The 46,324-nt window shown below is 36.3% G+C and carries 31 protein-coding genes and 1 riboswitch; of the genes, 27 read left to right on the top strand and 4 right to left on the bottom strand.

What is annotated here, in order from left to right; all coding sequences use genetic code 11:
• Window positions 1–267: 267 nt before the first annotated feature.
• The 4 genes from BEN26_RS14155 (at window position 268) to BEN26_RS11825 (ending at window position 3,067) form a co-directional block, all read left to right on the top strand.
• On the top strand, window positions 268–420 hold the full coding sequence (locus BEN26_RS14155) for a hypothetical protein (RefSeq protein WP_255421901.1): 153 nt from the start codon (window positions 268–270) through the stop codon (window positions 418–420).
• A gap of 119 nt (window positions 421–539) precedes the next feature.
• A complete protein-coding gene (locus BEN26_RS11835; RefSeq protein WP_084818838.1) occupies window positions 540–1,481 on the top strand; it encodes an SDH family Clp fold serine proteinase in 942 nt (313 codons plus the stop codon).
• A gap of 397 nt (window positions 1,482–1,878) precedes the next feature.
• A complete protein-coding gene (locus BEN26_RS11830) occupies window positions 1,879–2,070 on the top strand; it encodes a hypothetical protein (protein WP_069799788.1) in 192 nt (63 codons plus the stop codon).
• A 94-nt stretch (window positions 2,071–2,164) separates the two neighbouring features.
• Window positions 2,165–3,067, top strand: coding sequence for an NAD-dependent epimerase/dehydratase family protein (locus BEN26_RS11825; RefSeq protein ID WP_181482286.1), 903 nt, complete (start codon window positions 2,165–2,167; stop codon window positions 3,065–3,067).
• 182 nt (window positions 3,068–3,249) lie between these two features.
• Here BEN26_RS11825 and BEN26_RS11820 read toward each other — a convergent pair whose 3' ends face one another.
• Window positions 3,250–4,074, bottom strand: a complete 825-nt coding sequence (locus tag BEN26_RS11820; RefSeq protein ID WP_068726380.1) for a hypothetical protein — start codon at window positions 4,072–4,074, stop codon at window positions 3,250–3,252.
• 138 nt (window positions 4,075–4,212) lie between these two features.
• Here BEN26_RS11820 and BEN26_RS11815 point away from each other — a divergent pair, with 138 nt between their 5' ends.
• From BEN26_RS11815 to BEN26_RS11775, 9 genes are all read left to right on the top strand, one after another.
• Window positions 4,213–5,304 carry an MraY family glycosyltransferase gene (locus BEN26_RS11815; RefSeq protein WP_069799784.1) on the top strand — a complete coding sequence of 364 codons (1,092 nt, stop codon included), beginning with the start codon at window positions 4,213–4,215 and terminating at the stop codon, window positions 5,302–5,304.
• 19 nt (window positions 5,305–5,323) lie between these two features.
• Complete coding sequence (locus tag BEN26_RS11810; protein ID WP_069799782.1) at window positions 5,324–6,334, top strand: LCP family protein; 1,011 nt, start codon at window positions 5,324–5,326, stop codon at window positions 6,332–6,334.
• 159 nt (window positions 6,335–6,493) lie between these two features.
• Window positions 6,494–7,723: a glycosyltransferase gene (locus BEN26_RS11805; protein WP_069799780.1), complete on the top strand. Its 1,230-nt coding sequence runs from the start codon at window positions 6,494–6,496 to the stop codon at window positions 7,721–7,723.
• Window positions 7,710–9,263 (top strand): murein biosynthesis integral membrane protein MurJ, encoded by a 1,554-nt coding sequence (murJ, locus tag BEN26_RS11800; protein ID WP_069799778.1) that lies wholly within the window; start codon window positions 7,710–7,712, stop codon window positions 9,261–9,263. Before BEN26_RS11805 ends, murJ begins: the two co-directional genes overlap by 14 nt.
• Window positions 9,264–9,286: 23 nt before the next feature.
• Window positions 9,287–10,501 (top strand): O-antigen ligase family protein, encoded by a 1,215-nt coding sequence (locus BEN26_RS11795; protein ID WP_069799776.1) that lies wholly within the window; start codon window positions 9,287–9,289, stop codon window positions 10,499–10,501.
• Between the two features lie 66 nt (window positions 10,502–10,567).
• Window positions 10,568–11,713 (top strand): glycosyltransferase family 4 protein, encoded by a 1,146-nt coding sequence (locus BEN26_RS11790; protein ID WP_069799774.1) that lies wholly within the window; start codon window positions 10,568–10,570, stop codon window positions 11,711–11,713.
• Entirely contained in the window at window positions 11,710–12,825 is a 1,116-nt protein-coding gene (csaB, locus tag BEN26_RS11785; RefSeq protein WP_069799772.1) for a polysaccharide pyruvyl transferase CsaB, read from the top strand. Before BEN26_RS11790 ends, csaB begins: the two co-directional genes overlap by 4 nt.
• Window positions 12,826–12,914: 89 nt before the next feature.
• A complete protein-coding gene (locus BEN26_RS11780) occupies window positions 12,915–14,219 on the top strand; it encodes a nucleotide sugar dehydrogenase (protein WP_069799770.1) in 1,305 nt (434 codons plus the stop codon).
• A gap of 35 nt (window positions 14,220–14,254) precedes the next feature.
• Window positions 14,255–15,022, top strand: coding sequence for a WecB/TagA/CpsF family glycosyltransferase (locus BEN26_RS11775; RefSeq protein WP_181482285.1), 768 nt, complete (start codon window positions 14,255–14,257; stop codon window positions 15,020–15,022).
• 138 nt (window positions 15,023–15,160) lie between these two features.
• Here BEN26_RS11775 and BEN26_RS11770 read toward each other — a convergent pair whose 3' ends face one another.
• Window positions 15,161–15,835 (bottom strand): YigZ family protein, encoded by a 675-nt coding sequence (locus tag BEN26_RS11770; protein ID WP_069799768.1) that lies wholly within the window; start codon window positions 15,833–15,835, stop codon window positions 15,161–15,163.
• Between the two features lie 445 nt (window positions 15,836–16,280).
• Between BEN26_RS11770 and BEN26_RS11765 the strand changes: the two genes are divergently transcribed.
• From BEN26_RS11765 to BEN26_RS11745, 5 genes are all read left to right on the top strand, one after another.
• Window positions 16,281–19,100, top strand: coding sequence for an S-layer homology domain-containing protein (locus tag BEN26_RS11765; RefSeq protein WP_069799766.1), 2,820 nt, complete (start codon window positions 16,281–16,283; stop codon window positions 19,098–19,100).
• A 375-nt stretch (window positions 19,101–19,475) separates the two neighbouring features.
• Entirely contained in the window at window positions 19,476–20,633 is a 1,158-nt protein-coding gene (locus tag BEN26_RS11760) for a TolC family protein (RefSeq protein ID WP_069799764.1), read from the top strand.
• Between the two features lie 184 nt (window positions 20,634–20,817).
• Window positions 20,818–22,287, top strand: coding sequence for a stalk domain-containing protein (locus BEN26_RS11755; RefSeq protein WP_069799762.1), 1,470 nt, complete (start codon window positions 20,818–20,820; stop codon window positions 22,285–22,287).
• A gap of 282 nt (window positions 22,288–22,569) precedes the next feature.
• A complete protein-coding gene (locus BEN26_RS11750; RefSeq protein WP_069799760.1) occupies window positions 22,570–22,995 on the top strand; it encodes a hypothetical protein in 426 nt (141 codons plus the stop codon).
• A 50-nt stretch (window positions 22,996–23,045) separates the two neighbouring features.
• Window positions 23,046–24,047, top strand: coding sequence for a type II TA system antitoxin MqsA family protein (locus BEN26_RS11745; protein ID WP_069799758.1), 1,002 nt, complete (start codon window positions 23,046–23,048; stop codon window positions 24,045–24,047).
• Here BEN26_RS11745 and BEN26_RS11740 read toward each other — a convergent pair.
• Window positions 24,028–25,911, bottom strand: a complete 1,884-nt coding sequence (locus BEN26_RS11740) for an FAD-dependent oxidoreductase (RefSeq protein ID WP_069799757.1) — start codon at window positions 25,909–25,911, stop codon at window positions 24,028–24,030. The genes BEN26_RS11745 and BEN26_RS11740 overlap by 20 nt on opposite strands.
• A gap of 69 nt (window positions 25,912–25,980) precedes the next feature.
• Here BEN26_RS11740 and BEN26_RS11735 point away from each other — a divergent pair, with 69 nt between their 5' ends.
• The 5 genes from BEN26_RS11735 (at window position 25,981) to BEN26_RS11715 (ending at window position 36,266) form a co-directional block, all read left to right on the top strand.
• Window positions 25,981–28,059 (top strand): stalk domain-containing protein, encoded by a 2,079-nt coding sequence (locus BEN26_RS11735; RefSeq protein ID WP_069799755.1) that lies wholly within the window; start codon window positions 25,981–25,983, stop codon window positions 28,057–28,059.
• A 94-nt stretch (window positions 28,060–28,153) separates the two neighbouring features.
• The gene (locus tag BEN26_RS11730; RefSeq protein WP_069799753.1) at window positions 28,154–31,648 is read left to right on the top strand and encodes an S-layer homology domain-containing protein; all 3,495 of its coding nucleotides are present in this window, start codon (window positions 28,154–28,156) and stop codon (window positions 31,646–31,648) included.
• A 139-nt stretch (window positions 31,649–31,787) separates the two neighbouring features.
• The gene (locus BEN26_RS11725; protein ID WP_069799751.1) at window positions 31,788–34,340 is read left to right on the top strand and encodes a stalk domain-containing protein; all 2,553 of its coding nucleotides are present in this window, start codon (window positions 31,788–31,790) and stop codon (window positions 34,338–34,340) included.
• Window positions 34,341–34,462: 122 nt separating this feature from the next.
• Window positions 34,463–35,740: a stalk domain-containing protein gene (locus BEN26_RS11720; RefSeq protein ID WP_069799750.1), complete on the top strand. Its 1,278-nt coding sequence runs from the start codon at window positions 34,463–34,465 to the stop codon at window positions 35,738–35,740.
• Window positions 35,741–35,771: 31 nt separating this feature from the next.
• Complete coding sequence (locus BEN26_RS11715; RefSeq protein WP_069799747.1) at window positions 35,772–36,266, top strand: hypothetical protein; 495 nt, start codon at window positions 35,772–35,774, stop codon at window positions 36,264–36,266.
• Window positions 36,267–36,325: 59 nt separating this feature from the next.
• On the opposite strand, the gene BEN26_RS11710 is transcribed toward BEN26_RS11715, so the two are convergent.
• Entirely contained in the window at window positions 36,326–36,601 is a 276-nt protein-coding gene (locus BEN26_RS11710) for a DivIVA domain-containing protein (protein ID WP_069799745.1), read from the bottom strand.
• A gap of 230 nt (window positions 36,602–36,831) precedes the next feature.
• On the opposite strand from BEN26_RS11710, the gene BEN26_RS11705 reads away from it, so the two are divergent.
• The 4 genes from BEN26_RS11705 to BEN26_RS11690 all read left to right on the top strand — a co-directional run bounded on the left by BEN26_RS11705 (window position 36,832) and on the right by BEN26_RS11690 (window position 46,113).
• Window positions 36,832–37,050 (top strand): alpha/beta-type small acid-soluble spore protein, encoded by a 219-nt coding sequence (locus BEN26_RS11705; protein WP_068726317.1) that lies wholly within the window; start codon window positions 36,832–36,834, stop codon window positions 37,048–37,050.
• A gap of 342 nt (window positions 37,051–37,392) precedes the next feature.
• Window positions 37,393–38,619, top strand: coding sequence for a copper amine oxidase N-terminal domain-containing protein (locus tag BEN26_RS11700; protein ID WP_069799743.1), 1,227 nt, complete (start codon window positions 37,393–37,395; stop codon window positions 38,617–38,619).
• A gap of 217 nt (window positions 38,620–38,836) precedes the next feature.
• Window positions 38,837–40,048 (top strand): methionine adenosyltransferase, encoded by a 1,212-nt coding sequence (metK, locus tag BEN26_RS11695; protein WP_069799741.1) that lies wholly within the window; start codon window positions 38,837–38,839, stop codon window positions 40,046–40,048.
• Between the two features lie 256 nt (window positions 40,049–40,304).
• Window positions 40,305–40,395: riboswitch (cyclic di-GMP riboswitch) on the top strand.
• Between the two features lie 15 nt (window positions 40,396–40,410).
• Window positions 40,411–46,113 carry a DUF6531 domain-containing protein gene (locus BEN26_RS11690; RefSeq protein WP_181482284.1) on the top strand — a complete coding sequence of 1,901 codons (5,703 nt, stop codon included), beginning with the start codon at window positions 40,411–40,413 and terminating at the stop codon, window positions 46,111–46,113.
• Window positions 46,114–46,324: the final 211 nt, after the last annotated feature.

Below are 46,324 nucleotides of genomic sequence, written 5' to 3'. Positions count from 1 at the left end.
AATACTGACCGACATCGGTAAGGAATTAGACATCGAATTCGGAAAGAAATACATGTCACTTGGAGAAATAAAAAAAATTTTGGGAGAGGTCAAAAAAGGGTAATTTTCACTACAACTCTTGGACATATAAAAACAGCCAAGAAACCAACATTCATGCGGGTTCAAGGCTGTTTTTTCTTTGATTTTGCTGCAAAAGTCAGGATATATACGTAATTTGTATTGTGGTAAAATTATGTAAACAACTAATCCTATTCGGGAGGGCATGACATGTATAACGTATCCAATGATAAGGCTGTAAAAATAGGTGCTACCACTTTTTCGGAGCTTATTTATAAAGAAAGTGATATCGAAGAATTATTAAGAAAGAATATCGATATGATATGCGATGAAGAAGAATCAATACTTATTTTTGGGAAATAAGTTAGAAATGTCAAACATGGTATCAATGATCTTACTGCAGTGGACAACAATGGAAATATAGTCTTAATTGAAATCAAAAGAGATCGAAAAGATATTGAAGGTCGAAAAGAAGCCTTTGAATTTTTGATTTAATCATTGAAACACCTGGGGGATCTGGTGAAGTTGCTGAGGATATTGTTAAGTTAATTAGAGAAAGATACGACGATGTTGCAATTATAGTACCTGGCTGGGCAAAAAGTGCAGGTACTATAATTGCAATGTCATGTGATGAAATATTAATGGAACCCGCCTCAGCATTAGGCCCTATAGATGCTCAAATTTCAAGAGAAGGGAAAACATTTTCGGCTGACGCATTGTTAAAGGGAATGGATGAAATAAAGGCTGAAGTGGAGGAAAAAGGGAGTTTAAATCAAGCATACATACCTGTGCTCCAAGGTATTTCTCCAGGAGAGTTACAAGGTGCACAAAATGCCCTAGATTTTGCAAAGGTTTTAGTTAAAGAATGGTTGGTTAAATATAAATTTAAGGATTGGAATAATCATTCAGCTGACGGTTCACCTGTTACCTTGGAAGAAAAACGCCAACGAGCCGAAGAGGTAGCAGCAGAACTTGCCGATCATAGTAAATGGTTAACTCATGGGAGATCAATTAAAATATCTGATTTAGAAAATATGAAATTAAAAATAATTGATTACTCTAAGGATAAAGAATTGGCTGATGCTATTAGGCGTTATTATACCTTGTTAAAAATGACCCTAGATACTAATATCTATAAAGTGTTTGAAACATTAGAATCACAAATATTTAAATCTATACATACACCAAGTCAACCACCTTCACAACGAATTGAACGAGGCAACGTAGCAATAATAGATATAAATTGTCCCAATTGTAAAAGTGTTTATAAAGTCCAAGCAAATTTAGGTATAGAAAATCCAGTTGAGCCAGGTCATTTGGAATTTTCTAAATTTTTTTTGCCCTCTTTTATAAATACATCTACCCACGCATATTATCTAAAGTTGCAAAACCAACATTATATAAAGATAAAAAATGCAAGATAAATACAATATCTAGTTTTGATTAGATATATTCCTATATATAGATTTTTTGTCTAAATCGAATCATGGGGTCTACTTTGAAGAACAGAAACTGGATACCTCCATCGAATATAATCAATCTTTTTTTCAGGGCGCTCTTTAGGGGAAGACTCTATCCTCCCTGATCGTATGAATGGTATGCCTTCCTAAACACCCAAAGTAACTTGTTAATGTTTCTCAATAAAATAGGCGACAAGTGAAAAAGTCTTTTTGCAATTTATGCATCTAAAAGGATAGATAGGAACCTGTATGATTTACTTCCAAATAATGAATCCATAAACCGTTTGCTATAAAAGAAAGTAAATTGATACAGAATCTTATTTACGATATGTTGGAAAATTGGATATTGAGGAGCAGAATAATGAGTGAAGATAAAGAGTTCCAAACTGTTTTACAGATGATAGTTTCACGCTTAGCCCAAATGATTGCTGAAAAGATGAATATTTCTGACAAAGATGCTTTAAGCCTTCTTAATTCTTCTAAGTTATATGAAAAATTGGAGCAGGAAGAAACAAAAGTTTGGCATTTTGGTATCCTTTTTTCTTTTTGTTAAAACCTAATGACGAATAATAAAATCGGATGTAAAATAGAGAAGAATTTGAAACTTTATTTATCTAAGGCACGTCTAATATTATTGAGGTGAAGTCATGAAAGTATTAGTAACAGGTGGAGCCGGCTTTGTTGGTTCCCATATTGTAGATTTATTGATTGAACAACAACATGAAGTAAGTATTGTAGATAATTTGACGTCGGGAAAAAAGGAAAACCTTAACCCCAAGGCTCGTTTTTATCAAGTAGATATTCGTTCACATGAACTAGATCAGGTATTTGAACAAGAAAAGCCAGAGATCGTTTATCATCTAGCGGCACAATCGGTGGTTCCCCCATCGATCAAGGATCCACTATATGATGAGTCGGTGAATGTCGCAGGAACGCTTCACATTTTAGATTTAATGAAGAAGGTGGGCTCTAAGAAAATCATCTATTCTTCATCAGCGGCTATCTATGGGAATCCCGTGTCATTACCCATTAACGAAGAGCATCCGATTCAACCCGTTTCCCCTTATGGATTATCTAAGTGGATTGCAGAGCAATATATCATGCTTTATCATCGCATGTATGACATTGATTATACGATTTTACGTTATGCCAATATCTACGGTCCACGACAAACACCAGAGGGAGAAGGTGGAGTGGTTTCTATCTTTGTTGATAAGTTGAAAAAGGGAGAAACGCTTACGATCAATGGCGATGGCAGACATACAAGGGATTATGTCTTTGTTGGCGATGTTGCCAAAGCCAATCTGGCAGCGATGACAGAAGGTAGTCAAGCGATCGTTAATATTAGCATGGGTAAAGAGACTTCTTTATTAGAGCTCATCCAACAATTAGAAGCAGCCTTTGAAAAACAGGTAGAATTTGTTCATGGGCCTGAAAGAGAAGGAGATATTGTCTACAGTTGTTTAAATCCGACAAAAGCAGCTAAAGCCTTACATTGGCAAGCCAAGACTTCCTTAGCCGAAGGACTTAAACAGACGATTCAAGGCTAACGATATCAATTTTGACAACAATGAATATGGTTACTGACACCTAAAAAAAAAAAGAGCCAAGAATCAATATCTGGCTCTTCTTCTACATCACATACTCTTTGGCTGCGGGATTTGTATATTCCAAAAACAGCGACTTTTGGAGTGTATCGACAACGGAGCACGTTGGAAAAAATTCATGTCCTCTACTTGATCGCTTTCGCTCGCTCTAAAACATCCTGAGGAATAGCTGGTTCTTCCAGATCCTGATAATCTTCATTTTCACTAAAATAGGTGTCGATGTTATATTCAAACACTTCACCGGTTTCAAGGTTTTCGATTTTGTAGATCGAATAGACTCTTCTTGGTAATAAGGAATCAGGGTAAGCTAACATTTTGATCGTTCCTTCTTTAAAACGCATTGGGAAGGAAAGGTTATCTGATTCTAAAATCGTTGGAAATGTCCTTGATAAATAATTCGGATCGACTGAGAAAAAGAAGACGACGAATTTACCACGGTTTTCTGATTTATAGTGTTTGGCATAACGATTTAACAATTCCGCATTCAACGGCAATAATTCTAACAATTGAAACGAATCTTTTGATTGAGAAGTCCAAAGGCCTGTTTCTCGATTTTGGGTGAGATAAAGCCCGTTTTTAAAAAAGGTCTCTTGTATCGGGAGTAAAATCATATTTCCCTTTGGATCTTGGGATAAAGAGGTCTTTTCCTCTACTTCTTCTTTGTCTTGCTGATCTATATTTGTAAATTGTAAGACATTACGGAAGTTTAGATATTTACTCCAGGCATCATAGGTTCCTTCCCGCTTCATTTGCCATTGTTCGGTAATTTGGCCATTGTTATATTGATTCACTGCAAAACCAGATTTAAAGTTCACTACATGAGTATGATTGATTTTGTCTATGACTGAATCATATAACTGATTCATTGGGTGTTCTGTTCGAATGGCCATTCCAATATAAAGAGAGAGAATAACTGCGGCAATCGAAGAAAGAAGCCAAATTTTTTTCATTATGTATGTTCCTTTCTGCTCGTATTTACAATTTCAAGAAAAATAGCTCTTGTCTTGTGTACGATTTTTATAATACAATCAAGTTTGGATTAAATCTAGTGTTTTTTAAAAAAAGAAAGATAAAGAAGGGGATCAATCATGACTTGGTTCTTCATTTTTGGAGTTCCGTTAGTATTGTCCATACTATTGACACCGATTATAAAAAAAATAGCGATAAAAATAGGTGCAGTTGACCATCCAAATGCTAGAAAGGTGCATACAAAGGTGATGCCTCGAATGGGTGGGGTAGCGATCTTTTTGGCAACGACGATTGGCATAATTCTTTTTGCAAATGAAACCGAGGAACCGTTGTTTTGGATACTTTTAGGTAGTCTTGTGATCGTGATCACAGGAATCATCGATGATATTAAGCCTTTGTCTGCAAAAACGAAATTAGTCTTTCAAATCATCGCTGCAGCGATTGTTGTATCTGGTGGGGTAAAAATTCAATTTATTACTGTTCCAGTCTTTTATAAAATCATCTATTTAGGTGAATGGAGCTGGTTGGTCTCTATCCTTTGGATTGTGGGTATCACCAATGCCTTAAATCTGATTGATGGATTAGACGGATTAGCTGCAGGTGTTTCTTCCATTGCTTTATCAACAATATTTATTATGTCTTTAATAATGGGAAATACTATGGTTGCAATCATCACATTAGTCTTATTAGGTGCTACCATCGGTTTCTTATTCTTTAACTTTTATCCGGCGCAAATTTTCATGGGAGACTCCGGTTCATTATATCTGGGGTTTTTCCTTTCGACCTTGTCGATTTTAGGTTTTAAAAACATTACCGTCGTTTCTTACTTGATTCCGATTGTCATTTTAGGAGTGCCGATCTTTGATACGATCTTTGCGATCATTCGCCGTTTTCGCTTAAAATTACCAATTACGGCACCAGATAAAAAACATCTTCATCATTGCTTAATCGATATGGGTTTTTCCCATCGTAAAACAGTGCTGATTATTTATGGAATCAATATCTTGTTTAGCTTGGCAGCCATCTTTTTATCGCAAACCACGGTATGGATCGGGATTATTGTGATGACCATTCTTGTTCTTTTCGTCTTAATTGGGGTGGAATGGACAGGAATCCTTGGTGAAACAAAAAAACCAGTGACTCGTTTTATTGTAGGAGTGGGTAGTTGGTTATTTGGGATTGCAGTGAATAAGCCTCATATCCGAGGTTAATGCGTAAAGGATGAATTAGATGAATAATCACTTAAAGAGAACAGACAGATGGAATCAAAGAAAAGAAAATAAAAATAAGTGGAAAAAGGGAATAAAGATTTCCCTTCTTTCTTTTTTGGTTTTATCCCTTTTATTAGGGGGATATCTTTTTTATACATTTAATCAATTTGGTTCAAGCATCTTTCGCAATGCACAAGGGGAAAAACCAGATCAAACACAGGATAATGAATTTGGGATTTCTGATCTGTTTACCAATTCCTTTGATCGGCCACTGAATGTACTTGTATTAGGGGTAGATGCCAGAGAAGATCAGTCTTTTGAAGGGGCTAGGTCAGATACGATCATGGTGATGAGGATTGACCCAAAGACAAAGCAAGTAGCAACTGTTTCTTTTCCAAGGGATACTTATGTACGTATTCCTAAATACGGATATCAAAAAATTAACCACTCGATGGCTTATGGTGGGATACCGTTATTAGAAGCAACGATTGAAGAAAACTTTGGGATCACGATTGACAACTATATTGCGATAGATTTTGTTGCATTTACAGAAATTGTTGATGCCTTGGGTGGCTTAGAAGTTTATACGCCATCTAGTATGTACTATATTGCCAGTGATATTCAAGTAGAGTTAACCCCCGGATTTCACCATTTGAATGGCGAGGAATTATTAGGCTATGTTCGTTATCGTCATGATGCAGAAGGGGATTTTGGCCGGATTAAGAGGCAACAGTATGTAATTCGAGCTTTAGCAGAAAAAGCTGTCAGTGCAAAAACGATTCTGAAGGCACCAAAGCTTTTAGATATTTTAGGCGAACATATTAGTACTGATTTATCTAAACAGGATTTATTCTCAATTATGAAAACTTATCGTAGTTTTTCCAAGGCAGATTGGCATCCAATGACCTTAAGTGGAACGCCAGGGAGATCTTCACGGGACAATCTCTGGTATTATTACTATGATGAGGAAGACAAACAAAAGGTTTTGGAACATTTAGATAAATATAGCAGTGTAAAACAATTTGAGTAATCTCGTTCAATAATGTTGTAGATTCTTCTTTCCCTTTAGGGAAAGATTTTTCTATAACTGCAAACACAAAATCTTTAAGAATAATGCATGGGGTTTGTATGAAATACATGGACAACGGAACGCGTTAGAATATACAAACCTAACGAAAGGGGTAAGAGGATGGAAAAAATCATGCTTGCCATCTCAGCAGGGGAATGGGAAGGAATTCAGCACCGTCCCCACCATTTCATGAGAAGAAGTGCAAAGACTGGGTGGACAGTGATTTATCTAGAACCACCTGCAACATTGATTGCACCATTGAAAAATAAACAGATGTTAAATCGTTGGAGGAATTGGTTAAAAGGATTACGCCATGTAGAAGATGGAGTCTATTTGTTGGCACCACCTCCTACCTTACCCTTTGGCAATAAAATTCGTGTGATTAACAAAATCAATCAATGGTGGATAGCGAAAACGATCAAACGGGCATTGAAAACAAAATTTTCCGATGGGAATCAAGAACCTATTCAAATCGATTTGTATGCTTTTTTACCCAATGCAGTAGACCTTCTCCCTTATTTTAATTTCCGTAAAGTCATATATGATTGTGTCGATGATCATGGTGCTTTTACAGGGTTAATCAATGCAGACCTAGTCTACCAAATGGAAAAGGAATTAATGGGACGAGCAGATCTTTCTTTTGCCACTGCAAAACAATTGATGGAAGATCGCAAAGATTGGAGCAAACATTTTTACTTGATTCCAAATGGAGCAGAATATGAGCATTTTGCCAGAGAAGGAAAAGCAAAAGGAGAAGGAAAAGGCACAAATGCTGGCATAGTCGAAATTCCAGAAGAGTTACAGCAAGTCCCTCATCCGATCGTTGGCTTTGTCGGAGGAATTAGTGACTGGATCGATATTCCCCTTGTAACAAGCGTAGCAAAGCAAATGTCTGAGGTTTCTTTTGTCTTTATTGGTCCTGTTGCAACTAATGTGGATGAATTAAAACAATTGCCCAATGTGACGATGCTAGGGGCTAAACCTTATCAGCAGCTGCCTGAATATATTGCTCATTTTGATACTTGTTTGATTCCGTTTAAGATTAACAAACTTACAGAAAGTGTCAATCCAATTAAACTATTTGAATACTTATCTGCAGGAAAACCAGTGGTTTCTACACCTTTACCAGAAGTTGTTGCTTATCAAGAGGTGGTAGAGATTGCCGGAAATGAAGAGGAAATGATCGAAGCGATTCGCCGAACCATTCAATCCAGTGAAAAAGAAAAGCAAAGAATCGAAAAAAGACAAGAGATTGGCAAAGCCAATTCCTGGGATGCAAGATGGCAACAAGCGGTTAAATATATTGAAGAGGGACAAGCTGAGGAGAACAGAACATATGTCACAAGCTAAGAAGATACTAGGTGCAACGATTCTTTTAATGGGCGTTACCTTTTTAAGTAAAATCATTGGCTTTTTACGAGAAGTATTTATTGCTGCAGAGTTTGGGACAAGCCACCAAGCAGATATTTTTGTAGCGGTATCGACAATTCCCAATTTGCTATTAACCATTACTGGTGGAGCTTTATCTGCCGCTTTAATTCCTTTGATTATTCGCTTAAGGAACCAAAAAGAAACCGAACGTTTAAAAAAACTGGTTAGTAGTACGTTTACCTTAACAAGTCTTGTAATGATCGGGCTTGCTTCCTTGCTTTTCCTTTTTGTTGAGGAGTTTGCAGGGGTTTATGTAATGGGGTTTGGTGAAGAAGCAAAAAATCTAACGGTTGAAATGATCCAAATCATTATCCCAGCACTGATTGCGATTGGCTTAATCAGTTTGTTTTCATCGATCCTTAATGCCTATCAGCACTTTCTCATTCCTAGTCTTGGGCCGATTTTTTATAGTACAGGGGTGATTATTGCTACTGTATTTTTTGCCAAGTCCTATGGGGTCAAAAGCTTAATTATTGGGATGGCGATCGGGATTGGTTTGCAGTTCATTCTAGCACTTTTTGTTACGATCAAGAAGGGGATTTCCTTTCAACCAAGAATATGGTGGAATGAAGATATTAAGCAAGTGGGGAAGCTAATTCTTCCTATTTTTATTGGTATTGGTGCCTTTCAATTAAATACGATTGCCGATCGAATGTTGGCATCTACCTTACCAGAAGGAAGTCTAGCCGCATTAAACTATGCCAATCGGGTAACACAGCTGCCACTTAGTTTGTTTGTTGGTTCGATGGTTTTACCTTTATTCCCCATGATTGCAGATAAGATCTCCAAGCAGGATATCGAAGGGACAAAGGAATTATTATCACGGAGCTATCATCTATTAGGCATTCTACTATTGCCTGTGATTGGTGTTTTTGTGGCTTTAGCAGAACCGATTATCTCGATCTTGTTTCAAAGGGGACAATTTGATGCAGATGCTGCTCAATTAACAGCAATTGCCTTGGCTGCCTATTCCTTTACGATCCTGCCCTTTGCTATGCGTGATGTGATTACAAGGGCCTTATATTCATTGCAAGATACTTGGACACCTGTGGTTAATAGTGTTATATTAGTAGCGATCAATGTAGCGTTAATGGTGATCTTTGTGCCAAAATTAGGGATGATCGCTGTTGCTGGTTCAACTTCCATTTCCTCGATTATTGCTTACATTCGTTTAAGACGTAAGCTAGTGAAAAAGATTGGAACATTAGACGTCACACAAGAGAGGAAAATTTGGTGGAAAATCTGGAGAAATGCCTTGATTTTTACCGCTATCACTTGGGGGAGTTATCAAGGGCTTCTCTTGATTTGGTCAAAGCCGATGGGTATAGAACTTTGGCTTCGTACCTTTGTAAGTCTAGCCATTGGCGGTTTGCTGTATATTTTCCTTACATTTAAAATGGATACTCCGGAAGTAGACTGGTTAAAAACACGTGCTAAGAAATTACTGCGTAAGAATTAAAGAAAGGCGGGAAAACCGACATTATGAAGAATTTACACCGTTTGTTATGGATTCTCGCAATCTACCCTTGGTTAGATTTCGGGATACGATTGGGTCTACCCTCGTTTATTGGAAGTGTATGGGATGATCTTTTCTTACTATTAATCATCGTTGCAGTATGGTTTGAAAAACGAAATGAACCAAGATATGTAGCGATTCCAAAATATGTTCAATGGCCTTTTTATACCTTTTTATTCTTTTCTATCGGATCGATAATTGTCAATGTGGTTCCGCTATCTGTAAGTATTGATGCGGGTAGAGTGATCTTTGAGCCCATGCTATTTGCTCTACTTACCTTATATACCTTAGATGATGAAGAAATGATCGACCGTTTTATTCAGATTTTAGTGATCAGTACGGTATTGATTGCGATTGCTGGTATCATCCAATATATTTTTAAAATTGACAGCGTACGTTGGGAACATAAAAAAGATGCGGAACAGTTTCGTATCGTATCCATCTTTAGCAATCCCAATGCCTTAGCTGGGTATTTTAATATGATTCTTTCTTTTACTGTCGCATCCTTCTTATTTTTAAAGGATAAGAAACAGAAAATCTTTTACTTTCTAGCTACGATTCCAATTTTAATTGCTTTACTCCTTACTTTTTCAAGAAGTGCTTGGATTGCTTTCTTTGTGATGGCTATATTCTTTGTTTTTAGGTGGAACAAGTGGTGGTTACTTGCCTTACCTGTGGTAGGAGCGATCATACCTTTTGTCATGCCAGAGAGTGTAATTAATCGTTTTGCGAAATTATTTGACCCTACTTATTATCAAATGAGCAGTGAATATGGACGGATAGCCTTTTGGATGGCTGCCTTTGAAAAAATAAAAGAAAACCCTATTTTTGGTGTGGGGTTAGGGATGTTTGGTGATTCTGTTCCCCAAAGGCATAATATTCCATTTGCCACTTGGGTAGATAATCATTATATTAAACTTGGAGCAGAAATGGGGATTCTGGGCGCAATTGCTTTTATCGCTTTAATTCTTAGCATTATGCTCGTTGCTCATATCATGTATGGCAAGGCAACAGAAGTGAAACAAAAGGTGTATTTGATGGGGATTGCTGGTGCCATCATGACCATGGCGATCGAAAACGTAACGGCAAGCATCTTAGAGGCATTAACCGATGCCGTTTACTTCTATGCCTTTATCGGAATGCTCTTCGCCCTACATTGGAAAACAAAAAAGAAAGCGTAGGCTTTCTTACCTATAAAATCTCTAAGTGTTAGAATATCTAACACTTCCGAAAGGTAAGTGTAATCTATGAAAATCATGCAAGTGATTGGTGGTGGGGAAAAAGGGGGCTCCCGGAATCACATCATTACCCTTTCAAAAGAATTACTAAAAAAGGGAATCCAAGTGGAAATCGTTTGTTTTATTGATGATGTGGTTGCAGAATCAGCACGAGCCCATTCGATTCCAGTCACCATTTTCCCGATGAAGCATATCTTAGATTTGCGTGCCATTCAACAGCTTCATGAATATATCAAGAAGAAAAAACCACATATCGTGCATACCCATGGGGTTCGGGCAAATTTTATCGGTCGATTAGCAACGCGAATGACAGGAATACCGGTACTTACGACCATCCATAGCTCGATTTATCATGATTATGCTCATCCATTAAAGAAGCTTTTTTATCATCGGATTGAAAAATTGACAAGGTCTTTGACCAAGAAATTCATCGCTGTTGCAGGCTCTTTAAAAAAAGAGTTAGAACAAGATGGGATACGTCCTGAAAAAATCAAGGTGGTATACAATGGATTATCCCCAGATTTTCCAATCGGCACAAAACCGGAGCCTTTTTTAAGGAAAGAACTTGGTCTTAAAGAGGATATTCCGATCTTAATGACCATTGGCCGTTTGGAAAGAGTCAAAAATCAGAAGATGCTATTACGGGTTTTTGCCGTATTAAAACAAAATGGCATCCCCTTTCATGGTGTGATCGTTGGCGATGGGCCACTACATGCTGAACTAAAGGAAATGGCTCATTCACTAAATATTGAACAACAGGTTAGCTTTCTTGGCTTTCGCAAAGATATTTACCCTCTATTATCAGAAGCAGATTTGTTCTTATTAACCTCCAATATGGAGGGGTTACCGATTACATTGCTAGAATCGATGGCATCTCATACTCCTGTCGTTGTAACTGATGTAGGAGGCATGTCAGAAGTGATTCAACTAGCGAGAAATGGTTTTTATGTACCAAGTGGAGATATTGAACAATTTGCTGCTCGAATTCAGGAGATTTTGGTCCAACCTGAATTAAAACGAAAGCTAGCGGTAAATGGTTATCAAACATTATTAAAACATTTTACTGCCGAACAATTTATTAAGAATACAATCGAAGTATATAAAGAAGTACAAGTTGGAAAAAAATCTGCGAGAAAAAAAGAGGTGGGATCATGAGGAAAGGTGTTACGATCGCAGGCTATTATGGGGCGAACAATACAGGAGATGAAGCGATTCTCACCGGCATGATTCATGCCCTGAAACAGCAAGGAATGACAGATATTACTGTTCTTAGCCGTGATCCAGAACAAACCAAACAGATTCATGGGGTCAATAGCCTCTATATTGGTCGTCGTTTTGACGGCTTAGGTGTCATCTATCGGCAATTTCGCAAAAGCCAACTTTTTATCCTTGGTGGCGGTGGATTACTTCAAGATTACTCCAGCCGAGTCGTTCCTTATTGGTTAAGCCGAGTGATGATTGCTTTATTAGCAGGCACGCCTGTGATGTACTATGCCCAAGGAATTGGACCATTACGAACCAGTAAAGCACAACGTTTGGTTCGTTTGATCTCCAATCGTGTGGAATGGATTACGGTTCGTGATCAACCCTCATTAGCGTTATTAAAGGAAGTTGGTGTAAATCGTCCCCCTACAGAAGTAACAGCTGATCCAGCTTTAGGAATTCAGGTTATATCAGATGGATTAGCGCTACTCAAGCAGGAAGGAATTCCAATTAATCAGGAAAAGATCAAGCTAGGCATCTCTTTACGTTCCTGGGATGAAGACCATCAATATATTCCAACTCTTGTTCGTTCCTTAAAACAGTTGCAAGAAGAGTATGATGTGCAGATCATCTTTTTTCCTTTCCAATTTGGCGAAGATGAAAGGATTAGCCAACAGATCTTAAATGAACTAGGAAGTGAAGAAGCTTATCTTGTAAAAGGCACCTATACCCCAGAACAAATGGCAGCGATGTTAAAGGAAATGGATGGCGTCATCGCCATGCGCTTACATGCCATTATCTTAAGTGCCATATCTCATGTTCCTTCCTTTGGCCTTGTTTATGATCCAAAGGTCTTTCGGTTTATGGAGAGAGCAAAGATCGACCAATACAGCTGGCCGATCGAAAGAATCAAGGAAAAGGAACAAGATTTTACTCAGCGATTGAAAGACTGGATGGCTAATCGCCATGAGATTAGCGAACAGATGAAACGACCTGTTGAAGAAATGAAAAAAATCGCTTTAACCAATGCTGAGATTGCGAAACAGTTGCTTAAGTTCACGTAATAATAAATGACTACCTCTTATTATTTGGGGTTTGTATATACAAACTTATATCATGTAGTACTTATAAATGAGTAAAGAAGGGAATATTCATGGAAAGAAAAAAAATTACAGTGATTGGTCTAGGTTTTGTAGGGTTACCCTTATCTTTAAGCTTTGCCATGCGTGGCTATGATGTGATTGGCTTAGATGTAAATCAATCCTTAATTGAAGATTTGAATAACGGGGTGACTTATCACTTAGAACAGTATAATGGAAAACCCATCCAAGACATCTTGAAGGATGCATTAACTGTAGGTACATTTAAAGCAACAACAGACTATAACGATGCCTTTGCAGAATCTTATGCTTATATTGTGACCGTAGGCCTTCCTGTAAAAGAAGGCATGCCTGTATATGATTATTTTGAATCAGCTATGATGGACCTTGGTAAAGGCTTAAAACAAGGTGATGTCGTCATTATTCGTAGCACCGTTGTACCTGGTACAACAGAAGAAATTGCGAAACCTATTTTAGAAAAACAAAGTGGACTAATTGCTGGTAATGATTTTTACCTTGCCTATGCTTCAGAGCGGATTGCGGAAGGGAAAGCTTTTGAAGAATTTGAAAACATGCCAACTGTAGTGGCTGGAATCACGCCAGAAAGTGCGGAAAAAGCAAAAGAGGTCTTACGCCTCATTTCTAAAGCAGAAATCCACATCGCTTCTGATATGAAAATCGTTGAAGCAGCAAAAGTGTTTGAGAACGTATCTCGTGATGTTAATATTGCGATGGCAAACCAATTTGCACAATTCTGCCAAGCACTAGGTATCGATACCATGGAAACTTTCCGCATGGCCAATACCCATAAACGAGTCAATCTACTTATTCCTGGTCCAGGTGTAGGTGGTTACTGTTTACCAAACGCTTACTATTATTTACGCCCTAAGAAAGAAGAATTAAATATTGATCTATCCTTGTTACAAATGGCAAGAATGATCAACGACCAAGTCCCTCATCGAATTGTAAATATGCTAGAATACATGTTGGAGAAACAAGGGAAAACATTACAAGGTGCAGAAGTGAGTGTCTTAGGCTTAGCAATGAAGGATTATTCTAACGACGATCGGATCAGCCCTGCTCATGATGTTTGCAAAATTCTAGTAGACAGAGGGGCAAATGTAAAAGCATTTGATCCTGCAACTCATTCCCATGTTTCCTATGCAGTCGATTCATTAGAACAATCCGTTGATCATGCCGATGCGTTGATTGTTTTAGCAAAACAAATGGAATTTGACAATCTTGATCTCAACTGGATCAAAGAAAAAATGGAACAGCAACCGATCTTAATCGATACCAAGCATTTATTTGATAAAGCAACGGTCAAAGAACTAGGCTTTGATTATTTTGCAATTTAATTCAGAGAATGTTTGAATCATATAAGGGGATTACTATGGAATCAAACGATAAGGGACATCAATCTATGAACCAACATTTAATTGAATTACAAAGGGTTAGAATTTTAGGTAAGCCAGTCAATCTAGTAAATATGCAGCAAGCTGTTGATTACCTTCGTGAGCAAATCAATAATGGGAAGAAGCAATTCGTGATTGCTCAAAACCCTGAGAAGATTATGAAATCTTTGCAAGATGAAGAACTGTCATCAATTATTGAAAATAAAGCGACCCTATTGATTGCAGATGGCGTCGGATTAGTGGTAGCAGGGAAGATATTAGATTTACCCCCGATTCCTCGTGTCACAGGGGTTGGCTTGTTTGAAGAGATGGTGAAAGTGGCCGATCAAGAAGGGAAGAAGATCTTCCTTTATGGCGCTGCACCTGATGTTGTGCAAAAAGCAGGAGAAATCCTACAACAGCGCTATCCTAATCTACAAGTCGTAGGTACTCAAGATGGCTATGAAAAGGATCATGAGAAGATTGTAAGGAAAATTCAACAAGCAGAACCAGACTATCTCTTTGTGGCCTTAGGTTCACCACGGCAAGAGAAGTGGATTGCCAAGTATTTGAATCAACTTCCCGTTCAATATGTGATGGGCGTTGGCGGAACCTTTGACGTGCTTACAGGCAATGTTAAACGGGCACCAGTCTGGATGCAAAAGCTTGGTTTAGAATGGCTTCATCGTCTAATCAAACAGCCAACACGTGCCGGCCGGATGATGAACCTACCAAAGTTCTTGTGGAGGGTTATAAAGAGTAGATAAGATGGGATAGTGTTGATAAAGAAATGGGTTTGTATATTCCATAAGCAACGACCTTTGGGAGTGTATTTCTTACCTTATTATTTATTCGAAGAAATACACGGACGACGGAGTGCGTTGGAATATACAAACCCTTCATTGTTACTCAATTTCCTCTTCTTCGTCCTCATCATCTCCATAAGGATGATAAGCTTTATCTACATAAAGAGCTTCCCCTATGGTTAGGTCTGCCTGTCCATTTGTAAGATTCGTAACCATATTTACCAGCTGATCTTCTTCGCCATCAACCGCTAATAGCGTCATCATCACATTCTCAAGAAACTGTACATCATGTACAGTGATGCCACGATTCTTCATCTCATTTTCTATTTTGCCATACCAAGTGTAATCGATCGTAACATGTACCTGTCGATAAAGGATTCTCTCGATCACCCCTGCAGCCAAAATACCTTCCTTTGCGGCCTTGCCATAGGCACGAATCAAACCACCAGCACCAAGCAGAATCCCGCCAAAATACCGGGTAACTACCACAACTGTATCTTTAAGACCCATCTTTTTTATTACTTCTAAGATAGGTTTACCTGCTGTTCCACTAGGTTCCCCGTCATCATTCGCTTTTTGAAATTGGTCATGCTCCCCAATCACATAAGCAGAACAATTATGAGTCGCATCCCAATGCTTCTTCTTAATCGACTCAATAAAAGCATTTGCCTCTTCTTCAGATGTTGCATGTTTCACATAGCCAATAAATTCTGATTTGCGAATTGTAATGGATTTTTCCCCGTAATCATTGGTTGTTAAATATCGTTTTAACATATAGTACACCTCACATAGAGTATTGTAGCATACTCATAAATATGGTTCCATTTTTAGAACATTGGGCAGTTTAGTACAAATGTAGTAATGCAAAGTTTGCTATCTCCATGTATACTAAAACATGTTGCTAAAACGACAAAAAAAATTTTTTAAAAAGGGTGAAACTTTTTCATGCTTCTTACGTCTAATAAAATGTATAGGAAATTCATACCATATATTCAGCAAGTCAGACATAACAAAACCCATAATCGTGAAGTATAAAAGATAAACTATTTATGGAAACTTTACCCTTTACGAACTAGAAAACCCATTGTATAATCAATTAAGTAGTTTTCTAGATGATTGTACCAATGACGATATTAACAAGTTTCTACGGTTTAACCGCCGTAGACATAAAAATATAAATAGAGATTAGTGCTCAACTCAGGAGAGGGGGTGTCAAGACATGAGAGAACAGAGCTATAAAGATGTAAAAAACTCTCAACCAAACAGAATTAGAGGAGGAGAAACAAAGGTTATGAGAAAACTATTAAATGCATTCTTAGTATTCGCACTTGTACTTACAATGGTTACACCTGCGTTTGCTGCAAGTACAACAGAAGACCTTGGTGACTATGCATCCGCAGTTAACCGTCTATCTGCTCTTAAAGTACTTACAGGTAACGGTGACGGTACATTTAAAGTTGATTCAACAATCACTCGTGCAGAATTTGCTGCAATGGCAGTTCGTCTTCTTGGTTTAGAAGCCGCTGCTAAAGCTTCAAATGGTGCAACTCCATTTAAAGATGGTGTAGCTGACTGGGCTAAAGGTTATGTAAATGTAGCTGTACAACAAGGTATTGTTACAGGATATGCTGATGGAAGATTCGGTGAAAAAGACCCAGTAACTCAAGCTCAAGCACTAGCTATGTTAGTTCGTGCATTAGGTTATGAGCCACAAGTGGCCAAAGAAGGATGGCCAACCAACTACATCGTTAAAGCTATTGAATTAGGTTTAACTGATGGAGTTGACAGTGTTACCGCTTATTCACCTGCCAAACGTGGTGATGTTTTCAAATTTGCTGATAATGCTTTAACTGTTGCTAAATTAGTTCAAGTAACTTTCGGTGATCAAACTAAATATGTAGTTAGTGGTACTGAGGGTACAGAAGAAAAAACTTTACTCAGTGATAATCTTAATGTAGAAAAAATTAAAGATGATGTAGTTGCTATTCCAAGGACAGATAGTAAATTAGATGACAATGAAATTAAAGTAGGTACAAAAGTAGTAGTTGTTCCAGAAGGTTTTGATTTTGAAGCTGCATTTGGCGCAAATGCAACTGTTTATGTGAATAGTGATGATGAAGTTGTTGATTTTAATGTAAACGACACTGTGGATGTAGATGCTATCACATATGATGGTTCTAAAATTAAATTAGTTGATGCAGATGCTAGTTATGAATTAGCTAACAATGCGGCAATTTATATTGATGGAACTAAATCTAATGCATCTAATTTAGGATCAAGCTATGGCTATGGTAAAGTTGTTTTAAACAGTGATGACGAAATTAAATTCCTAGAAGTTTATTCATGGGATGACTATCAAATTGTTGAAAAAGTTGAGGATAATATTCTTTTTGCTTATGGTAATGAGTTAGACCTTGAAGATTATACAATTGTAAAAGAAGGTAAAACAATTACTGTAGACGATTTAGAAAAAGGTGACGTATTATTCTACAACACTACTGCTGAATATGCTGAAGTATTTAATAAGTCTGTTACTGGTGCTATTGGTCATGTATTTGTTGACACCATCGATGTTGATGGTACAGAATACGCCTATACAAACCCATACTTCTCCGCATTTGCAAAATATATCGATGCTAACGGTGATTTAGTTGCATTTGCTAATAATTCAAAAGCTCAAGAAGTTGCTGAATCAATGCAAGATGAGGGTAATGTCACTGTATTTGTAGATAGAAGTGGAGATATGGTTTACCTTTCTGGTGATTTAGGTACAGTAGCAACAACATCATTCTATAGCTTTGTAACTAAAGACATTGCTCAATATATGGATAGAACTGATGAAATGTGGACATTAGAAGTTCTAAACAATAAAGGCGAAAAAGTAACATATGATTTTAAAGATAGTGACGTAAGAGGAGCAACACCAAAAATCAGTATTAGTGGAACTACACTTTCTCCTTGGTCATCAGCAGGTACAACAACTACTGACTTTCAACAAAATGATATTGTTAAAGTAGAAGTAGATTCAGATGGTGTGTTAAAATCTTTAACAAAAATTCCTGATCCTGGATTCACTGGTTCTATTAACTTTTCTACAGACAGTAGTTACTATAATGGAGATAAAATTAACAAAGATGCAGTTGTCTTCTTAGGTGAAGATTACTTTACAGCTGCAACTCCAGATGTTGATGATATTGAGGTATCCACATTTGAAGATCTAGATTTTGATAAAATTACTGATGCTAAGTTCTATGTTGTTAATAATGCTGTAGTTGCAATAGCAGTTAAGAGTTCTACTCGTGGAACTGCAGAAACATTTGCAGGTGTTGCAACTGCAGTTGGTACAAAAACAACTGGTGATATCGGTAAATTAGAACTAGTTGTAGATGGTTCTAAAGATGTTTACTATACTAAGAAATCCTCTTCACTTGCAACTGTTGCTGATGCAGTGTACAAAAATGAAATTGTTGAAGTGGCTATCAATGATACAACTGGTGATATTGATGGTATTACAACAGAATCTTCACTAGGTTCAAGAGTTGTTTCCGGTACTGCTACAATAACAAGTGTTACTAATAAGACATTAGATATTGGTGGAGCAACTGGTATTAAATTAGGTGTGAATGCTGTAATTGTTGATGCAACAGATAGCTACAAAACAATTAGCTTTAGTAGCTTGAAATCTGGTGATACTGTAAAAGCTTTAAGAGTTGCAACTGGTTCTGTATATACTGATTTAATTGTAAGAACCGTTAAAGCACCTTCTACAACTCCAATTTCTAGTGCTAACACAATTACAAGTAACTACATCATTAGTAATACTAATACCATCACAGTAACATTAGAGAGTGGCTTAAATGCATCTGACTATGTTGTTCAATTTGAAAAAGCAGATGGTACAGTAGATGCTTCTACTACATTTACTAGTGGTGCTGCTTTACCTTCAGTCTCTTTAACAAGTAATACAAATTATACAGTTAAGGTTGTTAAAGTATCCGATGGTTCAGTATTAGTATCAAAGAATATCTTCTTCCAATAAATTAAGAATTTAGATATTTTATAATTTAAGAGTTCTTTAGGGAAACCTAAAGAACTCTATTCTTTTATTTAAAGGGAAAAGATTATTAGATCTAATTATTTTTACATTGAATCAATTTCATAAGTCATTTTTAAGTCGATAAAAGCGAACCAAATTAGAAATCATCTTTAATAAATTATTATTCCGTTTTAAATAACCAACGTTTATATAATCATATCTATTCATTGTTCGCTTAATTACTGAAACTTTCTAATTATGAAATTGGTTCACATTATTATTATGATTTAAAGGTAAATATATAAAACAATACATTGTCCTCTTAATACTTTTTAGGATAAAATAAAAAATATAAATATAACATAGAGAGGTCAATGTATGTTAAAAAATAATAAAATATTTATAATCACTTTAATAACACTACTTTCCTTTATAAGTTTTCCTAGAGCCAATTCATTGATCATTGATAGCATGGACTTCCAAGGTGAAGCCACAGAGTTAACACTAAATCAAGCCATAGATCTGATGTTAAAAGACAACCCTACCATGGAACAACAAAAACTAGATTTAGAACAAGCCCAAGTAGATTATGACAAAGCTAAATATAATCTTAGGAAGTTAAAGCCACTATATGAGGACAAAAGAAAAGATTCCATTGATTATCTGCAAAATTACCGATTATTAGAGGTATCGACCGAATTTACTAAAGCGAATGCTGAAAGAAATGCGCAAGCTACAACAGAAGGCTTAAAAGCACAAGTTGAAGAATCCTATTACAAACTACTACAAGCTGAACAACTTCTTAAGATTAAAAAGGAAAACTTAGATACATATAAAAAATTGTATGAGACCACGAAAAAGAAATTAGAATTGGGTTTAGTGACAAAACAAGAAGTCTTGAGTGCTGAATTAAATGTAATCAATGCAGAAAATGATTATAATGCAACAAAGGATATGCTAACAAAGGCAAAAATGGCGTTTAACGTAACGTTAGGTAAAGACGTTATGGATCAAGTAAATTTAAAAGATCAGTTAACTCCGAAAGAATTTAAAGAAGTTAGTATAGCTGATGCGATTAATCAAGCCTTTGAAAAAAGAAATGAAATTAAAATCGCAGAATACGGATACGAAATGGCGAAAATCAATTTTGATATCATCTCCAAACAGTATCCTGAAATCACATTCCAATATCGTTCAGAAAAAGTAAATTTAGATAAAGCCATAAAGAGTTTAGAAACGACTAAGAAACAGATTGAAATGGAAGTCAGAAGTAATTATTTAGATGTAAAGCAAAAGCAATCAGAAATTAAAGCCTATGAAAAATCGGTAACAATTGCAGAAGAGGGATTAAAATTAAACCAATTGCTTTATGATAATGGCATGGGTGTGGCCACTGATGTAGAAAAAGCACAAGTTCAACTCGATCAAGCAAAAGTTGGATTAGCACAAAGTATATTAGACTATAATCTAGCTGTATTAAAATTTGAAGATAGTATAGACGTTGGTAGAACAGCAATGTCTATACCTTTCTCATAATTCCTTACTAAACGACTCACAAAAAAGTGAGTCTTTTTCTATGCCTTTAGAATTATATATTATACAAATTTCGACAATTTCTAAGAATTTAGACTCTATTTTGACAATATACGGAAGATAAGAAAGGATTATGATACTTGCTGTCGAATAATTCTTTTATCTAATATAAAAATGGGGGAATAGAATGAAAAAGTTATTGTTATTATTTATAACTCTTGTATTCACTTTTGTTTTTTCTATGCAAGTTGATGCAGCATCAAATATTGTAGTAAAAATAAATGGGGAAGTTCAATCCTATCAGCAGCCTCCTGTAATTGATAATGGATCAACTTTAGTACCAATGAGAGGGATCTTTGAAAGCCTTGGAGCTACGATTACTTGGGATGGCAATACAAAGACAGTGATTGGTCAAAAAGAGGATACCACTATTATCTTAGTGGTAGGAAACGACTTTGCTTTAGTGAATGGTAAATCAGTGAAGTTAGAACAGAAAGCGAAAATTATCAACAAAAGTACGATGGTTCCATTAAGGTTTGTCAGTGAAGCCTTAGGTGCAAAAGTAACGTGGGATGGTAATACAAAAACAGTCATCATTACCAAATCTAAAGAAAAGAAGAATCTTACCCCTCAGGAACTATTTGATCTTAATAACAAGAAAGTTGTATTGATCAAAACAGATGTAGGTTTGTTAGGAAGTGGAGTGATTATAAAGGATGGATTGGTTTTAACCAATTACCATGTAATAGAAGGCATGACTGCTGGGACAATCACTACCTCAGAAGGGAAAAAATATCAGATTGAAGGAATTGTAGTATTTAATAAAAACACAGATTTAGCTGTCATTAAATCGACGGAAAAATTTAATATTGAACCTGTTGAGATAAACTCTCCAAAGACTGCAAAAAGTGGTGAAAAGATTGTAACCATTGGTAATCCTGAAGGGTTTCAAAATACCATCTCTGAAGGAATAATCAGTGGATTTAGAGAGTATTTTGGTATTCAGTTTGTACAAATCACGGCTCCCATTACACACGGAAGCTCTGGTGGAGCCTTATTCAATCAAAAAGGTGAAGTAATCGGAATTACATCAAAGGCATCTAGAGAAGGAAATCTTAATTTTGCAGTTTCAATTGACCATATTTCACATTGGCTCGAAGGTACTCTTGCTCAAAAATATGATAATATAAAAGCATCATTTAATCTAGAAGATGTACCAAATGATGGACCTTTACCTTTAGAATATTTAGAAAAACAATTGAATACTGAAGATTTTCTAACGATTGAGTTTGAAAGCGGGACAATTCAACTTGATTTTTACAGGGTAAACAGAGATAGTAAAGGAACCATTCAAGTTCATGGTGTAATTTCAGGAGAAAATTACAAGACATATAATACAAACTATGATAAAAATAAAGAGGATCTGGGGTTTTGGGTAGAAGCAATGTCTTACATCCTATATTCCATTTATCCGGAAGAGGATATTAATTTTACTGTGGCGTTTGAAGAAATCGTTAACGAAGACCCATCCGGATATTTTTCAGATAATGAGATATTTTATTCCGAAGAAACTGGGAAATGGTTAATTATCCATAGTATTATTGAAAGTAAAATTAGTGCAGAAGATGAAGAATATGATGCGAAAACTCGCCCGTAAATAAAAAAGGAGGTTGTAGGTAATCTACACCTCCTTTTTTATTATAGTATTCAAAGGTTATTTAGAATTTTTAAAAATTATAAGTAAATTTCTCGAAAATACTTGTATAATTATGAATATTTGCTATGATAGGAACATATATTCGTATCATAAATATTATGGACATAGGATTATAATAATTAACATTTTGAATAAAATGTATCAATTAGTACATTTTTATTTTCAGTTTGGAATAGATAGTGTATAATTTGAATATAATAGAGGAAGAGGAGTGGCTAAAATTTGAGCTCTAGCCAAAGAAAAATATGTAAATATACAGATTTTACTCCTGGTGATATAAAAATGTATCTTGAAAAGTTTAGAAAAGCAATATTAGATGGAAAGTATATCATTTCTAAAAATCAAAATAGACATGAAAACATCAATTTTATTGAGGACTATAGAATTGATACAAAAAAGGAAAAGGAAATATTATTAGGAATTCAATATGACGATTTTTGCTACGCTGTTGATAACGAAAAAGAAGAATTTGCCCATGAGAAATTGTACATATTCAGTAAGTATCATGAGTTAGATTACTGGGGCACTTTAGAATCTGTTGATATATATATTAAAATAAACATGACTCAGACAAGAAAAGGAGATGACTTTACCATAGTGGTCTCTTTTCATAAAAGAAATAAGCCGATTAAATATCTGTTCAAGTAAATGACTTGATAATATCAAATGAAAGATTATTAAAAAGGGAGGAAACCTGAATGATAGGGTTTTGTGAAAGATGTCATGAAATGGTTGATTACTCTATTAAAGAAGAGAAAAAACAAAAAAACATCAAAGGTAAAATTGTTGAATATATAGGAAAAGAAGCTTATTGCAACAAATGTGGAAGTGAAATATTTGTGTCTGAAATTCGTGATCATAATTTAGCTATGTTAGATAAAACATATAGAGAAAAAGAAGGATTGATTTCAGTATCAGAAATGAAACTGATATTAGAAAAATATGATGTAGGGAAAAGGCCTTTGTCCTTGTTATTAGGTTGGGGAGAAGGTACATTAACCAGGTATTTAGATGGAGATATTCCCACAAAACAATATTCTGATATACTAAAAAAAATCCTTAATGACCCCAATTATCTCAAAGAGATATTAGTTCAAAATAAAAATAACATTACAGATGTAGCGTATAGACGCATAAGTAATGCTTTAGAAAATAATGAAACTTCAATAGGCACTACCGTTGAAATGGAAGATAAAATAGATTATGTTGTTAAATATTTACTAACAAACTCAGTTGATATAACACCACTAGCTCTACAAAAGCTATTGTATTATTCGCAGGGCTTTTATAAAGCCTTTACAGGGGTATATTTATTTCACAATAACTGTGAAGCTTGGGTGCATGGCCCTGTATTCAGAAGTATATATTATAAATACAAAGATCATGGCTATAATCCGATTGAAGAAGAGAATTATGAGTACGGGGAGATAAAATTAACAACAGTAGAAAAAGAGCTTTTAGATAGCATTGTTAGAAATTTTGGCTGTTATAGTGGCAAGGTTTTAGAAAAAATGACTCATGCTGAGGAGCCATGGCGGGTTACTAGAACGGGCTTAAATGACAACGAAGGATCGGATCGGATAATAGATAAGGAATTAATAGCTAAATACTTTAACGAGATTAAGTCAAAGCATGGTATGCTTAATATATCTGACATCAGAGATTACAGCACGGATCTTTTTAATAAACTTTATAACTAGAAACATTGGATAATCTATTCAATATAAAAGCAACCATATAAATCCCTTCACTTCTTAAAACCTCACGGTTAGAAGATAGTCTTGCCTCCAATTCCTTATCAACTAACTTCAATTTCATCAGTTGTTCCCATGGACTTGGGGAGACCTTCATGTGATTGAAGATGGTTAATAATAAGGTTGCCATTTGATCTCTAGTTAAATAGGGTAATACATCACCTTGAAGAATGTTGTTGATCAAATCTTGATGATCTTCTATAAGCTGCCCGTACAGTTCAGGGTGGCTTCTTTTTATTGTTGTGCTTAATAACTCAATAAAATCTATTTTTGTGATCAGTTCATTGACATATAGATCATTCTCATAGCCTGCTTGAATCACACCATAGGGCAATAATTGTTGAATCGATTGATCAAACCATTCCCCTTCATAGGGATATGCTGAATCAAAATGGTAGAGAAGTGCCCCTTGCAACTTGAGTCGCCTTTGTAATTCACTGATTGGAACACGATCTTTAACCATTTTCCGGAAGTCTGTATGAAGCTGGATTGATATAGCTGCTGCTGTTCCAGCAGCTTGCCCAGCAGTCATGCCAATTGGGACAGTTCTCGCACTTCCTGCTGCAAGGGATGTATAGCCTGCTGCTTTACTAGCTACTAATAGTCCATCTATCTCTTTAGGAACGAGTGAGCGAAAAGGGATCGCATACTGGATCGGTCTTGTAATCACCTTCTCATAACCCCCTTCTCCCTTTACAGAAGTTGCTTGTAAATCTACAGGATAAGCTCCAAAACCAATGCTATCCCATTTATCTCGATTCATCCAGATATCATTAATCGTTAATTGATATTCAGCAAGGATATGTCTTGTTTCCCGAATATATAATTCTTGTGGATAGACGGCAATTTCTGCTTGTTCAAAGCCAGGTAGTTCTTGTCTAAGGAACTTTAAGACATTGATCGACTCTCTTTTTCCCCGTTCCATCGCTTCTTTTCTTGATTCTTCACTTAATCCGTCTTCACTAAAAATCTGTAAAGCATTGATCGTCACAAGGCCATTGTTGAATTGTTTAGCAATATTAAGCGCACGTAAGCGAGTATTTGCTTCAATGGGTTTGTATTGATTGATGACATCAGTAAATCCCCAAGCCATATTTTCATAAACCTCTGCTCCACCAAGTACACCATTTTCAGCAGCCACTTTCATTCGATTCCAATCCACATTTTTTAACACAAGTACAAGGGTATCGGCCATTCTTGTATCTTTTAACCCAATATCTTCTTGACCAAGAAAATAGGGGACACCTGCCATGGCCGCAATATCCGCATCTGCTGTTGAATCTATGAATCGTTTTGCTTGATAAGTATGTAAACCGGTTTGATCCTGCACTTCTAAGCCAACCAATTGATTACCGTTTTTTATAACCTTTTGTACATTGGCTTGGAGTAAAATGGTTAGATTTTTCTCTTTACCGATAAGATGAATAAAAGCTTCTTTTGCCCCTTCGATATCGAAAGCACCTCTGTTATTTACGATTTGATGCCATTCTTTAAAAATACCTTGGTTTGCAAGATTGCCATCTTTGTCATAACCAAGATCTAGTTGATTTAACATGCCATAGGTGAATAAACCACCAAGCCCATCCCTTTTTTCAATCAATAAGGTATCTGCACCATTTCGAGCTGCAGCAATAGCAGCAGCTATCCCTTCTGGTTCAGCACCAATTACGATCACATCATACTCATATTGCACAGGTGATGTTGTTATATTTATTGGTTTTTTTGTAGTTTGGTTATTGTTAACACAACCGAAAAATGTAAAAATGATGATAAGTGCCCAAAAGATGACAAGAGTCGATGTTTTTCTCATCAATAAATATCTCTCCTATTAAATCGGATATACTATTCATAAAAGTTATTGTAGAAAGGATTTAGCTATATGAATAAAAAGTGGTTTACTCTCATTTTTGTCATCATGATCGTATTTAGTTTTACTCCTCAACTTTCTTTTGCAAACCCTTCTCTACAAAAAGGGATGATTGAAGTAGATGGTATTCGTCAGGATATGGATTATCTATTTAACAATCATAAGGTATATCTACCCCTAAGTGCAATTGCAAAGAAACTTGAAATTACATCTAGATGGAATAGTGGAACGAATACAATTACACTTTTTTATCCAGACCAAAGAAAAGTAAACATTAAAGTAAAGTCAAAGCAATTTTACAAAGAAGGTTTATGGAGAAAATTAGACATTGTTCTATTCAAAGGGACTACATATATATCTCTAAATGAATTAAGACCCTTAATTGAACGACAAGTCCATTGGGAAGAGGATACAAAAACACTCTTTATTTATATGTATGCCTATCAACAATTAGGACAATCCATAAATAATGATCTACCTTATCAAGGGCTAGATGTAATAGGGAATCAGATTCAATTTAAAAGCGAAGATTTACCTCAGGCTAGTTGGAGTCTGAATGGAGACTTAACAGATTTTCGGTTGATTGGAAATACGAAACAAACGAATATGGAAGAATTCCGTTATGTAGCATTTTATCAGCTAAATCAAACCATCAGTCAATTGGTGATTACGCAAAGAAAGCTGCCAAATGGAGACCAAATCTTTTTTATTAAAGCCTATTCACCTAAAGGAGATCAACAACTAAAAGTAAACATGGAAGATAATGAGCAAGTTTATGGTAGTCGCGCCTATCACTATATCGATCATGATCAATTACATACCTGGCTTTCAGAGGATGAATACCAATCTCAAGACACACTGAACATCAATGCAGGGGAATCATTAGATCAATGGTATATTTTAAGTAAAGAAAAGCTAGAAGTAGAGGATCCTTTTGTCAAAAGAGCATGGGAGATTAGTGAAAATTATCATAAGACGAATACTTGGGTTACAGCGGAGGGAACTCACCGCTATACTCCGATAGAATATCAAGATAAAGAAGAGTATCATAATAAAAATATCAGTTTACAGGCATCAGTGCCCATGCTATTGATCGAAACCTTACAAATCAAACCAAACCGCTTATTAGAGGACTTTGTAGATAATGCAAAGTTTACACTGATTAAGATGCAAAGGGAAGACGGTTTTTGGCGTGCAGGGGTAAATGCGGCTTATTTGAATCGAGCCTACGGACTAGGTCCCAATTATATTGATACCAGAATGTCAGTCGATGCCTCCTTATTCTTAATACGCTATGGATTGATGTATGATGATCAAGAAGCGCTTGAAAAAGGGATGCAGTTTAAAAACTATTTTAAACAATTAAAAGAAATAGGAATTGTTTATCAGCTTAATGGTGGTTATTTGTATCCCGACTATTACTCAGAACAGCAACGGGGTAAGACCTTGGTTTCTTTAAACCATGCCTTATATGAAATCAATTATTTATATGCTCTTTATCATTGGCTGCAAGATGAAGAGTCAAAACAGTTGGCAGATGAAATGCTCACGTTTATAGAAAATAGTGCAGATCATTGGGTGAAAGAAGATGGCGACCTTTATTACGCATTAAGTCCAGCTGGAAAGTATTATGGTGAAGATTACGTGAATATTACTTATATGGATTTATTTACAACTCAAGGAATTTTACGTTATTCAGGTGAAGACGATTCAATGATTACTAAACTATTTGCACAGAAGGGAAACTTCTTAGATCAGATCCAGTCATCAGAATATGAATCTCACTTGCATCTAAATCACCTTTTTGAAAAATTTGATCAATCCCATGGTGAAAAAGGGGACCTAGTTTTATCCTATCCATTAGAAGTAAAAGCGGCAAATGATGCAGAATTGGCCTATACGACCTTTGGTGCTTACCACTGGATGAAAGGGATAGAAAGTATTACATTTAAAGGGCAAAAGATCCCCTTAGACCCGAAGAAAAAGTATATGGTGGTCATAACAAACGACAAGCTTTACCTTTACGATCGTTCACCAGAAGACCCTTTGGTAAAAGTACAAGTTTGGACTGATCAGGGAAAGGAAGAATAGAGTGTGCAGAGACTCTTTTTTCTAAAAAGGGTTAAAGTTTACTGCTATTCTTCCGATATATATAGAAGACCAATTAGACGAGGGAGAGGATATGATGAATTATGCATTTAAGAAATGGTTAAGTCTTTTTATTGCATTAGCACTTGTCATTTCGTTAGTTCCTTTCACTGCTTTTGTCAAAGCAGAGGAGAGAGCACCAATTGTAATTACAGATCCATTGGGTACAGAACAACAACCGACACAGGTTAATAAGCCAACAATCAATATCACCGGTAGTGCCTATGGTGTTACCGATTTAGGTTATACCATCACCCAATATAGAATAGATAATGGGAGACTTATTGAGATTAAACATAAAGATGGGGCAGATAAGCCTGATATCTCAGGATCTAATTTTACCTTTAACGATGTTCAGTTATATGAAGGATTAAATGGAATTAAAGTATATGGTATTTATCAAGGCCAAACAGTATCAGATACGAAATATGTTGAATATACGAATCTACCATTTATCACTTCAGTTTTATATAATGATTCACAAGATTTAAGACAAGATAACAGGATTACAGATGATTTAACCTATAATAATAATCAAGTGATGCTAACAGGTAAGGTATATAATGCTGATTCGATCGTAGCTGTTGTTAATGGGGTTGAATACGATGGACTGTTAATGAAACTCCAGGATGAATTTGCCTTTACTGATCTTCCTTTACAATTAGGGAAGAATTCCATCACCATTCAAGCAGAGAATCAAACGAAAACTTATCCACTCACATTGGATGTTTATTATGAACCACAAGGAGTACCCTATATTCTTGGACAAGTAGATGGTCAAGATTTACTTCCATCTATGAATTTTTCTACTAAACCATTAACTGTTAGTGGCGACGTTTATAACTTTAATGATGCAAATGACCAGTTGAAGGTGACTTATAATGGTGGAAGTTTTATTATCACAAGAAATGATTTTGATAGTCAATCTACGATTAGTGGATCGATCGCTACAAATGACGGACAAACAACGAATTACACATTAACCAATGAAGGGGCGGATTCTTTTTCTCTTACATTTGATACGGTTAAACATCCTGATATCAATGAGCTTTCTTTTACGTTTACACTGGCAGATGGGACAACCTTTCAATCACAAACCTATAAATTAAAATATTTAAATACGTCTTCAAATTATGTGGTAAGTACATCTGGGCTTTCTGATACAGCAACGATTCGAACTCTAATCTTTTATATTACAACAAGTAATACGGTTACTGATTTAGATCAGTTCATCAATCATGTTTATGTGGATGGAAATGGCACAAGACAAACAAATGCTGTTCCAGTTGCCAATATCGATTCAACGAAAGCACCAACCTATAAAGTGACTGTTGATCTTCAACCAGGCGATAACTTTTTTGAAGTATATCCAGCAGCGCCAGAATCAGAAAATATGGAAATCTATACTGTTCAATATGTAAGTACTCCTGACGTTAAGATTACCAACTTGGTTAATGGAGATCGAATCGGGGGAACGGATGGTTTAAATATTGATACAATGATAGGGCAATTTATCAATATTCCTACAACTGAAATGGACAATATGACCATTACTGTTGAAAATGCGTATGGAAGCACGGTTTATACAAATCAAAGCGCTCTTTTAACAATCGATAAAACAAATGGAACCTTTTCGTTTAGCCTCGCAGATTTAGGTGTAGGAGCCAATGAAATTACGATTGAGGTAACAGATGGAGCGGTAAGAACAAAGACGAAGCTAACTTTATTCTACTTTAAAGGTGATGGCCCATTTGTTGATATTACTCCAAGTGTAAGTAGTCGATATACGCTGACTGAAACAGACACCAATACCTTTGAGACTGATTCTAGGTATATTGACTTGACGATGAACTTTAATAATGCAAAGGAATTGGTCTTCTATTACAATGGTCAACGAGCAGTATATATTGATGTACAAAATGATAAAGTATATCCAGAAGCAACTGGTAACGACATTTATCTTAAGTTAGACTTGACGAACAACAAGGTAGTAACTGATCGATCCATACGTCTAAATGATGGGGCGAATACCTTTGAAATTGAAGCAATTAGTCAAGATGGATCTTCAAAAAGTGCCAAAATATATGTTACTCGCTCACCACAACCGGTGAAATTGATTCAACCCGTTTTACCTGACCAAAAAGTAGTGAATAGTAACTTTATTGAAGTGATCATTGAAGCAGAAGCTGAGCAAGTGATCATAGGTAAAACAGAAGCAGTAGCTGAAACAATTAGTGATAGTGAGGCAAAACAATTTAAAGCTGACGTTTTCTTAAAGAACGGTAAGAATAAAATTACCTATACTGTAGTTAGAAATGGTAATAGTAGTAAATATCAGTTTGAGATTTATTATGCAGCCACACCGAAAGAAGGAGCCAGGTATAAAGAAGTTTTCACAGGTAAAGGGAAAATGGATGTCTTTGATAAAAAGGTGCTGCTTGAATTTCCAAAGAATACCTGGTTGATTGAAAAAGGAAACTCTTCAATCGTCGATTATAAGGCTGATGAGTATTTAGATTTTAGTATTGTTAATCGAAAAACAGGACAACGAATTATTTGGGATGGTGACGAGTATACCTTTGAAGATTTTAATGGGATTTGGGATAGATATATGAAATATTATATTCTCCCACCAGATAATACAGGGTATGCAGGTCAATTGTATTGGATTGAGGCAAACGGAGATCTTACTAATGTGGATGCAGGGCTGATTCCTAATAACCAAGGGGAAATAACGATTCAATTTGATCAAAGTATTCGTGATGATGCGCAAAACTTGTTAGCGATCTACCATTTTGATCCAGAGAAAAGAGAGTGGGTCAATTTAGGTGGGGTCGTGAATACAAAGGCAAAAACAGTAACAGCACCGATTAATGAATTTGGATATTATACAGTAATGGCAAAAAGAGGAAGTTTTAACGATATTGTTAAACATCCTTGGGCAGCAAACTATCTACAAACCATGTATTCTAAGGGATTAATGATTCCTGCAGAACGTAATCGTTTTGGTGCTGACCTATTAACTACAAGAGGAGAACTAGCAACACTTCTTGTTAAAGCATTAGATATTCCAATCGATGCAGGTCCATATGATGACCGAGGAAGACCGATTAATCCAACATTTAAAGATGTCAGTCCATTATTGGATCCAGATCCAGAGTTTTATTCTTATGAATATATTGAAACAGCTGCTCGGGCAGGAATTATTCGTGGTGAAAGTGATGGACTCTTTAACCCAGACGGCTATTTAACCCGGGAACAAGCGGCAACGATGATCGCTCGTGCAGCCAATTTAAAGATTACTTCTAATGCAGAACGTTCTAAATTAAATTTAGCAAAAATGTTTGCTGACGGAGCAAGTATCAACCTTTATGCTGCACCCTATATTGAAGCGGTGATTAAAGCAAAAGTCATGAGTGGTAGTCAATCAGGAGATAGTATTGTCTTTAATCCAAGATCATTCATGTCTCGGGCTGAAGCAGCGGCCATCTCATACCGCTTAATGCAAAAGCTAAAAAAATTACCTAAATAAAAATGAAGAATTAGAGGGCCTTTCATCAAAGAAAGGCTTTCTTTTTATTATTGCTACTTTTTTTTCTAGCAACTTTTCATTTTTTTGTACGTCTATATGGTAGAGAAATTCTAAAAAAGGTAGGGAGAGGTAGCAAAAAATGAAAAAACGGTTGCAAATCTTAGCTAAAGTAACCACTGTACTGGCTATGCTACTATCCATGTTTCCTTCTATTCATGGAGCAATAGCAGCTGAGAGTGTCCCAAGTGGAAATCTAGTATCTTCGGAATGGATTACTGCTGGCGCAAAACTAGAGAAGTGGAATTGGAAGACTTCTACAGGTAGTGTTAAAATCAATCTGATCGAAGTAGATTTGAAGAATCCTTATATTAAAGTAGATACGATGGTGGGTAAAGAGGGGATGACCGGTAATAAGCAACGCCCGATCAATATGGCCAAAGAAACTGGAGCCGTTGCAGCGGTGAATGGCGACTTTTTTACACTTGCCGCAGAGGGTGCTCCGTTTGGTGCGACGATTCAAAATGGACAAATGATTACATCTCCAGGCTATATTCATTCCAAAAATGCATTGATGATTGATCAAAATGGAGTTCCTTTTATTGACCGTTTAGATTTTGATGCAGAAGTAACAACAGAAGATGGAAGTAAGTTTCAATTGTATGGAGTGAACAAAACCCAATATAACTCAGGCTTCCGTTTTAGTGGTAATAGCCACCAAAATCGACTTCATATGTACACAGATAAATGGAATATGAAGAATTGGGTAGGTGATGCTTTAGGCGAGTATACGATTGTATTAGTCGAGAACGGAATAGTAACGCAAATGCTAGATAATCAGGCTGTTGATGAAATCCCAAATGGTGCCTACTTATTATTAGGACATGGTGAGGCTCAAGTCTTTTTAAAACAGCATGTTCGTATAGGTGAAACGATCCAAGTAGATTTTAAGCTTAATCCTGATCAAAAATGGTTAACAGCAATTGATGGTTCAACTCTATTAGTAGATGAAGGACAAAAGGCAAAAATCACTTATGAGATTAAAGGAAACCACGCACGTACAGCAGTTGGTTATTCTCAAGATAAGCGCTATCTATATCTGGTTACAGCAGAAAAAAGCAAAGACAGTGTTGGGATGACATTAGATGAACTGAGTACCTTTTTAATCCACCGTGGTGTCTGGAAAGCGGTCAATCTAGATGGTGGCGGCTCGACAACAATGGTTGCTCGTGGTTTAGGTACTTTTAATCTATCAGATGTTACTATTCCTCAATATGGGGTTGAGAGAGAGGTTCCTAATGCCTTAGCTATATTTAGTACAGCACCAAAAGGAAAGTTATTAGGTGGGCAGGTTTCCTTACCAAAGGGCGCTTTGCAGGGTGAAACCCTTACCGCCCAGATCACTCGTGCTTATGATGAATATTACAATCCAATCGATCCAAAAGAAGTAAGCGTTCAGTGGGATGTAGCAACAGGTGTTCAGCAAAATAAAGAGAATCCGTTTAACTTTATCTTTAACCAACAAGGGACATTTAATATCAAATCATCCCTTGGACAAACCACACAAACCCATCAGATAAAAGTTTATAGTAAGGAAGATCTAAAGCTAATTAAGATTGATCAAGATATAATCCGTATCAATACAGGCGAATCCTTGAAACCAACTGTAACCATGAGCTTCACTGACGGTTCTAAACGCTCCGTAGATACCAAGCTATTAAAATGGCAGTTAATTGGAGCAAAAGGTAGTGTACAAGCAGATGGTACTGTTACGGGCTCCGAAGCATCAGTAGGAATGCTGATAGCAAGCTATCAAGGGTTTAGTACAGCTGTACCTGTAGTGATTGGTACTCAAACAGAAGGAAAAGTGATTGATCAGTTTGACCAACCTGGTATTTATTTAATTCAAGGATTAAAGGGGATTGGCACAGGTTCTTTTAAATCAGGAACATTTACTTATGATTTTGGTAATTCTAGTGATCTTCGTATTGTCTATCTTCAGTATGGAACCGTAGGTAAGTATGTGGGGGGAGAACCAGCTTTCTTAACACTGGATGTAAAAGGGGATAATAGTGGCCATTGGCTCCGGACTGAGATTAGGGATAAAAACGGAAAAGTCTATTATGTTGATCTAGCGAAAAAGGTAGATTGGATAGGTTGGAAAACCTTAACTGTTCCTGTGCCAAAGGGAGTCGCTTATCCACTTACGTTGAAAAGTATCTATGTTGTTCATCAAGAAAATGCAACGGATCAAACGCCTAACCAAGGACAGCTCTCTTTTGCCAATTTACAAATAAAAGAGTGGAATAAAGCTGAAATCGCTGAGAAACCTACATTAAAATTTACGTTAAATCAAAAGCAAGTACTCGTTGGAAATGAGAAAAAAAGCTTAGATCAAGCACCGATCATTGTAAATGGAAGGACATTTTTACCCCTCCGTGCTTTTTCTGAATTATTAGGTGGACAGGTAAATTGGTTTAGCTCCGAACAAAAGGCTGAAGCGATCAACGATTATAAGGTTCTTGATTTTTGGTTGAAACAATCCTACATGAGCCAAAATGGAGAACGAAAAGCATTAGATGTGGCCCCATTTGTTCGAAATGGAAGAACGATGCTGCCTGTCCGTGCATTAAGTGAGGGATTTGGATTATATATTTATTATGACAGTAAAACACAAAGTATTACGGTGAATTGATAGATTTAGAAAAAGAATAACAAAATATTGAAATGTTGGAAGGGGTATAGTAGGCAGATGATTTTGGTGGTAGAATAGGATTAGTTTATGTGATTCTATTAAACTGCAAAGGGGAAAAAATGGTGGAACAAAGAAAGAGAACCCATCGTAACAAATATTTACACAAGAAATTCTTAGCTAGTTTCTTAATTGTAGCCATGTCACTGATTCTTTTAATCAATCTTCAGTCATCTGTCTTTGCTTCTAATACAGAATTTTATAGAGATCGGGTAGCGGTCATTATGTACCATCATATTGATTCAAACTTTAAAAGTAGTGCTACCATTACACCAGAGCTATTTCAAAGCCAAATTGAGTATCTTGTAGAACAAGGATATAACTTCATTTCGATGCAACAATTTGAGGATTTTCTTTACAATAAAGGGTCTATACCAATTAATAGTGTACTCATTACTTTTGATGATGGATATGAAAGCTATTATAATTATGCTTATCAAATATTAAAAAAGTACAATATACCCTCTACTAATTTTGTGATTGGCGAGTGGATTGATAAACCCAATGGATTACCACGATTGACGAGTGAGGAAATGCTAGAGTTGTCGAAAGATCCATTAGCAGATTTACAAAGTCATAGTTATGGTTTGCATAGAAAAACGAGCGAAGATCATCCTAAGCCTTTTTTGACAACAAAATTATCTATCGATCAATACATCGAGTCACAAAGTGACTATGAGAAGCGAATTCAGGATGATTTGGAATTAAACCGAGAAGTGATTGAAAATATTACAAATAAACATGTATATGCCTTTGCTTATCCCTTTGGAGCTTATAATCAGGATAGTGTTTCTACATTAAAAAAAGTAGGCTATCAATTGGCCTTTACATTGAGAAAAGGAATGGCAGACCGAAGAACAAATCCATTTTTAGTTCCGAGAATCAATGCGGGTAACCCAACCATTACACCAGAAAAACTACATGAAGCCATCTTAGCTTCTCATCCAGCTAACAAAATAGTCAAAATTCAACCAGCGAAGGAGAATACGTTAGTACAGCCAACCGTTTATGTGAATGGTAAATTCGTTAATTTCCCCGAGCAAAAGCCATTTATTAATAACGGTTTAACTATGGTACCAGTTAGATACGTGAGCCAAGAATTACAAGCGTATGTTTTTTGGGATGGGACGACCCAAACGATTACTATTATAAAAGGATATGAAGTTATAGAATTACGGATCAATGACCGAAACGTAAGGGAACAAGACCAAGTGATCACCTTAGAATCTCCAGCGATGTTATATAATGGTCAAACCATGGTTCCACTTCGATTCATTAGTGAAGCCTTTCATGCGAAGGTGGAATGGGATGGAACAAATAAAACGGTACGAATCTATCAATAATCTATACAAATTTGTTAAAAGGAGATTGAATATGAGTAATAAGGTGAAATTAGGTTTAGGTATTGGTGCTTTGATTTTAGCTGGGTCGATTGTCACCACAGCTATGGCTGGTGAAACAAGTGAACCAGGATCGCAAGAGGATCCGCTCGTAACAAAAAGTTATGTCGATCAACAAATCAACTTACTTAAGCAAGGCGATTTACCAAGTGGACAACCTACTGATGGGGAAGAAACAATGAAAGTTGCACCGATTATTGTCTTAAATTTAAAAGCTGGTGACTTGTTAGTAGGGAATGCAGGAACAGAAATGATTCTGCGTGCAGGTACAGCGACAGCCTATAGTAAAGATGCAAATGGGATACCTGACGTGACTGGTGCTACGGATCTGAAGAATGGTACAAAAATCCCGTTAAACCATCAATTGATTTATCCTAGAAACGATGGTCGTGGTGTTAAGATTGTGAGTGGCACAGCTGTAGTCATGGTTCGCGGGGAATATGAAGTAGTTAGCGAAAATGTTAAATAAGATTGAACGATAAGAACGAAAAAGGCCACCTTTATAGGTGGTCTTATGTTTTTAATGCATTACAAAAATCTTGTCTTCTTCTCTAAGATTTCTACCCGTTTTACTAAATCCTGTAATGTAATGGACTCTTCAGGGGTTGGTGCTGGTGCATGATAGCTTTGACGAGTCGTATTGGATTTTAATTGTTGATTTTCTTTTTTTAGAGCCTTATTTTCCTCGATGAGTCGGGAATAATCTTGAATCACTTGGTCAAGGAATTCATTCACTTCATCCACATCATATCCACGAAGCGAACGCTTAAATTCTTTTTCAAAAATATCTTCAGGTGTTAACATAGCCTTAACTCCTTTTATATTTTCCTTTTTTTAAAGGATAACATAAATAGAGCTTTTTTCAAATACTATATGATTCTTAGTCTTCGATGATCCTTTAACAGGCTTAGTCAATTTTAACCTATAGTACCACTATCTTAAAGGATTTGAACGTGTTATTCTCGGTCATACTATGATTACCTCATCAAATAACCAACTAAAGTGACGACTTCCTTTGAAAGGAGGTGATCAAGATGGCCAAAGGACAATGGGGCAGACAACAACTAGTACCAGAAGCCCATCAAGCATTAGATAATATGAAATATGAAATTGCTGGAGAGATGGGGCTTCCTGTTTACCAAGGAAGTGAAGATTACTGGGGTCAGCTCTCTGCAAGGGATTGTGGAGCAGTAGGTGGCGCCATGACCAAAAGATTGGTTGAAAGTGCTGAACAATTCATGAAAGGATTATAATAAAGGATTACAATAATCGTTTACACATTTTACAACATTTTAAAACAATTTGAATACCTACCTGTTGCTTAGAGGCTTATTGGTTTGGAGATACCAATAGGCCTTTTTTTAGTATGTAAATAGGATGAAATATTATACATAAAGTCCCAAACAAAAAAAATATGTTAGTCCATTGGAACGATTTATGGAACAACCTATATACTGTTAAGCAATAAAGGAATATAATAAAGAAAACTTGGCTTATGCCAAGCCTTTGGCGAAGGTAGAAGTCTTAGTTGCACTTATACTTTTTAAGTGTAAGAAAAATATTAGAAATGATTACCATGAGGAGGAAAAAGTGTGATGGGGAAGAAAATCATCTTACCTATTCTTTTGACATTAACGCTTGTATTGACTCCGTTTATCGGAGGAATTGTATCTGCTGAAGAAACAAACACAACCAATACAACACAGGATACAACAATAAATACAGATACATCATCAGATTCAACTAGTCCTACATTAGAGAATGAACAAAATGAATCAGATGATGCAGATCTTGAAGAAAATGAAGACGTAGAAAAGGATGACGAAGCAATCGAAGAAGACGTAGATGAAGATGAGAATGGTGACAATGAAAAGAATGGTGACAATGAAAATGGTAAAGATAAACAAATGAAAAAACTTCAAAAAGACATCAAGAAACTTGAGCATGAAATGGAAAAGGCTCTTGAAAAAGTAAATGAAAAAGCAAAAGAGCAAATGCAACGAAAAGTGGAAGAGTTAAAACAAAATATGGAAGAGAAATGGTTACCTTTATTAGAGGAACTAGCTAACCAAGAAAACACAGAACAATCGATTCAAGCTACCTATGAATATGTACAGTCCTTATTAAATCAAAATGAATTAACTGAGAAAGAACAAGAAGATGCGCAAGAACTTATGGAAAGCTTAGAAGAGGAATTAAAAGGTGAATTAGAAGGATTAGAAGAGGTAGGAAATCTTGAAGACATCGAATTACCTACTTCAAAGATAGAAGCATATAAACAGTTAATGGAAATGTATAAATTGATGGACAAAGATCAAGATGCATTAGAGGCTCAAGAGCAAATTCTAGGATTTACGAAAGGCTCTAAAGATGAAGTAAAAAAATTAATTGAGCTTTACAAAGAAACAAATAAGAAAGAATTAAAAGCATTTGTAAATGGTAAGCAACCACAATTTGATGTTCCACCTCAATTAGTAAATGGCAATACGCTTGTTCCTTTTAGGGCGATTGCAGAAGCATTGGGTGCAGAGGTTAGTTATGATCCTGAAACAAGAACAATCACAGTAAAACAAGGTGATGTAAGTGTTTCCTTTGTCTTAAATCAAAAACAAGCAAAAGTAAATGGCCAAATCATTCAGCTACAGGTACCTGCCACAACCGTTAATGGCAATACAGTTGTACCTTTAAGATTTATTAGTGAAAGTCTTGGTGCGGATGTGGAATATGATTCTGATACTCAATTAATTTTTGTAGATAACCAAGATCAAGTAACAACTGAACCGTCAACTGAAACAACAACTGAGACTCAACCAGTACAGTAAAACATAAATATAATCGTAAGTAAAATTTCAAGTGAAAATGGTTGACAGTCTTTCTTACTTCTTATAATATAGATTGTTGAATGGATCTCTTATTCAAAATCTATTTAAACATAAGAGGTAAGCTTGAGTATAAAAAGCCTTTCCTCTAAAGGAAAGGCTTTTTTGCATGAGTATCATAACAATAGATGTACATACTAATTTTAAGGGAGGTTTTCATATGGCGTTACAAAAAGGTCGTCATTTATTCACTTCTGAATCTGTGACTGAGGGCCATCCAGATAAAATTTGTGATCAAATTTCCGATTCAATCCTTGATGCGATTCTTGAAAAAGATCCCAATGCTCGTGTTGCGGCAGAAACCTCTGTAACAACTGGATTGGTTTTGGTGGCGGGAGAAATTACAACAAGCTGCTATGTTGACATTCCAAAAATTGTTCGTGAAACGATCCGAAATATTGGCTATACAAGAGCAAAATATGGCTTTGATGCAGAAACCTGTGCTGTCTTAACTTCAATTGATGAACAATCTCCAGACATTGCGGTAGGTGTTAACCAAGCGTTAGAATCTCGTGAAGGGCAAATGTCTGATGAAGAAATTGAAGCGATTGGTGCTGGAGACCAGGGTTTAATGTTTGGGTTTGCAGTCAACGAAACACCTGAATTGATGCCATTACCTATCTCACTAGCCCACCAATTAGCTCGACGTCTTACTGAAGCAAGAAAAGAGGGAATCTTAGACTATTTACGTCCAGATGGCAAAACGCAAGTGACTGTTGAATATGAAGGAGACAAGCCAGTTCGTATTGATACAATTGTTATTTCAACACAACATCATCCTGAAGTAACAAATGAACAAATTAAAGCCGATCTTCATAAATATGTGATTAAACCAGTGGTACCAGCAGAATTATTAGATGATAAAACAAAGTATTTTATCAATCCAACAGGCCGTTTCGTGATCGGAGGACCTCAAGGTGATGCAGGATTAACAGGTCGTAAAATCATCGTTGATACCTATGGTGGTTATGCTCGCCATGGTGGTGGAGCATTCTCTGGTAAGGATCCAACAAAGGTTGACCGTTCTGGTGCTTATGCTGCCCGCTATGTTGCGAAAAACATTGTTGCTGCAGGATTAGCGGATAAATGTGAAGTTCAAGTTGCTTACGCGATAGGTGTGGCTCAACCTGTATCGATTAGTATCGATACATTTGGTACTGGAAAAGTAGATGAAAACATCCTTGTTGAATTAGTTCGTAAACATTTTGATTTACGCCCTGCAGGGATTATTAAACAACTTGATCTTCGCCGTCCAATTTACCGTCAAACAGCTGCATATGGCCACTTTGGTCGTCATGATCTTGATCTACCATGGGAGCGTACAGATAAGGCAGAAGTCTTAAGACAAGAAGCAATGGCTTACGCAAAATAACAAAAGAACAGAATTTAATCTACACGATGACTTAAATAAAAGATAATATACGCAAAAATCCTTCTCTTTTTAGACGAGAAGGATTTTTTTATTTGCACTTTATATTTCTTACAATAGGAACAAATGACTAGGAATATATTACCTGTTTTGAAATGGTAAAATAGGAATAAAGAACCAATATAAGGAATTTTAGGAGAAAAAGATTGCCAAAATTATGACAATACTCTACTATAAATTACATAAAGTATACATTTATTACCGATAAAGGCAAACTAATTGAAAGATGGGGGCGCAAAGCCATGGGTTTAAAGTCGAATGTTGTTGTCTAAGATCGCCAGGTTACCGAAGGGAGAAACAAAGGGATGAAACAATTGCCTCGTAAGTCTATCATTATTTTACTATCATTTTTTGTCTTTTTTAGCAGTTTAACCATTCAGCCAAAAAACACGATAGCTTTTGGGGACACTGATCCAACATTTATGGATCCAGCATCTTTATTAAGTTTACTACCACAAAGGAATGAAGATCCTCGTTCCATGCAAAATCCACTTCAGGGAGTAGTACCTCAATTTCCTTCCATACCTTCAACAGAGATTCAAACACAAGAACCACCAATACGAAGTCAACAATCGAATGCACCTATTTTTGAAAATGATAAGAAACCAGATGTAGATATCACCACAGGATATTTGAAATTTTCAGAGAAGGAGTTAAACTTACCTGGCATTGGCTATGACTTTGTGTTAGAGCGAGCCTATTCTAGTAATGATCAAGAAGTAGGACCTTTTGGTCGTGGTTGGAAGTACCCATTAGATTCCAAATTGCAAATGTATGCAGATTTTCATATGGGAGAATTTCGCTTCGATGGCAGTACAAGAACCTTTCCATTTATAAAAGATGATCCTGAAGCATTTGTAACAAGCTATGATGGGGATGAAATGACCAATTATGAATTAGATAAAGGTCATTTTGAGGAAGTTGATGGCGATCAGCTGCAACGAAATAGCCAATATGAATATATCGTTACCACAGATAAAGGGAGCAAGATTACTTATTATGGTTATCATGCACCATGGAGAGAAAATCAGGATCCCAAAGAAGGGAAAATGATTGAGCAACAAGATCGCTTTGGGAACTCTACGAAATATAGCTATGATAGTCAAGGCCAGTTAATCAAAGTAACAGATACAACAGGAAGATTGATCCGGTTCACATGGGCAAATGGGCTGATCACTGAAATGATTGATCCCATGGGTCAAAAAACCTCCTATCAATATGACGGAGAAAAAAGACTGATTAAAATTACAAAACCAGACCTTTCTACTATTCAATACTCCTATGACAGCAACCATCGTATTCATTCAAGGATCGATGAAGAAGGGGTAACAACAACATACAGCTACAATAGTCAAAATCAAGTAACCTCAATCAAAAATTCCAATAACATCATGTCATATACCTTTACTTATTCTTCAGGGAAAATACAGATGAAAAATGCATTACAGCAGGAATGGACTTATTTTGTTGAAAACGAAAAGATTATTCGCGAAATCAATCCACAACAAGAAGAAAAAACCTATACTTATGATGAAAAAGGAAATCTACTCAAAATCAGCTCACCTCAAGGAACCATTTCCTACAGCTATGATAACAAAGGGAATAAAAAAAGTGAAACAAATCTAAATGGTGGAGTAACCACCTATGAATACCACGATAAGTGGGATCTACCTACAAAAATTGTCGATCCTCTAGGTGGAGTGACCCAATTTACTTATGATGAAAAAGGAAATATTGTAAAGCGTATCGATGCGAATGGTGATCAAGCTTCATTTGGGTATGATGAAAGAGGATTAATGAAGTGGGGAGAAGATGCATTAGGAAATCGTACTCAATTCAATTATGATTCATTTGGAAATATTACTGAGGTTATAAATCCATTAGGAGAAAAAACAACTTATACGTATGATCTTTTAGGGCGGTTAACAGAGGAAATCAAACCAGATGGAACGGTAACCAAAATGAATTATGATCCGGTTGGTAGACTAACTAGACTAGATGCTGGATCAGGTAGTGTTTATCAATATGACTATGATAAAACAGGTCGACTAACCAAAATAACAGATCCTCTCGGCAATGAAACCTCTTATTCTTTTGACGAAAAGGGAAATGTCACTAACTATATCGATTCACTCGGAAGGGTTTATGAATATCAGTATGATTTGACAGGGAAAATCAAATCGATTAATCAGCCAATGGGAAAAACAACAACATTTGAGCGTGATTTATTAGGACGATTGACAAAAGTAGATGATGGGAAGCACACTGTTTCCTATGAATACGGTCCTTATGGTCTCACAAAAATGACCACTTTGGCAGGCGTTTTTACATATCACTACGATCAAAATGGACAAGTTAGTCAAATCACGGATGCCCTTCAGCGAACCCTCACCTACCAGTACAACAAAAAGGGGCAGCTAATACAAATCGTAGATCCCTTAGGAAGAAAAACGTCTTATTCCTATGATCTAGTAGGGAGAAAAATAGCAGAGACGTTGCCAAATGGGAATACCATTCAATATAAATACAATGATGCTGGCTTGCTAGTTGAAATCATATACCCAAATCAGTCAAAAATCACTTACAAATATGATGCAGCAAGAAGATTGATCGAGAAAACAGAACGTGATGGAGGTGTTGAAACATATGCATATAATCTGAATGGTCAATTAAAAGAAGTTACCAATGCATTAGGCCAAAAGACAACTTATGTTTATGATGAACTAGGAAGATTAAAGCAAACGATTGATCCAAAAGGAGGAAAAACGTCCTTTACCTATAACGAATTAGGTTGGTTAACGACGATTACCGATCCTCTTGGACAAAAAACAAGCTACGAATACGATCATGGAGGAAGAATCATCAGTGTTACCAATCCAAAAGGAGATAAGAAAACCTTTGATTATGACTTGCTCAATCGTTTAGTTGCATTAACAGATGAGTTAGGTCGTTTGTACCAATGGGATTATGATGATTTAACCAATACGGTGATCTATACACGCCCAGATGGGAAGCAAACTACTTTTACCTACGATCAGCAGGATCAACTTACCTCAATGATCGATCCAATGGGTGCTAAAACGACGATAATCTATGATAAGTTTGGTAGGCAGTCAGAAATCATTGATCCATTGGGACAAAAAACTTCTTTGCAATACAATGTATTAGATCAAGTAACAGAACTAATTCGTCCTGACGGGAATAAATATCAATATATTTATGATGAATTAGGTCGTTTGAAACAAGTGATCGATCCTTTAGGATTAACGCAAACTTATTCCTACGATGAATATGGCAATCTTGCAGAGTTTGTAGATGAACGAGGGGCAACCACCCGCTTTACCTATGATGTCATGGGAAGGCAATCTACCATGGTCAATGCTCATGGCTATCAAACCACATGGGAATATAATCCACTTGGACAAGTAAGCAAAATCATTGATCCGCTGCAGCAAATAACGGAAATCAGCTATGATACTTTAGGTGGAATAAAGAGGGTCAAGCAACCAAATGGAGCCATCTCCAAATGGGACTACGATCTCCTAGGGCGCCCTATCAAACAAACGGATGCGCTTGGAAGAGTTACAAGATTTAAATATGATGAATTAGGAAACGTAATCGAATCACTCAATCCGCTTTGGGAAAAAACAACCTATGATTATGACGCATTAGGAAACCTATTATCGGTAACCGACCCTAAGGGAAACCAAACATCTTTTAGATATACGATCAATGGTCAAGTAGAGGAAATGGTTAATCCACTAGGCTACAAGACAAGCTACAAGTATGATGACAATGGTAGATTAACTGAATTAGTCGATCCCAAAGAAGCCGTTTATACCTATCAGTATGATGCACTAGGAAGAGTAACAGCTATCAAAGATCCATTAGGCTATATGGCCAAAATGGAGTATGATGCCTTAGGCCAATTGACTAAACAAATCGATCCGCTTGGTCATCAAAGGAGTATTACTTATGATGCTAACGGAAGAATCATAACCGACACCAATAAAAATGGACAAACTACTACCTTTTTCTATGATGATCTAAACGGAATCACCAAGGTGACTGATCCATTAGGCTCAAGCACCATCTATCGTTATGATCAATTAAAACAATTAACAGAGGAGATCGATCCTCTTGGTAGAAAAACAAGCTATCAATATGATCCACTTGGTAGATTAAGCATTCTGACCGATCCATTGGGATATACAGAGAAAATAGAATATAACCCAATCGGAGCCGTATCTAAATATACAGACAAAAATGGAAATACGGTTCAATATAAATATGACTTATTAGGCAATTTGCTATTAGTCAACGATCCACTAGGTGGCCAAGTCGAATATGAGTATGACGAGCTAAATCGAGTTAAAATCATAAGAAATCCACTAGGTGGAATCATTGAAAATGAATATGACTCCCAAGGTAATCTCGTAAAACAGATCGACTCAGAAGGGGGAAGATGGAGCTATCAATATGATGCTTTAGGTAGAAACATCGCTTCAATTGATCCATTAAATCGAAAGACAGAGTATGTTTATGACCCGAATGGAAATCTAACTTCTAACAAGAACCCAGTTGGTGCAAAAACCACCTATCAATACGATGCCTTGAATCGAATGATCACAATGGTCGATGCTGAAGGGGCGTCTTGGAACTATCAATATAACCCACTAGGACAACTGATTGCAGCTTTCAATCCTTATGGAGAAAAGTATACCTACAAGTATGATGCTGAAGGCAATTTATTAAGTCAAACTGATCCTTTGCAAAATCAAGTAGCTTATGAATATGATCAACTTGGACGACCTGTTAAAAGAATCGACCCAGCAGGATATGAAACGAGCTGGACCTATGACAAAGTAGGGAATTTAATAACAATAAAGGATGCTCTAGGTTATGAAACTCATTATGAATATGATGTCTTAAACCGTTTAATTTCTGAACAAACACCTATGGGAGCTAAAACTCGCTATCAGTATGATCCTGTGGGTAATCTTACAAAGATCATCGATCCCTTAGATCGTAAAACTCAATATGCTTATGATGCCAATAATCGACTAACTACAGTCCTTGATGCACTTAATGGAGAAACAAGCTATCAATATGACCCGGCAGGAAATCTCAAAAAAGCAATTGATGCAAACGGCCATGCTAGATCCTGGACCTATAATCTAAATAATCAAGTGATTATGGAAAGGGATCCATTAGGGAATCGAAGTCTATTTGAATATGATGCAGCTGGACAAATGATTCAAGCGATCAATGGAAATGGACAAGCAACAGATTACCGCTACAATCTAGCTGGACAAATCTCATCAATTGAATATGAAGGAGCAACTCTGAATTATCGCTATGATCAAGTTGGTCGAATTACCGAGATGAGTTCACCAACTTCAACCGATCGTTTTACCTATGATTTGCTCGGGAGAATCGTCCAACAAGACAATGTGACGATGAACAAAAGCATTTCCTATCAATATGATGCGGTTGGCAACCTTTTAAGTCTAACTAATAGTGAGGATCGTACAACTAGATATGCTTATGACAATCGTTATCTAATGACACAAATGATTGATCCAGATGACTCTGTCACCATCTTTGAATATGATGGACTTGGCAGAGAAACAGTACGCAAATTAGCAAATGGCAATACCATAGTCAAAAAATATAATCCTGACGGAACCTTAGATCAGATCGAAAACCGTAATCAAGATGGCATTATTTCATCCTTCAATTATGAATATGATGCATATGGAAATCGAATACGGCAAATTGAGGAAGATGGGGCAGAGACCAGATACATCTATGATGACCTAAATCGTCTGATTGAAGTAAACTATCCGTTAGAGAAGATCTTGTCTCTAAGAAAAGATCCCAACACTCCTCAGGATACAACAAAACAAAAAGATCTCAAACAAGATCAAGGTCCAACAGATCTAACAGATCCAACACAGAATGAGAAGAATAATAAGAAATCGGGTAGGAGGCTGGCCATTATTTGACCAGCCGACCTCCCACAGCACCGTACGTACCGTTCGGTATACGGCGCTTCCAAAGTTTACACGTCACTTCGCAGAATAACACTCGCTAAAACTTAGATATCCAGCTCGCTTAAATCGCTCGTTAGATAGGGCTTTTGTCAAGATAGGGCTATGAGCAGTACGCCAATAGCCTTTTCTTGTATTCGCCCACATCCACGCTTGCTCCTCACTC

The sequence above is a fragment of the Tepidibacillus sp. HK-1 genome (assembly GCF_001748485.2).
Classification (GTDB): Bacteria; Bacillota; Bacilli; order Tepidibacillales; family Tepidibacillaceae; genus Tepidibacillus_B; species Tepidibacillus_B infernus.
This window is presented reverse-complemented; position numbering and strand designations above follow the sequence as displayed.

What these genes read in the sequence shown, in the direction of transcription:
- BEN26_RS11815 (WP_069799784.1), top strand. Translation starts at nt 4,213, where the DNA reads ATGACTTGGTTCTTCATTTTTGGAGTTCCGTTAGTATTGTCCATACTA.
- csaB (WP_069799772.1), top strand. Translation starts at nt 11,710, where the DNA reads ATGAGGAAAGGTGTTACGATCGCAGGCTATTATGGGGCGAACAATACA.
- murJ (WP_069799778.1), top strand. Translation starts at nt 7,710, where the DNA reads ATGTCACAAGCTAAGAAGATACTAGGTGCAACGATTCTTTTAATGGGC.
- BEN26_RS11705 (WP_068726317.1), top strand. Translation starts at nt 36,832, where the DNA reads ATGGCCAAAGGACAATGGGGCAGACAACAACTAGTACCAGAAGCCCAT.
- BEN26_RS11755 (WP_069799762.1), top strand. Translation starts at nt 20,818, where the DNA reads ATGAAAAAGTTATTGTTATTATTTATAACTCTTGTATTCACTTTTGTT.
- BEN26_RS11735 (WP_069799755.1), top strand. Translation starts at nt 25,981, where the DNA reads ATGAATAAAAAGTGGTTTACTCTCATTTTTGTCATCATGATCGTATTT.
- BEN26_RS11760 (WP_069799764.1), top strand. Translation starts at nt 19,476, where the DNA reads ATGTTAAAAAATAATAAAATATTTATAATCACTTTAATAACACTACTT.
- BEN26_RS11725 (WP_069799751.1), top strand. Translation starts at nt 31,788, where the DNA reads ATGAAAAAACGGTTGCAAATCTTAGCTAAAGTAACCACTGTACTGGCT.
- metK (WP_069799741.1), top strand. Translation starts at nt 38,837, where the DNA reads ATGGCGTTACAAAAAGGTCGTCATTTATTCACTTCTGAATCTGTGACT.
- BEN26_RS11810 (WP_069799782.1), top strand. Translation starts at nt 5,324, where the DNA reads ATGAATAATCACTTAAAGAGAACAGACAGATGGAATCAAAGAAAAGAA.
- BEN26_RS11765 (WP_069799766.1), top strand. Translation starts at nt 16,281, where the DNA reads ATGAGAGAACAGAGCTATAAAGATGTAAAAAACTCTCAACCAAACAGA.
- BEN26_RS14155 (WP_255421901.1), top strand. Translation starts at nt 268, where the DNA reads ATGTATAACGTATCCAATGATAAGGCTGTAAAAATAGGTGCTACCACT.
- BEN26_RS11770 (WP_069799768.1), bottom strand. Translation starts at nt 15,835, where the DNA reads ATGTTAAAACGATATTTAACAACCAATGATTACGGGGAAAAATCCATT.
- BEN26_RS11805 (WP_069799780.1), top strand. Translation starts at nt 6,494, where the DNA reads ATGGAAAAAATCATGCTTGCCATCTCAGCAGGGGAATGGGAAGGAATT.
- BEN26_RS11820 (WP_068726380.1), bottom strand. Translation starts at nt 4,074, where the DNA reads ATGAAAAAAATTTGGCTTCTTTCTTCGATTGCCGCAGTTATTCTCTCT.
- BEN26_RS11710 (WP_069799745.1), bottom strand. Translation starts at nt 36,601, where the DNA reads ATGTTAACACCTGAAGATATTTTTGAAAAAGAATTTAAGCGTTCGCTT.
- BEN26_RS11795 (WP_069799776.1), top strand. Translation starts at nt 9,287, where the DNA reads ATGAAGAATTTACACCGTTTGTTATGGATTCTCGCAATCTACCCTTGG.
- BEN26_RS11700 (WP_069799743.1), top strand. Translation starts at nt 37,393, where the DNA reads ATGGGGAAGAAAATCATCTTACCTATTCTTTTGACATTAACGCTTGTA.
- BEN26_RS11730 (WP_069799753.1), top strand. Translation starts at nt 28,154, where the DNA reads ATGAATTATGCATTTAAGAAATGGTTAAGTCTTTTTATTGCATTAGCA.
- BEN26_RS11825 (WP_181482286.1), top strand. Translation starts at nt 2,165, where the DNA reads ATGAAAGTATTAGTAACAGGTGGAGCCGGCTTTGTTGGTTCCCATATT.
- BEN26_RS11775 (WP_181482285.1), top strand. Translation starts at nt 14,255, where the DNA reads ATGGAATCAAACGATAAGGGACATCAATCTATGAACCAACATTTAATT.
- BEN26_RS11780 (WP_069799770.1), top strand. Translation starts at nt 12,915, where the DNA reads ATGGAAAGAAAAAAAATTACAGTGATTGGTCTAGGTTTTGTAGGGTTA.
- BEN26_RS11745 (WP_069799758.1), top strand. Translation starts at nt 23,046, where the DNA reads ATGATAGGGTTTTGTGAAAGATGTCATGAAATGGTTGATTACTCTATT.
- BEN26_RS11740 (WP_069799757.1), bottom strand. Translation starts at nt 25,911, where the DNA reads ATGAGAAAAACATCGACTCTTGTCATCTTTTGGGCACTTATCATCATT.
- BEN26_RS11790 (WP_069799774.1), top strand. Translation starts at nt 10,568, where the DNA reads ATGAAAATCATGCAAGTGATTGGTGGTGGGGAAAAAGGGGGCTCCCGG.
- BEN26_RS11715 (WP_069799747.1), top strand. Translation starts at nt 35,772, where the DNA reads ATGAGTAATAAGGTGAAATTAGGTTTAGGTATTGGTGCTTTGATTTTA.
- BEN26_RS11830 (WP_069799788.1), top strand. Translation starts at nt 1,879, where the DNA reads ATGAGTGAAGATAAAGAGTTCCAAACTGTTTTACAGATGATAGTTTCA.
- BEN26_RS11690 (WP_181482284.1), top strand. Translation starts at nt 40,411, where the DNA reads ATGAAACAATTGCCTCGTAAGTCTATCATTATTTTACTATCATTTTTT.